The 57,671-nt window shown below is 45.2% G+C and carries 50 protein-coding genes and 1 other RNA gene; 11 read left to right on the top strand and 40 right to left on the bottom strand.

The window, feature by feature from the left end; genetic code table 11:
- Positions 1 to 33 precede the first annotated feature (33 nt).
- Entirely contained in the window at positions 34 to 843 is an 810-nt protein-coding gene (locus tag ACO0KZ_RS19880) for a zinc-dependent peptidase (protein ID WP_422998463.1), read from the bottom strand.
- A gap of 255 nt (positions 844 to 1,098) precedes the next feature.
- Here ACO0KZ_RS19880 and rarD point away from each other — a divergent pair, with 255 nt between their 5' ends.
- The 5 genes from rarD to ACO0KZ_RS19855 all read left to right on the top strand — a co-directional run bounded on the left by rarD (position 1,099) and on the right by ACO0KZ_RS19855 (position 9,741).
- Positions 1,099 to 1,992 carry an EamA family transporter RarD gene (gene rarD, locus ACO0KZ_RS19875; RefSeq protein ID WP_422998461.1) on the top strand — a complete coding sequence of 298 codons (894 nt, stop codon included), beginning with the start codon at positions 1,099 to 1,101 and terminating at the stop codon, positions 1,990 to 1,992.
- Positions 1,993 to 2,275: 283 nt separating this feature from the next.
- Positions 2,276 to 4,546 (top strand): Orn/Lys/Arg decarboxylase N-terminal domain-containing protein, encoded by a 2,271-nt coding sequence (locus ACO0KZ_RS19870; RefSeq protein WP_422998459.1) that lies wholly within the window; start codon positions 2,276 to 2,278, stop codon positions 4,544 to 4,546.
- 181 nt (positions 4,547 to 4,727) lie between these two features.
- Positions 4,728 to 5,714: a flagellar brake protein gene (locus ACO0KZ_RS19865; protein WP_422998457.1), complete on the top strand. Its 987-nt coding sequence runs from the start codon at positions 4,728 to 4,730 to the stop codon at positions 5,712 to 5,714.
- 57 nt (positions 5,715 to 5,771) lie between these two features.
- On the top strand, positions 5,772 to 8,282 hold the full coding sequence (locus tag ACO0KZ_RS19860; protein WP_422998455.1) for a DUF1800 family protein: 2,511 nt from the start codon (positions 5,772 to 5,774) through the stop codon (positions 8,280 to 8,282).
- Positions 8,283 to 8,292: 10 nt separating this feature from the next.
- Complete coding sequence (locus ACO0KZ_RS19855; RefSeq protein WP_422998453.1) at positions 8,293 to 9,741, top strand: DUF1501 domain-containing protein; 1,449 nt, start codon at positions 8,293 to 8,295, stop codon at positions 9,739 to 9,741.
- A gap of 69 nt (positions 9,742 to 9,810) precedes the next feature.
- Here ACO0KZ_RS19855 and dcd read toward each other — a convergent pair whose 3' ends face one another.
- From dcd to ACO0KZ_RS19835, 4 genes are all read right to left on the bottom strand, one after another.
- The gene (gene dcd, locus ACO0KZ_RS19850) at positions 9,811 to 10,377 is read right to left on the bottom strand and encodes a dCTP deaminase (RefSeq protein ID WP_314863390.1); all 567 of its coding nucleotides are present in this window, start codon (positions 10,375 to 10,377) and stop codon (positions 9,811 to 9,813) included.
- A gap of 183 nt (positions 10,378 to 10,560) precedes the next feature.
- Positions 10,561 to 11,586, bottom strand: coding sequence for an XdhC family protein (locus ACO0KZ_RS19845; protein WP_422998451.1), 1,026 nt, complete (start codon positions 11,584 to 11,586; stop codon positions 10,561 to 10,563).
- Between the two features lie 2 nt (positions 11,587 to 11,588).
- Positions 11,589 to 11,789, bottom strand: a complete 201-nt coding sequence (locus tag ACO0KZ_RS19840; RefSeq protein WP_422998450.1) for a DUF1653 domain-containing protein — start codon at positions 11,787 to 11,789, stop codon at positions 11,589 to 11,591.
- A 60-nt stretch (positions 11,790 to 11,849) separates the two neighbouring features.
- Positions 11,850 to 12,503, bottom strand: coding sequence for a PolC-type DNA polymerase III (locus ACO0KZ_RS19835; protein WP_422998448.1), 654 nt, complete (start codon positions 12,501 to 12,503; stop codon positions 11,850 to 11,852).
- A 186-nt stretch (positions 12,504 to 12,689) separates the two neighbouring features.
- Here ACO0KZ_RS19835 and ACO0KZ_RS19830 point away from each other — a divergent pair, with 186 nt between their 5' ends.
- The 3 genes from ACO0KZ_RS19830 to ACO0KZ_RS19820 all read left to right on the top strand — a co-directional run bounded on the left by ACO0KZ_RS19830 (position 12,690) and on the right by ACO0KZ_RS19820 (position 16,782).
- Positions 12,690 to 13,976, top strand: a complete 1,287-nt coding sequence (locus tag ACO0KZ_RS19830; RefSeq protein ID WP_422998446.1) for an MFS transporter — start codon at positions 12,690 to 12,692, stop codon at positions 13,974 to 13,976.
- A 176-nt stretch (positions 13,977 to 14,152) separates the two neighbouring features.
- On the top strand, positions 14,153 to 16,429 hold the full coding sequence (locus ACO0KZ_RS19825) for an OPT family oligopeptide transporter (protein ID WP_422998444.1): 2,277 nt from the start codon (positions 14,153 to 14,155) through the stop codon (positions 16,427 to 16,429).
- An 86-nt stretch (positions 16,430 to 16,515) separates the two neighbouring features.
- Positions 16,516 to 16,782: a hypothetical protein gene (locus ACO0KZ_RS19820; protein WP_422998442.1), complete on the top strand. Its 267-nt coding sequence runs from the start codon at positions 16,516 to 16,518 to the stop codon at positions 16,780 to 16,782.
- 83 nt (positions 16,783 to 16,865) lie between these two features.
- On the opposite strand, the gene ACO0KZ_RS19815 is transcribed toward ACO0KZ_RS19820, so the two are convergent.
- The 23 genes from ACO0KZ_RS19815 to ACO0KZ_RS19705 form a co-directional block, all read right to left on the bottom strand.
- Positions 16,866 to 17,102, bottom strand: coding sequence for a hypothetical protein (locus tag ACO0KZ_RS19815; RefSeq protein WP_422998440.1), 237 nt, complete (start codon positions 17,100 to 17,102; stop codon positions 16,866 to 16,868).
- Positions 17,103 to 17,271: 169 nt separating this feature from the next.
- Entirely contained in the window at positions 17,272 to 18,228 is a 957-nt protein-coding gene (locus ACO0KZ_RS19810; protein WP_422998438.1) for a chemotaxis protein, read from the bottom strand.
- Positions 18,229 to 18,515: 287 nt separating this feature from the next.
- Complete coding sequence (gene ppnN / locus ACO0KZ_RS19805; RefSeq protein ID WP_422998436.1) at positions 18,516 to 19,886, bottom strand: nucleotide 5'-monophosphate nucleosidase PpnN; 1,371 nt, start codon at positions 19,884 to 19,886, stop codon at positions 18,516 to 18,518.
- Between the two features lie 211 nt (positions 19,887 to 20,097).
- A complete protein-coding gene (gene rlmD / locus ACO0KZ_RS19800) occupies positions 20,098 to 21,432 on the bottom strand; it encodes a 23S rRNA (uracil(1939)-C(5))-methyltransferase RlmD (RefSeq protein ID WP_422998434.1) in 1,335 nt (444 codons plus the stop codon).
- A gap of 205 nt (positions 21,433 to 21,637) precedes the next feature.
- Positions 21,638 to 22,708, bottom strand: coding sequence for an RNA polymerase sigma factor RpoS (rpoS, locus tag ACO0KZ_RS19795; RefSeq protein ID WP_422998432.1), 1,071 nt, complete (start codon positions 22,706 to 22,708; stop codon positions 21,638 to 21,640).
- A 70-nt stretch (positions 22,709 to 22,778) separates the two neighbouring features.
- Positions 22,779 to 23,717 (bottom strand): peptidoglycan DD-metalloendopeptidase family protein, encoded by a 939-nt coding sequence (locus tag ACO0KZ_RS19790; RefSeq protein WP_422998430.1) that lies wholly within the window; start codon positions 23,715 to 23,717, stop codon positions 22,779 to 22,781.
- Between the two features lie 89 nt (positions 23,718 to 23,806).
- Entirely contained in the window at positions 23,807 to 24,670 is an 864-nt protein-coding gene (locus ACO0KZ_RS19785; RefSeq protein WP_422998428.1) for a protein-L-isoaspartate(D-aspartate) O-methyltransferase, read from the bottom strand.
- Positions 24,667 to 25,404, bottom strand: coding sequence for a 5'/3'-nucleotidase SurE (surE, locus tag ACO0KZ_RS19780; protein ID WP_422998426.1), 738 nt, complete (start codon positions 25,402 to 25,404; stop codon positions 24,667 to 24,669). Before surE ends, ACO0KZ_RS19785 begins: the two co-directional genes overlap by 4 nt.
- A 150-nt stretch (positions 25,405 to 25,554) precedes the next feature.
- Positions 25,555 to 26,811, bottom strand: coding sequence for an HD-GYP domain-containing protein (locus ACO0KZ_RS19775; protein WP_422998424.1), 1,257 nt, complete (start codon positions 26,809 to 26,811; stop codon positions 25,555 to 25,557).
- Positions 26,812 to 27,119: 308 nt separating this feature from the next.
- Positions 27,120 to 27,893 (bottom strand): uracil-DNA glycosylase, encoded by a 774-nt coding sequence (locus tag ACO0KZ_RS19770; protein WP_422998422.1) that lies wholly within the window; start codon positions 27,891 to 27,893, stop codon positions 27,120 to 27,122.
- Positions 27,894 to 27,921: 28 nt separating this feature from the next.
- Positions 27,922 to 28,428, bottom strand: coding sequence for a type II secretion system protein N (locus tag ACO0KZ_RS19765; protein WP_422998420.1), 507 nt, complete (start codon positions 28,426 to 28,428; stop codon positions 27,922 to 27,924).
- Positions 28,429 to 28,492: 64 nt separating this feature from the next.
- Positions 28,493 to 29,713 (bottom strand): type II secretion system inner membrane protein GspF, encoded by a 1,221-nt coding sequence (gspF, locus tag ACO0KZ_RS19760; RefSeq protein WP_422998418.1) that lies wholly within the window; start codon positions 29,711 to 29,713, stop codon positions 28,493 to 28,495.
- Positions 29,714 to 29,764: 51 nt separating this feature from the next.
- Positions 29,765 to 31,195 (bottom strand): type II secretion system ATPase GspE, encoded by a 1,431-nt coding sequence (gspE, locus tag ACO0KZ_RS19755; RefSeq protein WP_422998416.1) that lies wholly within the window; start codon positions 31,193 to 31,195, stop codon positions 29,765 to 29,767.
- Between the two features lie 5 nt (positions 31,196 to 31,200).
- On the bottom strand, positions 31,201 to 33,375 hold the full coding sequence (gene gspD / locus ACO0KZ_RS19750; protein ID WP_422998414.1) for a type II secretion system secretin GspD: 2,175 nt from the start codon (positions 33,373 to 33,375) through the stop codon (positions 31,201 to 31,203).
- A 22-nt stretch (positions 33,376 to 33,397) separates the two neighbouring features.
- On the bottom strand, positions 33,398 to 34,177 hold the full coding sequence (locus ACO0KZ_RS19745; protein WP_422998412.1) for a type II secretion system protein N: 780 nt from the start codon (positions 34,175 to 34,177) through the stop codon (positions 33,398 to 33,400).
- 1 nt (position 34,178) lies between these two features.
- Entirely contained in the window at positions 34,179 to 34,682 is a 504-nt protein-coding gene (gspM, locus tag ACO0KZ_RS19740) for a type II secretion system protein GspM (protein ID WP_422998410.1), read from the bottom strand.
- On the bottom strand, positions 34,679 to 35,962 hold the full coding sequence (gene gspL / locus ACO0KZ_RS19735) for a type II secretion system protein GspL (protein ID WP_422998408.1): 1,284 nt from the start codon (positions 35,960 to 35,962) through the stop codon (positions 34,679 to 34,681). The genes gspM and gspL overlap by 4 nt, the downstream gene beginning before the upstream one ends.
- A gap of 100 nt (positions 35,963 to 36,062) precedes the next feature.
- Entirely contained in the window at positions 36,063 to 37,142 is a 1,080-nt protein-coding gene (gene gspK, locus ACO0KZ_RS19730) for a type II secretion system minor pseudopilin GspK (RefSeq protein ID WP_422998406.1), read from the bottom strand.
- Complete coding sequence (locus ACO0KZ_RS19725) at positions 37,139 to 37,798, bottom strand: PulJ/GspJ family protein (RefSeq protein ID WP_422998404.1); 660 nt, start codon at positions 37,796 to 37,798, stop codon at positions 37,139 to 37,141. The genes gspK and ACO0KZ_RS19725 overlap by 4 nt, the downstream gene beginning before the upstream one ends.
- Positions 37,788 to 38,186: a type II secretion system minor pseudopilin GspI gene (gene gspI / locus ACO0KZ_RS19720; RefSeq protein ID WP_422998402.1), complete on the bottom strand. Its 399-nt coding sequence runs from the start codon at positions 38,184 to 38,186 to the stop codon at positions 37,788 to 37,790. Before gspI ends, ACO0KZ_RS19725 begins: the two co-directional genes overlap by 11 nt.
- A 6-nt stretch (positions 38,187 to 38,192) precedes the next feature.
- Positions 38,193 to 38,666, bottom strand: a complete 474-nt coding sequence (gene gspH, locus ACO0KZ_RS19715) for a type II secretion system minor pseudopilin GspH (protein WP_422998400.1) — start codon at positions 38,664 to 38,666, stop codon at positions 38,193 to 38,195.
- Positions 38,667 to 38,692: 26 nt separating this feature from the next.
- Complete coding sequence (gene gspG / locus ACO0KZ_RS19710; protein WP_422998398.1) at positions 38,693 to 39,160, bottom strand: type II secretion system major pseudopilin GspG; 468 nt, start codon at positions 39,158 to 39,160, stop codon at positions 38,693 to 38,695.
- A 223-nt stretch (positions 39,161 to 39,383) separates the two neighbouring features.
- A complete protein-coding gene (locus ACO0KZ_RS19705) occupies positions 39,384 to 39,569 on the bottom strand; it encodes a DUF1289 domain-containing protein (RefSeq protein ID WP_422998396.1) in 186 nt (61 codons plus the stop codon).
- A gap of 325 nt (positions 39,570 to 39,894) precedes the next feature.
- Between ACO0KZ_RS19705 and ACO0KZ_RS19700 the strand changes: the two genes are divergently transcribed.
- Entirely contained in the window at positions 39,895 to 40,497 is a 603-nt protein-coding gene (locus ACO0KZ_RS19700) for a MarC family protein (RefSeq protein ID WP_422998394.1), read from the top strand.
- Between the two features lie 40 nt (positions 40,498 to 40,537).
- On the opposite strand, the gene ACO0KZ_RS19695 is transcribed toward ACO0KZ_RS19700, so the two are convergent.
- From ACO0KZ_RS19695 to ubiD, 7 genes are all read right to left on the bottom strand, one after another.
- A complete protein-coding gene (locus tag ACO0KZ_RS19695; RefSeq protein ID WP_422998392.1) occupies positions 40,538 to 41,803 on the bottom strand; it encodes a CaiB/BaiF CoA transferase family protein in 1,266 nt (421 codons plus the stop codon).
- On the bottom strand, positions 41,803 to 42,399 hold the full coding sequence (gene recR / locus ACO0KZ_RS19690) for a recombination mediator RecR (RefSeq protein ID WP_422998390.1): 597 nt from the start codon (positions 42,397 to 42,399) through the stop codon (positions 41,803 to 41,805). Before recR ends, ACO0KZ_RS19695 begins: the two co-directional genes overlap by 1 nt.
- 102 nt (positions 42,400 to 42,501) lie before the next feature.
- The gene (locus ACO0KZ_RS19685) at positions 42,502 to 42,828 is read right to left on the bottom strand and encodes a YbaB/EbfC family nucleoid-associated protein (RefSeq protein WP_314860492.1); all 327 of its coding nucleotides are present in this window, start codon (positions 42,826 to 42,828) and stop codon (positions 42,502 to 42,504) included.
- A 20-nt stretch (positions 42,829 to 42,848) separates the two neighbouring features.
- Positions 42,849 to 45,176, bottom strand: a complete 2,328-nt coding sequence (locus tag ACO0KZ_RS19680; protein ID WP_422998388.1) for a DNA polymerase III subunit gamma/tau — start codon at positions 45,174 to 45,176, stop codon at positions 42,849 to 42,851.
- 216 nt (positions 45,177 to 45,392) lie between these two features.
- Positions 45,393 to 46,214: a potassium channel family protein gene (locus ACO0KZ_RS19675; RefSeq protein ID WP_422998386.1), complete on the bottom strand. Its 822-nt coding sequence runs from the start codon at positions 46,212 to 46,214 to the stop codon at positions 45,393 to 45,395.
- Positions 46,215 to 46,466: 252 nt separating this feature from the next.
- Positions 46,467 to 46,565: signal recognition particle sRNA small type (gene ffs / locus ACO0KZ_RS19670), an RNA gene on the bottom strand.
- A gap of 73 nt (positions 46,566 to 46,638) precedes the next feature.
- Positions 46,639 to 48,123 carry a 4-hydroxy-3-polyprenylbenzoate decarboxylase gene (gene ubiD / locus ACO0KZ_RS19665; RefSeq protein ID WP_422998384.1) on the bottom strand — a complete coding sequence of 495 codons (1,485 nt, stop codon included), beginning with the start codon at positions 48,121 to 48,123 and terminating at the stop codon, positions 46,639 to 46,641.
- Positions 48,124 to 48,640: 517 nt separating this feature from the next.
- Here ubiD and ACO0KZ_RS19660 point away from each other — a divergent pair.
- On the top strand, positions 48,641 to 49,642 hold the full coding sequence (locus tag ACO0KZ_RS19660; protein WP_422998382.1) for a transglycosylase SLT domain-containing protein: 1,002 nt from the start codon (positions 48,641 to 48,643) through the stop codon (positions 49,640 to 49,642).
- A 116-nt stretch (positions 49,643 to 49,758) separates the two neighbouring features.
- Here the strand turns inward: ACO0KZ_RS19660 and ACO0KZ_RS19655 are convergent, their stop codons facing one another.
- Positions 49,759 to 50,691, bottom strand: a complete 933-nt coding sequence (locus tag ACO0KZ_RS19655) for a LysR substrate-binding domain-containing protein (RefSeq protein WP_422998380.1) — start codon at positions 50,689 to 50,691, stop codon at positions 49,759 to 49,761.
- A gap of 286 nt (positions 50,692 to 50,977) precedes the next feature.
- Here ACO0KZ_RS19655 and ACO0KZ_RS19650 point away from each other — a divergent pair, with 286 nt between their 5' ends.
- Positions 50,978 to 51,364, top strand: a complete 387-nt coding sequence (locus ACO0KZ_RS19650) for a DUF3224 domain-containing protein (protein ID WP_422998378.1) — start codon at positions 50,978 to 50,980, stop codon at positions 51,362 to 51,364.
- Positions 51,365 to 51,525: 161 nt separating this feature from the next.
- Here the strand turns inward: ACO0KZ_RS19650 and nusB are convergent, their stop codons facing one another.
- From nusB to ACO0KZ_RS19630, 4 genes are all read right to left on the bottom strand, one after another.
- Positions 51,526 to 51,987 carry a transcription antitermination factor NusB gene (gene nusB, locus ACO0KZ_RS19645; RefSeq protein ID WP_422998377.1) on the bottom strand — a complete coding sequence of 154 codons (462 nt, stop codon included), beginning with the start codon at positions 51,985 to 51,987 and terminating at the stop codon, positions 51,526 to 51,528.
- Positions 51,988 to 52,056: 69 nt separating this feature from the next.
- On the bottom strand, positions 52,057 to 52,557 hold the full coding sequence (gene ribH / locus ACO0KZ_RS19640) for a 6,7-dimethyl-8-ribityllumazine synthase (RefSeq protein ID WP_422998375.1): 501 nt from the start codon (positions 52,555 to 52,557) through the stop codon (positions 52,057 to 52,059).
- A 64-nt stretch (positions 52,558 to 52,621) separates the two neighbouring features.
- Positions 52,622 to 53,737, bottom strand: coding sequence for a bifunctional 3,4-dihydroxy-2-butanone-4-phosphate synthase/GTP cyclohydrolase II (gene ribBA, locus ACO0KZ_RS19635; RefSeq protein ID WP_422998373.1), 1,116 nt, complete (start codon positions 53,735 to 53,737; stop codon positions 52,622 to 52,624).
- A gap of 332 nt (positions 53,738 to 54,069) precedes the next feature.
- Positions 54,070 to 57,333 (bottom strand): amidohydrolase family protein, encoded by a 3,264-nt coding sequence (locus ACO0KZ_RS19630; RefSeq protein WP_422998371.1) that lies wholly within the window; start codon positions 57,331 to 57,333, stop codon positions 54,070 to 54,072.
- Positions 57,334 to 57,671 lie beyond the last annotated feature (338 nt).

The raw sequence follows: 57,671 nt of genomic DNA, 5'->3' as shown, positions 1-57,671 counted from the left end.
AAATGAAGACAAATGCGTCAAACATCTCAAAAATTATCGCGCCCATTCACGCGGATCCACTTGATAGAAGCGCCTTAATTGTTCATATAATGCAGGATGGTAATACGCCAATGCCTGACTTTTTTTGAAAAAAGCTTCTGTCGTTACGGCGAAAAATTCGGCTGGATTAGTAGCACCGTAAGGATCGATGGTGGTCGCTTCTTGATGCTCGATTGCACGTAACAAATTGGTGTACTCAGCCTCCATAACTTGCGACCAAGCTTTATAAGCAGCCGCACTCCTGAGCGCGGGAGCACCGTTGGTACTGCCTGTTTCGCTATCCAGCTGGTGGGCAAATTCATGCAAGACCACATCTTGGCCTAGGGCCTCTGCCTCGGGATTTCGTGCGACCTGATCCCAAGCCAGAATCACTCTGCCATCACTCCAAGACTCACCACTTAATCCCTGATTGGTATGCGTCACAATGCCACCCGTCGATGTTTTCTGTCGCGGCGCGACAAAGGGATGGGGATAAACCAAAACATGTGTGAGTTTAGGGAAAATTTCGGTCTCACGATTAAGTAACAGTAAACACGCTTTGCCCGCGATCGTTACTTTGACTTCATCGCTCATCACCAGATCATCACATGCAACAAAGGTCTTCTCAAAAAGAAATTGCTTGATTCTCCGCTTTAACTGCAGCTGCAAATCGGTCGGCATCTGGCTATAGCCAGGCAGATTTTTTCTCAATATCTTGGAATACTTAGAGGGAAATGCTTGTGCCAGCACATAGTGTAGCCTGAGTTTCGGCACAACGATAAAACCCAATACCAACATAACGACCAATGCGGCGAGAAAGCCCATCGTATTCCTTTATTTAACAAAAAAAGCAATGCTTGGCTATTTTTTTGAATGCATTACGCATTTTTCTGCGTGCCAATTTCGAGTCTACAAAAATAAGATGGGCATCGGTTGTCTGAACTCAATAGCAAAATTCTTAATTCGAGGCCAATATTCGCTACATTCAGCGGACGCAAAGATTAGCTGCGATAATATTGTTTTGAAGCCAAAACCTGACTTATTTAGCTTTTTTCTATGACATTTCTTGATTGATCATCTATGCGCAAAGGGATACTGTACGCTGCGGCGTGCTACTCGGCTTGGGGTTTGTTCCCACTCTATTTCAAAGCCTTGCATACAATTCCTTCTATAGAAATTTTGCTGCATCGCATGCTATGGGCTTTAATATTTCTATTGTTAGTACTAGCTTGGCGCAAACAATGGAGCTGGCTACCAGGCGTCGTGCGCCAACCTAAATTATTAGCAGGTTTCGTTGCCAGCGCTCTACTGCTCTCAGCCAATTGGTTTTTGTATATCTGGTCTATTAATAACGACAGAATCATTGATGCCAGCCTAGGTTATTTTATGACGCCACTGGTAAATGTATTTCTCGGTTTTATTTTACTTAAGGAACGTCTGCGAAAAATACAATGGCTCGCCGTCACTTGCGCCGCGCTCGGCGTCATTTGGCTCAGCTTACACACTGGTCATCCACCTTGGATTGCACTAATACTGGCAACAACTTTTGGTATGTATGGCTTACTCAGGAAAACAGCCGCTTTGGGCGCGTTAGAAGGCTTATCGTTAGAGACGATGCTACTGTTTCCCTTTGCGTTAGCTTATTTAATCTATCTAGGTTTACATGGCCAAAGCGCATTTGCCACCGCGCCTACTCAAACTCAGTTACTTTTACTCATGGCGGGCCCCATCACAGCCATACCTTTGTTAATGTTCGCTGCTGCGGCAAGGCGGATTCCTATGGCGACCTTGGGTCTAATGCAATACATCTCCCCTAGCCTGCAGTTAATTATTGGCGTTTGGCTCTATCATGAACAATTTAGCCATGAACGTATGCTGGGCTTTATAGGCATTTGGACTGGTCTTGCGCTTTATTCTATTGACGGCTTACGTGTTAATTTTTTACAGAAACCAACTGAGAACACTTCAACTTAGCTTCAGTTAACAGTAACTGATCTGACTAAATGGCCGTATAAAAATGATTCATCAATTACTTTTTATGTTGCATTTATGACTCGCAAATAAGCACATCTTGCGACTTTATATGACAGTGGGATGAAATATCATGGATTTGCGTGCCTTCTGTACAAAATAGCTCAATATTTTTGACATCTATCTCGGCATTTCTGCGAAAATTCGCATCTTTATTTTTTCGGCGCGCAAGCGGTTTAACACACTGGCCCAGGCGTCTCCCGTAACAGACTTTTTGGAGACCTAAATGAAATTCCGCTTCCCCATCGTCATCATCGACGAAGATTTCCGTTCTGAAAACACTTCTGGTCTTGGTATCCGTGCACTCGCCGATGCCATGGAAAAAGAAGGTATGGAAGTCCTTGGTGTGACCAGCTATGGTGATTTATCTCAATTCGCCCAACAGCAGTCGCGCGCCTCAGCTTTTATCCTTTCCATTGACGATGAAGAATTCGGTGAAGGTACCGAGGAAGAAAGCGATTTCGCGCTGAAACCTTTACGTGCCTTCGTTGAAGAAATTCGTTACAAGAACGCTGATATCCCAATCTACCTATATGGTGAAACGCGTACCTCACGCCATATTCCGAATGATATCTTGCGTGAGTTGCATGGCTTCATTCATATGTTTGAAGACACGCCTGAGTTTGTAGCGCGTCATATTATTCGCGAGGCTAAATCCTATTTAGATGGCTTGGCGCCACCGTTTTTCCGTGCGCTTGTGCATTATGCCAACGATGGTTCTTACTCTTGGCATTGCCCGGGTCACTCAGGTGGCGTGGCATTTTTAAAATCACCCATTGGTCAAATGTTCCATCAATTTTTTGGTGAAAACATGCTGCGTGCCGACGTCTGTAACGCAGTGGAGGAACTTGGACAATTACTCGATCATACCGGTCCTGTAGCTGCCTCTGAGCGCAATGCAGCGCGTATTTTTAATGCGGATCATTGCTATTTCGTGACGAACGGTACGTCGACTTCGAACAAGATGGTATGGCATTCCACTGTCGCACCTGGCGATATCGTCGTGGTGGATCGTAACTGCCACAAATCAATTCTGCATTCCATCATCATGTGTGGCGCCATTCCAGTGTTTTTGATGCCAACTCGAAATCACCTCGGCATTATTGGTCCTATTCCACTGGAAGAGTTTTCCATGGAAAGCATACGCAAAAAAATCGAAGCCAATCCATTTGCCCGCAAAGCAAAGAACAAAAAACCACGCATTCTGACTATCACTCAGTCAACATATGATGGCGTGTTGTACAACGTAGAAACGCTAAAAGACCTGCTCGACGGCGAAATCGATACCCTGCACTTCGATGAGGCCTGGCTGCCACATGCGACTTTCCACAGCTTCTACCAAGACATGCATGCGATTGGTAAAGAACGTCCACGCGCTAAAAAATCGATGATATTCTCGACTCAGTCTACACACAAATTATTGGCAGGTATTTCTCAAGCTTCGCAAATTTTAGTACGTGAATCTGAAACAGTAAAATTGGATAAAGACAGTTTCAACGAAGCTTATCTGATGCATACCTCCACTTCGCCACAGTATTCTATTATTGCCTCCTGCGATATCGCCGCAGCCATGATGGAAGCACCCGGAGGTACGGCCTTAGTTGAAGAGTCCATTTTAGAAGCACTGGATTTCCGTCGCGCTATGCGCAAAGTCGATCAAGAATGGGGTCAGGATTGGTGGTTCCAGGTTTGGGGACCAGAAAATTTGTCAGAAAATGGTGTTGGTACACAAGAAGACTGGATGATTCACGCTGAAGATGACTGGCATGGTTTTGGCAATCTCGCACCAGGCTTCAATATGCTCGATCCGATTAAAGCGACGATCGTTACCCCTGGTTTATCACTCGAAGGCAAATTTGGCGACACTGGAATTCCTGCGTCAATCGTCACCAAGTATCTAGCTGAGCACGGCGTTATCATTGAAAAATGTGGTCTGTATTCGTTCTTTATCATGTTTACAATAGGGATCACCAAAGGTCGTTGGAATACCTTATTGACCGCTTTGCAGCAATTTAAAGATGACTACGATAAGAACCAGCCTATGTGGCGTATCTTGCCGGAGTTTGCTACTGCAAACCCACGTTATGAAGGTGCTGGTTTACGTGATTTATGCCAAAGCATTCACGAAGTTTACAAAGCGCATGACGTGGCTCGTTTGACAACAGAAATGTATTTGTCTGACATGCAACCAGCAATGAAACCTTCCGATGCTTTTGCCAAAATGGCACATCGTGAAATTGAACGTGTGTCGATTGATGATTTGGAAGGCCGTGTCACGGCGATTTTGTTAACCCCGTATCCACCGGGCATTCCTTTGTTGATCCCGGGCGAACGATTTAACAAAACGATCGTCGATTATTTGAAGTTTGTACGTGCATTTAATGAACAATTTCCTGGTTTCGAGACTGATTGCCATGGTCTGGTCAAAGCTGAAGTGGAAGGCAAACGCGGTTACTTCGTTGATTGCGTGCCATTAGGTTCCGAGAATGTGGAATAAGGGTAAATCTATGTTGGTGAATTACAGCAACTGCCGACAAGGAACAAGCCATTTATCATAAAAAAAGCCGCGATGAAGCATTTCGCGGCTTTTTTTCATCTATTCTCGCTTTAGACTCAGTCGCATTCGAGATACAATCAAACATATCAAACATATCAAACTCTCATAGTAAAAAATTAATATGAGTCAACTCGGTTCGCTAAGCCCTATTAACAAAGAACAAGTAACACTTGGAAAAGCACTACCTTGGGCTGTTTTTGATGCTTGGGGTAATACTTTGCATGAGGCTGGAACGGTGATCGACCGCCAGGAAGACTTAGACCTGATTATTGAAGACGGTTATTTTGAGGATACTTCTGACGACAACACGGCGAACGATCAAACGCCCTTACCAAAAGCCAGTCAGGCAAACAGCTTTTCTCAACCAGCGCCAAAGTTAGATTCTAAAATAGACCCTGTCTTGGTGAGTAACGCAATCGACAGTAGTAATCCAAATAACACCAGTGACCTCGACAAAGAATCCGTCATTTTGGACTTGGACAGTGTACGTTGGCATGTTGGAGAAACTTTTTTTCTGCAGGTCCACGATAACGCCACCATACGCTATACGGTGCGCCTGATTGGTTTCGTAAAAAACCAATCGATCTTAGTCACTGCCCCTCGTATTGATGGTCGTGGTGCGATTATTCGCGATGGTCAGACTTTCATCGTGCGCGCATTTCCCGGAAAGAAAGCCTACGCTTTTACGGCCTCAGCCTTAAAATCGGTCTATACACCACATCCGTATTTACATCTCTCATACCCTAAAATCGTACGCTGTACTGCAATCCGTCAAAGCTCCCGTGCTAGCGTCAAAATTATTGCATCTCTCAGCGTTGGAGAACCAGAGCAAATAGGCGCTGCGACTTTGACCGATATTAGTATGGGTGGAACATCTGGTCTGCTCAAACGTAGTATAGGAAAAAAAGGAGATAGTGGCGTCATTAAGTTCAAAGTCAATACAGCGGGCGAAGATGCTTACTTGATCATTCCACTTATTATCAGATCCATAGTACAAACAGAAAATTCTGAAGAATTCCGCTATGGATTTGAATTCGTCAATATACCGACGCAATCAAAAATTATTTTATCTTCATTTGTGCATCAAACTTTGGCGGAAATAGAATAAGCTATCTTTAACTGCGCAAAGTTGCATAACCAAGCTACCTTTTTGTGAGGAAAAGCCATGTCTGCACCTCAATACTGTTTTACGCCAACATTAGGCCTTAAATCTTATATGAAACATTCTCGGCTCTATATCTATTTGTGGTGTCTATTGTCAATTGGTAGCCTGACCGCTTGTGGTCGATCAACTGATGAAACAACTACCGTACCAGGTATAAGTGTAAGTTATCAATCACCACCCGTGGTAACGACCAACAATGCAAGTTTTAATGGGCCGCGTTCAAATTATCTGGTCACGACCAATACCGATGGCAGTACGACCGTACAAGATAATGTTGGCAGCGATGGCACGGTAGTTTTAAATAGCAATGTTAAAACCCTGCTATTTTCTGACATCTCTATCAACTTAGATGTCGTGGCGAAAGCGAAAGAAATCAGCACTAAAGATCTTAACTCACTGGTTGAACTTTACATTGCCTATTTTAATCGCGTACCTGATGCAAATGGGCTGAGTTACTGGATCGCACAAATCAAAAATGGTGTGAGTTTAGATAAAATAGGTGAGTCATTTTATGCCGCCGCGATTCTCTATTCTGCCCAAACCGGCTATAGCGCCAACATGACAAATGTTGACTTTGTAAGCATCATCTACAAGAATGTTTTAGGTCGACCAAGTCCTGATAAAGAAGGATTGGATTATTGGACTGCCAGTCTCGCTAGTGGAAAAGAGACCCGTGGAACCTTAGTACTTTCCATTTTGAACGCAGCACACACCTATAGTGGTGATCCTACTTATGGTTGGGTAGCACAACTACTGGATAACAAAAATACTGTTGGAAAAAGTTTTTCAATCACCCAAGGCATTAGCTACATCAACCCTGCTGACTCCATCAGCAAAGGGATGGCGATAGCTGCGACTGTCACCTCAACTGACATTAGCGTTGCGCAAGGACTCATCGGTTCATTGATCGGGACGAGCGGCGGCAACTCAGGATTACCTAGCGCACCGCAAGCCTCACGCTTTTTGCAGCAAGCGACATTCGGTGCAAGCACCACCTCGATCAATTCATTGACTGCGGTCGGTTATGAAAATTGGATAAACACCCAGTTTTCTATTTCACAAACACTCCATCGCAACTACATGGATCAAGTTGCTGCTGGTCTGAGCACTGGCCAAAGCGGTCTCAATCAAAATCATTTCTTTGAATCCTTTTGGCAGCAGGCAATCAATTCGGATGACCAGCTGCGCCAGCGCGTCACATTTGCGCTCTCTCAAATTTTGGTAATTTCATTCCAAGATAGTGGCGTTGCAAACTATCCAAGAGGAGTCGCAGCTTATTACGACACTCTAGGACAACATGCTTTTGGCAATTTCCGCACACTCTTGGAGGCAGTCAGCCTGCATCCCATGATGGGCACTTACTTAACTTCAATCCGTAATCAAAAAGAATCTGGCACTCGTGTACCAGACGAAAACTATGCACGCGAGGTTATGCAATTGTTTACGATAGGCTTGTATAAACTCAACCCTGACGGAAGTTATGCATTAGAAAATGGGAAACCAGTCGAAACTTACGGTAATGATGACATCGCAGGGCTGGCAAAAGTATTTACTGGCTGGAGCTGGGCAGGTCCTGACAAATCTAGTACACGTTTTTTTGGTGGCAATGCCGACGCAAATCGCGACTGGATGCCAATGCAAAGCTATCCAGCTTATCACTCCACTAGTGTCAAACAGTTTTTAGGTGTCAGTATCGCCGCGCAGAGCACTGCAAACCCAGAAGCCAGCTTAAAAACTGCTTTGGATACTCTGTTCAATCATCAAAATGTTGGTCCGTTTATTGGCAAGCAATTGATCCAGCGATTAGTTACCAGCAACCCGAGTCCGCAATACGTATCTCGCGTCAGCGCCGCTTTCGCGAATAACGGGCAAGGTGTACGGGGTGATATGAAGGCAGTCATCAAGGCAGTTTTACTAGATACTGAAGCACGTAATAATCCAATTTTGACTAATGTTGGTGTTGGTAAATTACGTGAACCCGTTTTACGTCTTTCTAACTGGTTACGAGCAAGTAATGCAAAATCAGCTTCGGGGTTTTTCCGTATCACAAGTTTGGACGATCCGTTAACAGGCTTGGCACAAACACCAATGCGATCACCAACGGTCTTCAATTTCTTTCGTCCCGGATATGTACCTCCCAATTCAGAAATAGCCAATGCACAGCTCGTTTCACCTGAGATGCAAATTACCGCGGAGACTTCCGTGGTTGGCTATTTAAACTTACTACGAGATGCAATTCCCAACGGAATCGGAACATCGCGTGATACCAAAGGTGACTATTCTTCGTTGACGTCATTAGCGACTACGCCAGAGTCATTGGTCGACCAAGTCAATTTGCTGCTGATGGCAAACCAGATGAGCAGTAACTTACGTTCGCAGATTTTGGCTGGCGTTAATTCAATCGCTATTCCAAGCAGCACGCAAAGCGCCATTGATACCGCGAAACTAAATCGCGTCTATATGAGCATCTATTTAACAATGGCGTCACCAGAATATCTGGTACAGAAATAAGGAGCATCTCATGTCCAAACTTAATGCTTCTCGTCGAGAATTTTTACGACTTTCTTCACTACTTAGCTCCGCTGGCGCACTAGGGGTGGCATCACCATTTGCACTTAATCTTGCCACAATGAGCTCTGCAGCAGCACAAACTAGCGTGGGCGACTATAAGGCGATTGTTTGCTTATTCTTGTACGGAGCGAACGACCATGCCAACACGGTATTAGCAACGGACTCCACTTCTTGGACACAGTATCAAACTGTGAGAACGACGAATGAGGCAGGTTCAATTGCTTTGCCAGCGATTGGGGCTAACGGTGGCGTTATACCTATTGTTAGCAACACCACTCAGGCGGGACGCAGTTTTGCCTTGCATCCTAGTATGACTGAACTTAAAACATTATTCGATGCTGGTCGCGCCGCCATTATTTCCAACGTCGGCCCGCTGGTTATGCCGACTACCCTAGAGCAATACAAAGCGGGCAGTGTTAAATTACCGCCGAAATTATTTTCACACAACGATCAGCAGTCGCTCTGGCAGGCGTATGCGCCTGAAGGTGCTAGCTATGGCTGGGGTGGACGCATGGGTGACCTGCTCGCGGCAAACAATAGCAACCCAGTATTCACCGCAATATCTGCATCAGGGAATGCCGTTTTCCTGTCTGGGCGGAATGTCATCCAATATCAGGTTGGATCGTCTGGAGCAGTACCAATCGCTGGCCTGAGTGGCAGTCTATTTGGCTCTGCGACAGCAGGATCGACTTTACGCAACATCATCAGCGGCGACACATCAAACTATTTCCAAAAAGAGCATGCCGCGGTGACGAGTCGTGCCATTAATGCGCAGAGCTTACTCAGTCCTGCTATGGCGGCAGCTGGTGGCAACGGAGTTCCGAACCCGAGCCAATACACTAATCCAAATACAGGTGCGCTAGCAAATAATGCCCTCGCGATTCAATTACAAACGGTTGCTAGGATCATTGCAGGCAGGAGCACATTAGGCGCAAAGCGTCAGGTTTTTTTTGTTAGCATGGGCGGCTTTGATACGCATGATGCACAACGCACAGCACAGGCAGATTTACTCGCACGAGTATCGCATGCGATTGCCTATTTTGATACCACCATGGGCAATCTAGTCGGCAGTAACATGCGTAATCAAGTAACGCTTTTCACTGCATCCGACTTTGGCCGCACCTTCACAAGCAACGGCGATGGCACCGACCATGGTTGGGGCTCACATCACTTCATCGTCGGCGGTGCGGTTAAAGGCAAAGACATTTATGGCACTTTCCCTGTGACTGGCCTCAAGCATAGCCAAGACGTAGGATCTGGAAGCTTGTTACCCCAATTTTCAGTCGATCAATATGGGGCAACTCTGGCAAATTGGTTCGGCCTTAGTAACACGCAGATTAATGATGTTTTCCCCAACATTGTTAACTTCAGCAATCGCAATTTAGGTTTTATGGGTTAAATATGTAAAAAAGCGATGCATTTTTTATGTGCATCGCTCTTCTAGTGTCGAATCTTATGATTATCTACATCAAGCTTTCGGCAAAGTGACACCTACTTGTCCTTGGTATTTACCACCGCGATCCTTGTAAGAAGTTTCACAAATTTCATCGCTCTCAAAGAACAATACTTGGGCGCAGCCCTCACCCGCGTAGATCTTGGCTGGCAAAGGTGTCGTATTGGAAAACTCCAAAGTAACGTAGCCTTCCCACTCAGGCTCAAATGGCGTGACATTCACGATAATGCCACAGCGCGCGTAAGTGGATTTACCAAGGCAAATCGTCAATACGCTACGTGGGATACGGAAATATTCTATGGTACGTGCCAAGGCAAAAGAATTCGGCGGAATAATACAAACATCACCTTTGAAATCAACAAAGGATTTCTCATCAAAATTCTTAGGGTCAACGATGGTGCTGTTGATGTTGGTAAAAATTTTGAATTCATCAGCGCAACGTATATCGTAACCGTACGATGATGTGCCATAGCTGACGATCTTCTGTCCATTTTCCTGACGTACTTGACCGGGCGCAAACGGCTCTATCATCCCATGTTGCTCAGCCATTCGACGTATCCACTTATCCGATTTAATGCTCATTCTTGCTCCTGCCTAGTTTGATTCCGGGTTTGATTCTAATTTAGCCGAAATTCTACGCGAAAACCTCTTGAAAATCTGATAAAAGCGATTTCGAAACCCGGTTTTCTATCGCTTTTTTTCGATATCTTGCAGGAAAATCCTAATATCGATGTTACAAATCAAAAATAGGCTCAATTCACTGATTTAGGCTGAACTAGCTGAGGTGCCAGCTTGCATCTGATTCGTCATTTGCTGTTTGCCGATATCGATGCGATTCTCCGGCGCCAATACCACCTTATTTTTAATCGCGGTCATTTCTGCCAAAATAGAAATCGCTATTTCAGCTGGTGTTTTACTGCCTATAAATATACCAATTGGGCCGTGCAATTTTTGCACCTGGGTTTCACTAAGATCGAATTCTAACAAGCGCTCTCTACGTTTGGCATTATTGGCACGCGAACCAATTGCGCCGACATAAAATGCGGGGGACTTCAATGCTTCTATCAATGCCATGTCATCTAGCTTGGGATCGTGGGTTAATGCCACAACTGCGCTACGCCCATCAAGTTGCATTGCCAATACGGTGTCATCAGGCATCTCATGCACCAAACGTACACCATCAACTTGCCAGCCTTGCTGGTATTCTTCACGAGGATCGCACACCGTAACCTGGTAGTCCATACCCAACGCTATTGTTGCTAAGAACCTAGATAACTGTCCCGCACCGATGATCAATAAACGCCAGCGCGGTCCATGAATATTGATTAACTCCTGATCATTAAGCGTCAATACATCATCTGCTTGTGCGGTATTTAAAATTACTGCCCCTGTTTCAATATCCACATGGCGCGCCACCAATTCATGACGTCCCAGTCTTACTAACAATTCACTGATCTTACTATCAAGTGTCAAAGGTTCAATCAGCAACTGTATCGTTCCACCGCATGGCAAACCAAAACGATGTGCCTCATCTGCGGTAATCCCATAGCTAATAAGCTCAGGACATCTACGTTGAAATCCTCGTTCTTGTACACTAGCAATCAAGTCATCTTCTATACAGCCGCCGGAGACTGAACCAACAACTTGTCCGCCCTCACCTAGCACCAGCATCGAGCCTTCAGGACGTGGACTAGAACCCCAGGTTTTTACCACTGTCACCAACTCGCAGGCTTGTCCAGCATAGAGCCAGCGCTCGCACATCTTAAGTACTTCCAAATCTTGGCTATCCATATTTAATCAATCTCAACAAAGCGCTGCACGGTTTGACCATCCACTTCAATCGACTCAAAAAATACTGCACGTGGACGAGTCCAAAGACTACCATCTGCGGCACTATAAACGATCACAGGACTCAAATCTGACTCTTGTGTTGCCTCACACACCAATTGATAAATGCCGCCTTTGTAATGTCGAAAACGCTGATTCTGCTTCATCTCGAAACCTTTATGTTAACTCGCTATTCTAAGCGCTCTATTACTTACTTTAAATTCTCACTATATGCTGCTCAAATAGGCTGGTACTTTCGCCGCGGCTAAGCGATTAATACTAACAAACAGGGAAGGATGTACTTGGCCTAGTACATATTGCTGTTTCAGATGAGATTCAATATGCAGCAATAAGTTCGCCGCCACTTCAGCATCCGCTTCGGCTCTATGCGCCTGCCCTTTAAATCGTAATCCAAGTTGGGACGCTATTCTACCCAATGCATAACTAGGCAAACCCGGCAAGACGCGACGCGCCAACTTAACTGAACAAATCGCGGCTTGATGCTGAGACGCTAAGCCCAACGCACGCGCCTCTGCCAATAAAAATTTCTCATCGAAACTAGCATTATGCGCAGCCAAATAATCATTGCCTATAAAAGCCAGTAACTCTGGCAGCACTTCAGTCACTGGTGGCGCTTTGTTCACCATCGCTTGTGTAATACCGGTTAATTGCGTAATGAATGCAGGGATATGCGCATTGCAATTAACTAGAGACACGAACCGATCAACGATTTCACCTTGCTGTATACGTATGGCGGCGACTTCCGTAATTCTCGCACCCTGTTCTGGACTCATACCCGTGGTTTCAAAGTCCAGCATAATGATAGAAGGTAAATCAGCAAAACAAGTTTGTGGGTTTTCTGCGAGTGAGCGACTTAACATTAAATAACAACCTCTTTTTAATTGCCTATGCTTCTTATTGTAAACTGAGTTACCTATTTTTTGAGTTTCTCGATTCTTTCACAAGAGTGGTTTTTTCTACCAACTTACTTCACCATCGACGACAAAACTTTCCCAGCATCGTAAACTCAAACAACCATCCCTATTTTGCTGCGCACCTGTTTTCCCATGCTCAAATCTTTACGACTCAATTGGCTGCAACGCTATTCATTAAAGAACATCATTCCACCTCATGATCTCTTACGCGACTTTGTGTATCGTCGCCTATGGCTGTCTATACTCATTAGCTCGTTTGGCGCTCAAATTACTTTGCTGGCACTGCCGCTGACGGCAGCGGTGTTACTTTATGCAAGTCCAACCCAAATGGGTTTGCTGACCTTTATGGAAATTTCCCCTTATGTCCTACTGTCGCTGCCGTCTGGTGTTTGGTTGGATAGAGTCAGAAAATTACCCGTGTACATCGCGGGGGAAGTTGCGATTTCCTTAGCGGTAGCCAGCGTTCCCATAGCTTGGTGGCTAGGCTTTTTGGATATGACTTGGCTTTACGTAGTTGGTTTTCTTATAGGTGCGGTCAATACAACCGCTGGCACGGCTGCGCAAATCGTATTAACGCAGATTGTGCCGCGTGATCGATTAGTTGAGGCACATGCCAAGAATGCCTTGGCCAGCTCTGGTTCCGAAGTCGCAGGGCCTGCTACCGCAGGAGCATTAATCAAATTATTGGGAGCGCCTCTAGCCTTGTTTGCCGACGCCTTCTTACTTTTACTCTCAGCTACCATCTTAAGAAAAATCAAGATCCACGAAGTACGCGAACTAGCAGAAGACGCCAATTTTTGGCGCGACTTAAAAGAAGGTTTGCAATTCGTCATTAACAATAAAATTTTGGTCGCACTAGCACTCACTGTCGGCACTTGGCAACTCGCCTATAACGCCGCCTTGGTCGTACAAATTTTATTTGCCACACGAATCTTGGGCTTATCAGAACATGCGGTTGGCTTAAGTTATGTATGCATGGGAATAGGCACAATTCTAGCGAGCATAGTCGGTAGCAGAGTTAGTCGCAAACTAGGCCCCGGTGTTTGTATGGTGACGGGTATCGCCATTTGCGGCATAGGATGGGGCTTACTTGCAATAGCGCCCAACAATCTATTCGGGGTACTTGCCTTTGCACTAATGCTTATGTGTTACGCTGTTGGTGGCGTTTTTATCTTCATTAACTTTCTAGCCTTACGCCAGGCAGTCACGCCGGAAGCTTTATTGGGTCGCACTACCAGTACCATGCGTTGGTTGACTCTAATCCCGGCAGGTCCTGGCGCACTGCTAGGTGGCTGGTTAGGGGAACATTTTGGCCTACGTTATACCCTGGGTTTTTCTTGCATTTGTGCACTGATTCTAGCGGGCCTTGCCTGGCGTAGTCCTACAATACGTGCGATAAAATCCATCCCAAAACTCTGAACCTATCAAAATTTTGCATACCAACCACAAATACTATAAAACCCCTATGTAAATTTATACTTATTCGCATTTTTTTAAAGAAAGACGGGATAATGCGCTGCACCGTTCGAGCTCTGCTTTGTTTTTGAGCTTAAGCGAAAAACAACTATTACGCGAGACGTTTCAGAAAGAACAGCATGCCACCATCACCCGCCTCAGCTAACTTTAAACCCTACATTCCTGATTCGTCGAGTCTACCTGAATTTACATTACGCGCCTTAATCATGGGAACCATACTGGGTATGGTGTTTGGCGCGTCCTCCTTATATCTGGTACTTAAAGTTGGTTTAACCGTCAGCGCATCCATTCCGGTCGCGGTAATCGCCATTACTTTATTTAGGCTGACACATAAGCTCGGTGGCAAAGACTCGAGCATCTTAGAGAACAGTATTGCGCAAACGGCGGGATCAGCCGGTGAATCACTGGCTTTTGGATTAGGCGTGACCATGCCTGCGATCCTGATTTTGGGTTTCGATCTAGAGATTTATCGCGTCATGCTGGTGGCAGTATTGGGTGGTTTACTCGGCGTATTACTGATGATTCCTATGCGCCGTACCATGATTATCGAAAAACATCATGAACTAAAGTATCCCGAAGGTACCGCTTGTGCGGAAGTCTTAAAAGCAGCTGCAAATGATAGTTCACGTGAAGCAGCAGGCGAATCTGGCAATCCCAACGCACAAGCAGACGCTAATCGTCGCGCCAAAATTATTTTTGGCGGCTTCTTCATTGGTCTCGTCTATAAAGTTGGCAATATTGCTTTAAAAGGCTGGAAGGACACCGTTGACTTCGTATTTTCTGCTCCGTTAAAAGGCGGCTCTATCGGCACCGAGATTTCGCCAGAACTGCTTGGCGTTGGCTACATTATAGGCCCGCGCATCGCCGCGATTATGGCGGCTGGCGGCGTAATGTCGTATATGTTGCTTATCCCTCTTATCAAGTTCTTTGGCGATGGTTTGCTAACGCCATTAGCACCGGCGACTAAGCTGATTAGCGCAATGAGTCCAAACGAGATTCGTGGCGCCTATGTGCTATACATCGGCGCTGGCGCTGTCGCGACTGGTGGTCTAATCAGCCTGGCACGCGCCCTGCCCTTGATCTGGCGCAGTCTAGCGGCAGGTTTATCTGGCATAGGCAAGAGCAATTCCAAAATAGCCTCAACAAACACAGATGTCCCACGCACAGAACAAAGTATCGCCATAAAATGGGTTGTGTTAGGCGCACTGGCAATTATCACTGTCATTACCGTTGCGACACCTCTGCATATGAACTTGCTCGGCGCCATTTTGATTCTGGTGTTTGGTTTTTTATTTGCGACCGTTTCTTCGCAATTGACAGGCCAGATTGGGCAATCGTCCAATCCCATTTCCGGCATGACCGTCGCCACGCTTCTATTTACCTGTCTGATTTTTTTATTGATGGGCTGGGTAGGCGGCCAATACTATGTAACGGCTTTATCAATCGGTGCCATTGTCTGTATCGCTTCCAGCGTTGCGGGTTGCACTTCGCAAGATTTAAAAACCGGCTACCTAGTTGGATCCACTCCACGCTTCCAACAATACGCGATCTTGATCGGTGTATTTTGCTCAGCCTTAATTTTAGGGCCGATTCTATTGAAGCTGAACGATGCTAGCACGGTCTATGTCCCCATCGCGCAAATAGCACTGGGGTTGAGCACCGACGCCAGCAAACTCAATGAAACGATGCAATTACAAGGGCCGCAAGCAACTCAAGACAGCGCGCAATACAAAGTGTGGAATAAGAACGATACACTAGGTGCACCTGCGGGGAAATATCTCGTTGACCAAAACGGCAAAGCTGTTTATCTGATCGATCCGGGTATTAATGGGACACATACCAAGCGACCGGATGGTTCCGAAGTCAAAAAATATGATGCGCCAAAAGCGGTACTGATTTCTTATATCATCAAGGGCATACTTGATGGCGAACTCCCTTGGGCATTAGTCTTATTTGGCGTCATTATCGCGTTGGTGTTGGAAATGTCCGGCATTCCTTCGCTCGCTTTTGCTGTCGGAGTCTATTTACCGCTAGCATCCTCCGCTCCGCTATTTATTGGAGGCATGATACGTTGGCTGGTTGATCTGAGAAATAACCGTTTGGAGAAAAATCAGCATTTGAACGAAGAAGAGAAACAAGCAGCAGGCGACCGTAGTGAAGGAGTACTGCTATCATCGGGTTATATTGCAGGTGGCGCATTGGCAGGCATTGTGATCGCCTTCTGTGCTGGTATCATGACCGACTTTGATAAGAAAATCGGTGATTGGGCGCAAGCAAATAATCCTTTCTTTGAAGGTCTGCATGCGGATGGCTTGTCTCTGATTCCATTTATCCTGATTGCGTTTATTCTTTATAAGGTTGGCAGAGAAAAAGCTAGCTTGCAAAAGAAAAATTAAGCCAATATTCATTAATTGGTGGCATACAACGAGCCAGTACGCCACTCAATTTATTTCTGAAACTGCAAAAGAACTAATTCCCAATTATGAGCAAGACACCCATCCTCGATTCTAAGCAACAAACAGTAGCAATTGGCGACATCATTCGTGTCACCACCTTGAGCAAGCAATTCATTAAAAGCTTTCCAGAGGATGAAAGAATTCTCATTGAATCGATGATAGGCAATTTTTTTAAAATCATTGCCATTGATGAAGAAGGTCAAGCTTGTATCATGCGCGAATGGCATGATGAGCGTGGGCAATTACAAACCCATGTGATTGCTTTGGATTCTGAAGAAATGGAGAAGGTCTAAGTTTTTTTGTTGCAGTGAGCTCGCAACATCAGCTTGCGTTACATTTAACGCAAGCTTGTGAAAAGATTTGCCGCAATTAAACTTTATTTACGAAAAATTTCAGGACGTGACTTATTACGTGTTTCGTACACGATCTTAGCATCCTGCATAGCACGTTCTTGAGTACGCATTTCTTCGTGGTCGTCATGCGGACTAAAATAATCTGCCGCCTGAGCACGCATCACGTATTTGATAGCCGCTTCGTCGTTGATCTTATACATCTCAGTCAACAAAGTGGTAACTTCATCTAAATATTCTTCATAAGTCATAAACTTTTCCATATTTTCCTCTTATCAGTTACCTAAAACATCGCGAATTCGTTTGAACGGACGACATCTTACACTGCTTCCCCATCACCAATAAAAAAGCTGGTACCACTACAGTGGAAACCAGCTTTCATAAATTACGTTTTGCTATTCCAATGAACAATTAACTAAGCAGAATCTGAGCTTAATGTGTAATCACTTCTCGTATTGTTGCAGCTAATTCTTCTGCGACAAACTTAGCAACATAAGCATCAGCACCAACACTGCGTACGTGATCTTCATTTGTGGTACCAGACAAGGACGAATGAATAATTACCGGGACCATTTTGAAGCGATCATCTTGTTTGATATTGCGCGTCAAAGTAAATCCATCCATTTCTGGCATTTCCAGATCGGTTAACACCAGGCCGACTTTATCACGTATGGTCTTGCCTTCAGCCGTCGCTGCTGAATGCATAGCTTGTAATTTTTCCCAAGCTTCTTTACCTGTTTTGCACATAATAAACGGTGCACCAATAGCTTCTAAAGCTTGACCGATCAATCCGCGTGCGACCGCAGAATCATCTGCCGCCAAGATGACTGCACCGGGTTTAATTTTTAATTTCGCACCTATGGTATCGGAATCAACATCTTTCGTATCTTTAGGGGCAATCTGGCGCAGGATTTGTTCCACATCCAATACTTGAGCCAATCGTGTCTCTTCTGAGTCGCCATCAAGTCGTGCGATACTCGTCACTAAGCCGCCAGCAGCACTCGATTCTGCAGACAAAACATGGCGCCAGTCCAAGCGTACAATTTCCTCTACAGATTCGACAGCAAATCCTTGCGTAGAACGAGCAAATTCTGTAACTAGCATGATATTCAAGCCTGTTGATGGTTTGCGCCCTACCACGGAGGGCAGATCAATTACAGGGATAATCTGTCCACGTAGATTAACCACGCCTAAATTATGAGGCAAAGCCCCTGCCACTGAAGTTATTTCTGGCATTGCAACAATTTCACGTACCTTAAATACATTAATTCCAAATAACTCAGAGCGTTCATTGACTGCATCTGTACCTAATCTGAACAACAATAGTTCGAACTTATTTGAACTGATCAAGTTGGTACGTTCATCAACTTCATGTTGTACAGTGCTCATATTTATATCCTCATTGTGAGTGAATTGTCAGGAGCAGTAAGAACTCACCACTCCATCACCAACGCGTATTTACTGTTAAAAATTAAGAAAACCACACTCTAAAACCAAAGTCTTTTCTTATTATGCTACTTTTTTCTGAGTAAACACTAATTTCCCATCTGAAATATTTGTTTTTTTCAATGCAGTAGCAAAAATGCGCCGACAAGCAACAAGAACAAAAGAAAAAATCCTCTTGCGCCCGTATTCTGCCAGCACATCAATTACTAATCTAGATGCCTAGCAGATACTTACTTGATTACTTTATAGCATGGTGTGTATACGGTGCCCGGCAGTTTCATACGGCTTTGCTCTACGAACGATGTCAACAAAATGTCCATTGCATGCATAATCTCCGGATCACCACTAATCTCAAAATGCCCATACTTTTCAATTGCACGTATGCCTTGGTCTTTCACATTACCAGCGACCACACCGGAAAAAGCACGACGTAAATTGGCAGCCAATAAGTGCGACGCTTGTTGCTTATGCAGCTCCAAGCCCTTCATATTAGCGTGAGTCGGCTCAAATGGATGTTGAAACTCAGCATCAATTTTTAACAACCAATTGAAGTAGTAGGCATCACCACGCGCTTTTCTAAATGCACGAACGCTTTTTATTCCGTCTTGCATTTCACGAGCAACTGCTACCGGGTCATCAATGATGATCTTGTACTTACTTTGTGCTTCCGCTCCCAAAGTCAAACCGATAAATTGGTCGATTTGCTTAAAATAATCAGATGCGACAGCGGGACCGGTGAAGACCACAGGGAATGGCAACTGCGCATTATCAGGATGCAGCAAAATACCAAGCAAATACAAGATTTCTTCTGCCGTTCCTGCGCCGCCAGGAAATACCACAATACCGTGAGACATACGCACAAATGCTTCCAGGCGTTTTTCAATATCTGGCAAAATCACCAAATCGTTCACAATTGGATTTGGCGCTTCGGCTGCGATAATGCCAGGTTCAGAAATACCAATATAGCGACCGTTATCGATACGCTGCTTAGCGTGGCCTATCGTGGCTCCCTTCATCGGACCTTTCATTGCGCCAGGACCACAACCTGTACAAATATCCATAGCACGCAAGCCGAGGTGATAACCCACTAATTTAGTGTAATCATATTCAGCGCCAGAAATAGAATGCCCTCCCCAACACACGACTAAATTAGGGCTTATTTGCGGCTGCAATAAATTAGCATTGCGCAAAATATGGAAAACTGCATCGGTGATGCCTTCAGTCGACTCAATATTGATGTGCTCATTCTTAATAATCTCACCGTGGATAAACAGAATGTCACGCAAGACTGCGAACAAATGCTCTTGTATACCTTTAATCATTACTCCATCAACAAAGGCGCTAGCTGGGGCATTTTTTACATCCAGCTTAATACCACGCTCACGCTGCACAATACTGATCTCAAACGCTTTATAACGCTCCAATAACTCCTTACCGTCGTCCAATCCACTACCGCAATTGAGTACCGCTAAAGCACAACTACGAAACAACTGATACAAACTACCGTGACTGGTGTCGCGCAATCGGGCGACCTCTGCTTTTGACAAAACTTCTAAGTGCCCTTCTGGCGCAATTTGGGTATCCATTACTGCATACTGCATATACTTACTCCTTATTGTTTTCTTTGTTTATCTACATTTCTTTTCTCTTCTTACGATTGATCAGTATCCCCTCTGGATAGAAATATTTCAAGATGGCAATTTCAAAATTGTCTCGTATTAGAGTGTGCAATCAAACAACATAGTGCAAACACCCCAGAAAACAAAAAAACCGACACATGGTCGGTTTTTCTTTGTAAGGCACAAATACGAATTAGCGCAAATCAAAGACAGCCATAGATTCAACGTGAGACGTATGGGGGAACATATTGACCACACCTGTCTTAGTCATCGTATAGCCCGCTTCATTGACCAGCATGCCTGCATCGCGCGCCAAAGTCGATGGACTGCAGGAAACATAAACGATACGTTTAGGCCGCAATTCTGGCGCAATATTCCCAAGATCGATCAAAGCCTGACAAACCGCCATTGCACCATCACGCGGAGGGTCAATCAAGAAACGATCGAACTTACCTAGAGCCACGAAATCTTCTGCTTTTGCCTCAAATAGATTACGTGTCGCAAACGAAGTTTTTGCGTCCAGACCATTGGCACGTGCATTGTCTAAAGCACGCTCAGTAAGCGCAGCACTACCTTCGATGCCGACAACTTCACGCGCCAAAGTAGCGATGGGCAAAGTAAAATTACCCAAGCCACAAAACAAATCCAAAATACGTTCATCTTTTTGCACATCTAAAAGACCTAAAGCACGCGCGACCAAGACCCGGTTTATATGATGGTTGACTTGAGTAAAGTCTGTCGGTTTAAACGGCATTTTCACGCCAAATTCAGGCAATAAATAGTGTAAGTCTGACGATTCGGGATAATACGGTGTTGCGCTATCCGGGCCAGCAGTCTGCAACCACCATTGCACATTATGCTGATCGGCAAAAGCCTTCAATTTCACGTCGTCGCCAGGTCCAAGCGGTTGCATGATACGCAAAACCATCGCAGTCACATTTTCACCGATAGCCAATTCGATTTGCGGCAAGGCTTCGATAATAGTCAATGACGTGATCAAGTCCCGCAATGGCATCAACATTTTGGATATATGTGGTGGCAAAATTTCGCAGGTTTCCATATTCGCGACATATCGCGATTTTCTTTCGTGGAAACCGACCAAAACGATGCCTTTTTTATGCACATTGCGTACAGATAAACGAGCGCGATAGCGGTAACCCCAAGTTGGGCCATAGATAGGCCGCATTACCATTTCAGATTTAACTTTTCCGATGTGAACCAAATTGTCTTCTAACAGACGCTGCTTCATTGCAACTTGCGCATTCGCGTCCAGGTGCTGCATAGAACAACCGCCACAGACACCGAAGTGTGGACACTTAGGCGTCACGCGTTGTGACGATTCTTTAACCAAGGCACCCATAGTCGCAGCTTCCCAACTCGGCTTTTTACGGTAAGTATTAAAGCCAACGACTTCGCCCGGCAAAGCGCCTTCAACAAACACAACTTTACCAGGCGAGCCATCTTCATTTTCAAGATGACCAACACCGCGCGCGTCCATGTCTAAGGAACGGATATTCAGAGTATTCATGTTAGATGAGGCGAGAGACGAAAGCTCCGCCTTAGGAAATTAGATTCAAGAGAATCTCGCATTATACCGTCAACACACGCTCAAGTTCTACCAAAGCACGTCGACTATTGATCGCCATCGATACCTGCTGACGATTATTGATATGAGTAACGGGCAATTACAATCTAGACATTGGGAAATTCAAAATTAGTTAAAAAAAACGCTATTACAACAAAGCATCACGCTCAACACCACGCGACGCGAAGCTACGTTTCAATTTAATTAAAGCCTCCTGCTGAATTTGACGTACACGTTCACGTGTTATCCCCATTTCATCTGCCAAAGTTTCAAGCGTGACTGGATCATCGTTATCCAAACCGAAACGACGCATGATCACAATCCGCTGCTTATCTGGCAATTTTGACAGCCAGTCTCTGACCAGAACCGTCACTTCGTGATGCTCTGCTTGGGTATCTGGCGCATGATCAGTATCACCCGGCAACATATCCAACAAACTACTCTGAGGATCACCATCTAATGGCGTGTCCAAAGACATCGCATGTTCAGATAATGCCAAAATATCTTGCACCTCATCTATAGGTCGACTAACCAGATGCGCAATATCGTCTATTGTCGCGTCTTTTCCATCTCGTTGCTGCGATTCGAGATGATACTTTGCCCTCAAAATTTGATTCAGCTCTCGGACCACGTGAACAGGCAAACGTATGGTACGCGCCTGATTCATAATCGCCCGCTCTATACTCTGACGTATCCACCAAGTTGCGTAAGTAGAAAAGCGAAAACCCCGTTCTGGCTCGAACTTATCGATCGCGTGCATCAAGCCCAAATTACCTTCTTCTATCATATCCAACAAGGCAACGCCACGATTGATATAGTGCTTGGCGATAGAAACGACGAGACGTAAATTGTGCTCAATCATTTTTTGTCGAGCCTCGAAATCGCCCTGTTTCGCTAAGGTGGCAAAATGTAATTCTTCAGCAGCGCAAAACAAAGGGCGCGTGCCTATTTGATTCAAATAATGTTGTGTCGTATCTGTCGATAATTCTGCGGCAAGGATATTCTTAATTTCATCAATAGGCGCAATGGCGGCTGACGGTAACTCATCCTTTTTTTCTCCATCCTCAGCATCATGGTCACTTTCATCAACAAACTCACGACTCTCGTCTGACTCTTCAACTTCATTAAGAAACACATCATTGGGATCATTCGCTAAGGCGATTGCGCCATCATCAGTATTTGCTTGCTTAGAGTGCGTTTGCTTTGAATTCTTGGTCATAATTTAGCTTTGAATTTTAACTTTAAGCCTGCCTAAAAATTTTACGTATAACAGATGACAAAATAATCAACTAGCGAGCTGGCAATAATTTCATAGGGTCAATCGGCTTACCTGCTTGACGAATTTCGAAATGCAATTTAACCACATCGCTATCTGAATTCCCCATTTCGGCGATTTTTTGCCCCTTGTTTACAGACTGGCCTTCCTTAACCAAATTAACTTTATTATGAGCATAAGCAGACAAATAATTATTCGCATGTTTAATAATCAGCATATTGCCATAACCACGCATTGCCCCGCCTTCATAGATCACTTTCCCAGCGGCGACGGCGACCACGTCCTGACCAAGTTTGCCGCTCAAGTCAACGCCTTTATTTTTTTGGTCGTCAAACGTCGCGGTTAATTTTGCATCGGCTGGCCAGATCCAATCAATAACTTCAGCGCTAGGCGCCACCACAATTGGTTTTTCAACAGACTTAACAGGCGCCGATTCATTTTTTTGCACTACCGGCGCGGTCGTCGGGCTGCTGTCTGCCAACTTTTGCAATTCCGCCAGATTGCTCTCGGAGTATTGACGCTTATCGCCTCTAGGCACGCTTTTGTTCGTTGAAGGATTGACTGGTGTCAGGCTACGGATCTCCACCCCTGATGTGCTGGAAATAGGTGTTGCTTTAGCTACTGAGCTACCTTCGGGCGGCCCTATCCATAAAACTTGATCTACTTTGATATCATTTGGGTTGCGCAAGTTGTTCCAAGCGACCAAATCACTATAGCTTTGACCATGATCAAAAGCGATACGCAGCAAAGTATCGCCACGCTTTACTATGTAGCTTGGTCGAACCTCTGGCTCTTTCACAATAGGTGCAACTACAACTGGCTTAACTGTTGGCACTGGTACATCGGTGCTACGTTCAATCACTGGCGCATTATTCGGTACCGAAGTACATGCTGTGGCCAAAGCCAGTAGCACAAGTATTCCGTATTTTCTTAATAGACAACTTTGCTTCATAAACGTTTCTTATTCAAATTAAATTAAAGCGGAAAGATCAGAACTTAATCAACTACGAGTGGATGATAGCAAAATCCAGAGTCGGCTTTTCAAACTATTCCCTGATGTAAAGGCACGAAGTGACATTGCTCCAACATCGCGCTATTCCATTCATTTTGTCCCACACGTTCGATCAATTGTAGTGCCTGATGGCGCCCACCTACTGGTGCGATCAATCGGCCGCCGACAGCCAACTGCAGCAATAGCGCGTGTGGCACTTCCATGCCTGCAGCAGCCAATATAATACCGTCAAATGGCGCAACTTGTGGCAAACCTAGCATGCCATCTCCATAATGCAGCCGGATATTGGGAATTCTCAAGGGACGCAAGTTAGTCTTTGCAAGTTCGTGCAAAGCTTTGATACGCTCTATTGAAAATACATCTTTCGCTACCAAAGACAAAACTGCTGCTTGGTAACCGCAGCCTGTGCCGATTTCTAAAACTTTCTGCAGATTCTTTCCGTTTCGCATAATCTCAGTCATGCGAGCAACGATATAGGGTTGAGAAATAGTCTGGTGATGACCGATAGGCAAAGATGCATCAATATAGGCCTGACTGGATAGACCAGGTTCAATAAACATATGCCGCGGAATAGCTTCCAGCGCCTCAAGTACAGTTTTATCGTTAACGCCTTGCTGCGCAACCCGCGCCACCATGGCTTGGCGGATCTTTTCTGAGACCATGACCTCAGTTCTGGGTGGGGCACTTAAAATTTGCTTGCCATTATCTCGCGAAATGGGAAAAGTTGAAGATACTTTTGATGGAAAAAACGCGGTAGATCTCAGTGGTGCATGGTTGGCCGCATTTTTTACCGCCGTCTGCGCCATCACCGTCGCTGATTTGTTGGTGGAGTTGATGCGTTGCTCAACTACCGATGCCAAACTTAAAGGAAACCGTTTTTCTTTTGTGGTCATGCCAGATCCGAGGCGAGAGCTTGCATTAGCTTCGTGTTAGTAATATCAATTTGTAACGGCGTCACTGATGCATACCCTTGGGCTGTTACTGCAAAATCTGTCCCTTCACTAGCATCTTTTGCAGCACCCGCTGGCCCTATCCAATAGATGTCGCGACCGCTAGGATCTTGAGCTTTAATTACTGGCTCGGACATATGGCGTTTGCCCAGACGGGCACTAGATACCCCACGAACCTCCGCATAGGCTAAGTTAGGGATATTCACATTTAAAAGAAAAGGACGCGGCAGCGACCCAAAGTCATGCTGTACAATTTCTCTTGCAATACGTGCCGCATCTTCTAGGTGAAGCCACCCTTTCTCAACCTGAGAAAATGCAATCGCAGGAATTCCAAACAGATAGGCTTCAGTAGCGGCAGCAACGGTGCCTGAATACAAAGTATCATCACCCATGTTTTGTCCGTTATTGATACCCGACACCACCAAATCAGGTTTTTCTGGCATCAAAGCGGTTAAAGCCACATGCACACAATCAGAAGGTGTGCCGTTCACAAAATAAAAACCATTTTCCGCTCGGTGCACGGACAATGGTCTATCTAATGTGAGGGCATTGGAGGCGCCGGAGCGATTGCTATCTGGCGCTACGACAGTGATGTCGGCGATATCCGCTAAGGCACGTGCCAGGGCAATTATTCCTGGTGCCAAGTATCCATCATCGTTGCTGATCAAAATTTTCATAGAGTCATTTTACCCGATGACTTCAAGGAAAATCATGCCCTACTCAATTTATTTAAAGGCGTTGGTTTTGCAACGGAATTAGCGATAATAAAGATTGAAAACAAGGTACATACTGTGCCCAAATCGAGACGAATCGATATACATGAAATGTCAAACGCTATCGACCGCATCGCCTAACCAGTAGCGATTAATATCTTTGAGATCCCACGTCGATGCGTCTTCACGTGAGACGATCTTATCTTGTATCCCAGGACCACTGAGATCGAGCAATACTGGCGGAATGTATGCCATCGACTTTGTCGAAAAAAATGCTCTAACTTTCGGCAGCAATAAAGACTTGCCGACCTGCTGTTCAACCACAACACCTAGTCGACCGGAATGCAATTTCACCAGTGTTCCAACAGGGTATATGCCTATACTTCGGATGAATGCTTGAAACACTCTGTCATCGAAATGTCCTTTACTCCACTCAGCCATTTTTTTCAAAGATTCTGCTGGACACCATCCTGCTTTGTATGGGCGGTTCGATGTAATCGCATCATAAACGTCACACACCGCGCCCATTTTTGCATACAAGCTGATCTGCTCACCATTCAAGCCTTTAGGATAGCCACTGCCATCCACTTTTTCATGATGATGAAGGCAAACATCGAGAGCAATTTTTCCGACACCTTTCGCCTCCAATAGCATTTCATAGCCAGCACCCGGATGTTCTTTCACTGAAGTAAATTCTTCCTCTGTCAAACGTCCCGGTTTATTCAAAATTTCTGGTGGTACGGCCATCTTACCGATATCATGTAAAAGTCCTGCTAACCCCGCCTCACGGACTTCTTCGTCACTCAAACCTAATTGGCGCGACAGTGCGATCATCAACGCACATACAGCAACCGAATGCATATAGGTATAATCATCTGCCGTCTTTAAGCGAGCTAATCCTATCAAGGCACCGGGATTCCGCATAACCGAACTGGCAATTTCCTCTACCAACGGCATAGCATGTTCTGCTTCAATGGCATTCCCCATACGTGCTTCGCTGAACATCGAGAATACCGCCGTCTTTGAAGTCCCAACGATTTTTGCGGCGCGTCCAAGCTCCGCGTCCATCGATACTTGTACTACCTGACTATATGGAACGGGAGCTACCACTTGCTTTGGTGTTTCGACTACTACTTCTTTAATAGGCGCTATAGGCTCAGGCGCAGCTTGAATCTCAGGTTCAAGAACATCAACCCCCTTGGCAGTATCAATCCAAGCTTCACGAATTCCCGCTTTTTGGATTTTTTCAATCGTCGCGGCATCCTCAACCAAGAACGATTTTTGCCAAAATGGCGACGACATCCAAGACGCGCAAAGCTCTTTGACATACATCCCTTGACGGATTTGCTCAAATTGAATTTTCTTTAACATACCAGCAACTATCCTTCAATGCGTTGATTACGCTTACAGATACTTTAATGTAACCCAATGCAGCTTGAGACAAGTTGTTTGCCTAAAACGATTAAGTAAGTCCTAGCCCGTATACTAATATATTTCCCAAAATCAATTCTAGGCGTTTTGAAGTTATTTTACATGAGCAATCTGAATCCGCCGAAAAACATAAGTCGCTTGCGATTAATTTTTACGAAGATTTTACTTTTTGCTGATATAGCTCACTAACGAGACGAAGCAATACGGCAGCGCTGTAGACGAACAACAACAGCTTGGTATAAGAATCACTATTTGCGTAACAACTTAAATTCTCGAAATAACGTCTGCATCCTTGCATTTGTAATAAAACTTAAATTATAGGGATGCTCAGCCTTAATAATTTCGAACTGATTAATACAATGCATATGGCTGAGACGGTCCGCAATTTTCCCCCACAAAATAAGTGCTGGTTTTTGCGGCATCTGTGTTAAAGCCGAAAAGATGGTTTCCATAAATACGTCCCAAGCTTTTGCGTCTATCGCAGGTGAAACATGCGCCCTAAATACCAAAGAGGCATTCAACATTAAGAAGCCATGGGACAAAAAATTACGATGTAAATCACTCATGGTTTGTATCATGCCAGAGCCATCGGTTCGAGCGAAGTTGGATACTCGGCTCAAGGACTCTGCATTGAGGTTTTCAATAGACAATAACCCTTCAGCGAGTATTAACATCTTCATGAAATTTCGTAGCGAGGTGGCACGATTAACCGTTTTACTCAAGCCACCTTTAACCTCTATCGACCATAAACTGTCTACTGCGCCGTCCATAAAGCAATAACCGTTGGCACTTAATGCACGTGGATATGGCCCCTCCCCCACCAAGACGTAACGGATTTGATCAAGTGGCACAGAGAAGGCTGCAAAAATCCTTTGCCCATCGGGCAAAAAATCATCTTGCGCTAAATCGGCTAAGTACTTAGGTGACTTGGTTTGCATCAATAGCAATGCGTGACGCAAAGTTGCTTGCCAACTGGGATGCGCAAATCCAAGCGCCTGCTCAAAAAAAGAAGGTAAACTCATCGATGAAGCTTTAGTTTTTGCGCTTACTTCAAGGCCGTTGGGTCGGCACAGGTAATGGCGGAGCAACTGGTACAGCAGGTGGAGCAACAGGACTAACTGCATTGACAGGCACTACTGACGTTACACCTGCATGCGTAGGCACAGGTGGTAAATCGATACGACGGCCGATGCCAGCTTCGGATACCATAATGTGATCGCGATGCACTTCTGATAAAGTGACACCATTCGACAGCGCTTTACCCACACCGATCGTCATCGTTGGCTTACCATCAATCGCAATAATGGCGGCGCTGTCTTTAGCATGAGCAGCGACAATCACACCTTTCAATTGATAGTTACTTGGTGCTGCCTCAGCTATTGCAGACTGTCCAAACAAACTCCCCCATTGTCCTACCGCTGGCTCATAGCTGGCGGTCATTACCGGTGCAGCAATAGGACGAATCTTAGGTTTAAAAATTTGCAAACCCCAATAGCTCAACACAGCGCACAGCAATGCAAACGATGCCACAGTAGCCAACATAGGAAGACGCTTCATATTTCACTCACTTCTCATTCTTTTTTTAATTTATCTAGTTCAATTCCGACTCAATATCTATTGATCATCGAACCAATTGGTTAATCTCAATAATCGGCATCAAGACAGCCAATACGATCAACAATACAACTACCCCCATTGCCAGAATCAATAGAGGCTCCAGCATGCCCGCAATCGTTAAAGCACGACGTTCTAAATCCTGCTCTTGTGCAGACGAAGCGCGCTCCAACATAGCGGGCAATTCGCCAGTCACCTCACCGGCGCGTATCATATGAATCAACATCGGTGGAAAATGCTTATTAACAGACAAAGCCCGCGCCAGACTCACCCCTTCGCGCACGCTATTGGTCGCTTCTTCAACCTGTGCCCGCATCGCGACATTGGATAAGGTTTCACGACTCGTCTGCAAGGCCTTTAAAATTGGCACACCTGACCCCGTTGTGATCGACAAAGTACTGGAAAACCGAGCGGTATTCAAACTGCGTTCGAACTTCCCATACATAGGCGCGTTAAGCAACCAAGTATGCCAACGCATCTTGATTTGTGGATTCCGTAGCGCTTTGCGACAGACAAACACAAGACCGACTATGACTACGGCGACGATCCAACCATAGACACGTACAAAGTCCGAAATCGCCAACATAATCACCGTCAGGATAGGTAACTTTTGCTTGGTATTCGCAAATACCGAAACAATTTGCGGTACCACGTAGGTCAGCAAGAAAATCACAATAGCAAATGCAACGACCGTCACGATTGCGGGATAAGTAAATGCCAGTTTCACTTTTTGCGTTAAGGCATTGCGACGCTCAATATAGTCAGCCAAACGCGACAATACGCGCGATAATTGTCCGATTTGCTCGCCCGAAGCGACCAGCGCGCAATAGATATCGGCGAAATCATGTTGATGCTGCTTTAAGGCATCCGATAAAGAAGAGCCCGCCAAAATTTCAGACCGAACGGATGCGATCAGATCACGTATGTACACACGTTCGGCTTGTTCCAGCAAAGCAGAAAATGCCTGTTCTAATGGCAAACCTGCTTCCAATAAGCTCGCTAATTGGCGCGTAAATAAAGCTAACTCCACGTTAGACAAATGTTCGCCAAAAAAAGCACGAGATTTTTTGGCATCACTACCCGCCTGGGTCGTGATGAGTTCTACGGACACCGGAACCAGGTGTTGATTACGCAAATCAGAACGCGCAGCACGAGCACTATCTGCGGTGAGCACACCTTTTTTGTTCCCGCCTAGTTGATCTATGGCTTCATAACGAAATGCTGGCACCTTGCTATACTCTCTCTTGTCTATTTTCGTAGGTTCTGATCAAAGTTCGCGCTATTCTTTTGTGACTCGTAATAGCTCTTCGCGTGTGGTTACGCCGGCGTCCAACCAGCGTTGCCCATCTTCACGCATAGTTTTCATGCCATCGCCTTGTGCCGCCAGACGGATCTCTGCCTCAGAAGCTTGATGATGAATTTGCGCTGAAATTGCTTCCGTTGTTAGCAGCAACTCGTACACACCAACCCGTCCTTGATAACCAGTATGACCGCAATGCTCGCAACCAACCGACTTCCACACGCCCGCGTCTTGCACTTTGCAATGCGTACACAACTTGCGCACCAGACGTTGCGCTACCACGCCTAATAAGGAAGAAGATAAGAGGAATGGTTCTATACCCATATCTAACAAACGAGTTACCGCAGCGGCAGCATCATTCGTATGCAAAGTCGCCAGTACTAAATGACCAGTCAACGAAGCTTGCACAGCTATTTGTGCCGTTTCCAAATCTCGGATCTCACCGATCATAATGACGTCGGGATCTTGCCGCAAAATCGCCCGCAAGGCTTTCGCAAAGCTCATATCAATCTTGGTATTTACTTGCGTTTGTCCTACGCCTGCCAATTCATATTCGATAGGATCTTCGACGGTAAGGATATTCGTAGTACCAGCATTCACACGTGACAGCGCGGCGTAAAGAGTGGTGGTTTTACCAGAGCCTGTTGGCCCCGTCACCAGAACGATGCCATGCGGCTGCGCAATCAAATGATCAAACTGCGTGAGCACTTCTGCACTCATACCAAGATGCGTCAAATCCAACTTTCCTGCTTCTTTGTCCAGCAAACGCAATACAGCACGTTCGCCATGTCCGGTTGGCAGGGTTGAAACACGCACATCAACTGGTTTACCACCGATACGTAAGGTAATACGACCGTCTTGCGGTAAACGTTTTTCAGCGATATCCAACTGCGCCATAATTTTGATACGCGACACCAAAGAGGCATGAATCGCTTTCTTAGGTCGGATCACGTCGCGTAAAGCACCATCGACACGGAAGCGCACAACTGAAATTTGCTCAAATGGCTCAATATGGATATCTGAAGCACCTTCGCGCAAAGCCTGAGTCAGCAAGGCGTTGATCATACGAATGACTGGTGCATCATCGGCAGACTCCAACAAGTCTTCGATTGCCGGCATATCTTGCATCAGCTTGGCCAAATCCATATCAGACTCAACCTCGCCGACAACATCGGCAGCATCACCTCCGGAACCCGCATAAGCTCGCGCAATTTCTAGCAGTAAGTCGGCATGCGGCATAACCTGCAATTGCACCCGTCCAAAACGACGCCCTGCTTCCAACACCGCACTTTGCTTAGATTGCGTCGATACTTTTAACTCGACAGGTGAACCTTCCAAGTCATCTCGGCGATTCGCCAAAATCGAAAAATCTCGGGCGAAGGCAAATGGCAATAATCGATTTTCTGACATACGATTTACTTGCCTTCTGATTCTGGTTTTGTAGGTGACAATACACCAGGGCCGTTTGGCACTAGCAACTTACCTTTTTCCATTTTTAGCAAAGACGAGTTATTTTCACTTTCGATACCCCGCAAATATTGCGTACGTAAATAGTCATAGCGATCTAAGGAGACGCTATTACTTTGTTCAGCGTTACGGATGACTGTAGGACGTAAAAACACCATCAAATTAGTCTTTTTTCGTTCCTGTTTTTTATACTTAAACAGGTTGCCGATAATGGGAATATCTCCCAAGAAACTGACTTTCTCAACACCCTCTTTCGTATCATCGCCAATCAGGCCACCAAGTGCAATAATTTGCCCATCCTCAGCTAAGACGTTGGTCGACAGAGAACGTACATTAGTGATGATACCTGCTGGATTTGATGTGCTATCAACATTAGAAACTTCCTGAACGATTGCCAGCTTCACGGTCCCCCCCTCAGAAATCTGAGGCTTCACTGTCAGTTTAATACCAACCTCTTTGCGATCAATCGTCTGAAAAGGATTGGCGCCAGCGGTACCTGAAGTTGGCGAAGTAAATTGACCAGTAATAAACGGAACGTTTTGACCAACTACAATTTTCGCCTCTTCATTATCGAGTGTGACTAAATTAGGTATCGACAAAATATTTGAGCTACCATCGGTTGCCAGGGCATGCGCCAAAGCACCTAAACCTAACTGTCCATTAATTTGACGAAACAATCCAACGGTCATACCAGCACCTGGTAATACAGACCCAACTTTACTGACATTACCTGCGGCCAAGTTCAACAGATTATTTTTTCCCGTAGCATCGAATGAGGTTGCAGCGCCTAACCGGTAGTCACTATTTTTATCACCCGTTGCAGCCATCCACTGCACACCAAACTCATTGCCTCGATCCGCTGTAACTTCAACGATCAGGGACTCGATATAAACTTGCGCGCGACGTGCATCAAGCTGGTCAATCACCCCACGCAGATTGCGATACACAGGTTCGCTCGCCGTAATGATTAAGGTGTTTGTCGCTGCATCGGCCTGAATAAATCCACCGCTACCACCAGAAGAACCTTGCGAGCTGCTAGAAGAACTGACAGGCAAGCTTAAACCACTTCCGGTAGACGACGAACCACCTAAAGGCTGAGCAGCGCTATTGTTAGGACTCATCCCTGTATTAGACAAACTACTACTGCTACCCGAATTGCTAGGCAATGAAGTATCGCCACTCAAAATAGAACGCAATGTTTGAGCCAACTTCACAGCCTCGGCATTTTTTAAATACACTACATGCACATTACCGGGTAACTCTGTAGGCTTATCCAAACTAGCTACTATTGATTTGACCAAATTACCGCGAGCGATCGAGGGTGCCTTAATTAACACCGCGTTGGTGCGTGAATCGGCAAGAATGATAGTACGCCCCGCATCTGCTGAAACCTGGTTCTCGGTCAGGCGCGTTACTAAGGCCGCGATGTCACTGGCGATTGCATGTTTGATGGGAATGATTTCCAATTCTGGATTGGCAGGCACATCCAACAAAGCGATCACTTCGGCCATCCGACGCATATTATCTGAGTAATCAGTGATCACAATGGTGTTATTACTTGGGCTGACATTGATCACATTATTTGGTGAGATCAAAGGGCGCAAGACCGTTACGATATTGTTTGCGGGTTCATAATTAATACGAAACACTTGGGTGATGATTTGATCACCCTTCACGCTCTTGGGCTGCGTTGGGCCACCCTGCAGTTTGGCATCCGACTCTGGTACAACTTTAGAAAAACCATCCGAAGTCACAACCGCAAACCCTTGCATACGCAAATTGGACGTCAAGAGTTTGAATGCCTGTTCTTTGGTCAGCGGCTTTTCCGCCACCAACGTTAATTGTCCTTTAACGCGAGGATCAATCACAAAAGTGGTACCCGTGTAATGGCCAACTGCCTTAATCACGGATTCAATGTCAGCATTTACAAAATTCAAACTGGCGGCGTCACGCGCGACATCTTGTGCCATAACGGTATAGGGCAACACAGTGCTCAAACTCAGTGCGGTCAAAGCCACGCCACTGACGACGATGTTTTGCCATCTTTTTTGCATTGCAGAGACTACACTTAATTTATTCATTAACTTATCCGTCAATACGTCAGCTTGTGTCGATGTTTTCATTTTGTTCTTCATACTATTGGACTCACTTATATTCTAAAGCGATGATTTGTTTGTCACCTTCTTGGCGACGTCTCCCCAGCAAATTCAATAGATTTGCCATTTTTTCTTCTTGCCCTGGTTCAGCATAAGCTTTACCAGAAAACTGAAACTTCCCTTGATTTAGCTTACCAATTCCCTCTAGCATCATGGGTCCTTTACTAGTCGTCAAATCTAAATCAGCAACATCACCGCGCCATTGCATCGTCACTTTATAACTACCCAGTGGCTTAATCGAAGATACTCGTGAAGCCATTTCGCTCATTTCTAGTTGGACTCTTCCATTTAGCATTATTTTTGCGTCGATTTGCATCATATCCAGATTGCCCCAACTCAGTAAAATCTTGCCAGTAGGGCCTATCGTATTTAAAGGCGCGCCCAAGCCCTCCAAGCGCTCTGAAGGCAAATTCAAACCCGCTGGACTCACTCGCCACTGGGTAAAATTTCCGGTCAATTGCACCGGCGCCGACAATGCCGACGAATTTTCCACGTCTACCGACAATTGCCCCAACAAAATCATGGGAGAAATTTTCCAAGCAAAACGACCTGGGAATAAAGGTGTGACGGCCGAATTTTTATCAGCCGCGACGCCAACAAAGGCCGAGCCACGCCAAAAACTTCCTTGCACGTCCCCCAACACGATTCTTCCAGCGGTTTGTTTTTCGATTGCCAGTCCAACCCAACTCGCAGGCAAAGAAAACAACACCGTCGCAACGACACTCATAACAGCAACGCTCAGCCACAGTAAAACTTTTTTTCTCGACATCTTAATTATTCACTCTTTGTTGGCGCAAACTGACCACAACGCTCACCTGTCCCGGTTCGTTGAGTGCCGTCAATTTGATATCATCAACTGTCAAGCGCGTTGCTCTTTGCATTTCCAAAATCCACTCCATCAGATTGGCATAAGCCACGACATTAACTTGAAAGCGTACCGCATCATTGACTACCGTCAGAGACTGCGTTTTGATATTTCTGCGTGACAAACTTGCTTCAATCGACTCACGGCTTACCAAAGGTACCGATTCTGTCATTGACTTAGACAGTTGCACGTATTGCTCTGCCATCATGTTCATACTCGCAGCTTGTTGTTTCAACTTGGGCGTAAATTCACTCAAATTTTTTATATTGCTCAACGCTGGTTGAATACCAACCAGGTATACGATGCTCGCAATAATAAGCAACGCCACCACCAACAAAATACGCCGTTCGCGCAATTCACGTTTATTCCAGTGATCAAGCAATTCATTTAAAAAAGCCATCTGTTTCATCGCGCACCACCTGCATCTACCGTAATTTTCAACACAGCTTCTTTGACATCTAAAGTGAGATTTCGCTCTTTCAAACCAGCACGTAATCGCTCAATGGGGACCTCAGCGATATTTTTGGGTATCACGTATAAACTGCGATCTTTGTACTCGATCGTTGTTACACCAGCGACCGGCAATATACCGACGGTCTGATCCCAAACCTGTGCAAACAGTCCACTCAATACCAAAAAATCATCATTACTCGACTGCCCGGTCAATTTTTTTGCCACGTTGATTTTTTGCTGCATTTGGGCAAGCGGATCACGTATCACTGTCTCGTTTGGAAAACTAGTTTTATAAATCGCTAGTACAGAACTGCGAATCGCATTCGATTCACGTTGCAGAGTCCACCACTCCCAATTCAAACCAAAGACACTTACCGCTACTGCACAGCCCAAAAAGATAAGCGACCAACGCCAACGCAACCAATCAAAGGCTTTCTTACTCTCTAGCTGCAAACTTGAAAATAAATCCAAGGATTTCGATGAAATAGAGGCTAACTTAATCTTCCAATCGGCGGGATAAAACTGTAAGACTCTATCTTGCAGTTGAAAGCTGGTCTTCTGCAATTCAGCTATCAGTGCAGGCTCACCATAAACACTCAGGTCACCTTGCGGTGCCAGTAATTGCACGGCACTCCACACAGCCTGACTTAAAGCATCAGGTTTCGAGGTAGTTTGATGAGCATCAAGATAGAACCCTGCAACTTGTTGGTCTTCGCTACAAACACTGATATCGACACTTTCATTGGAAGCGTGTAAAGCTTCAATTAAAACTGAGGTCTGACCCGCATGCAGTGGCAAACCGGTAATCGTGGAATAAGCAGAAATTTTGCGAACTGGAAATTGCTCACCCAACCTGGCAAGCTGTTCCATCCAAGCACGTGACACGATGGCGACGACGCACATACCCTCCACTGGCGGTGCCGCGATGAATAACAATTCAGCCGGATCAGTCAACAGCTGTTCTTCTAACAGATTGGGAAGCGCTAATTTCAACTTAGCAAAAGGCATAGGTGGCACAGCAACCTTTAATACAGTCACGTCACTAGCGGACACCATGAGCACAAGCTGTGCCACGTCTTGCACCAATCCAAGCAAAGAAGCTAGCCCTTGCTTCCCTTGTTGCAAAATATTTTTGTCTGCAGATGCCAAACAATAAGGGAATATAAATTCCTCCCATTTTTCATCAGCACTGATTGCCGCCCTCGCAGGCAATTGTAAATAAAGCGTACTCGCCATGTTGTCCCACATCCCTTGATAAATTGAGTTTCTCTAGTTCTTTTTTATTGATATAAAACGCAGACTCAATTTTTGTACTTCATATGAAAGCTGTTTAATATTAATTCTCTTTTATCCACAAGACTTGCACTCGCGAACCTTCACGCTCAAACAAGGCATTTACTTCCAATAATGACCGATTCAATTTCACTCTGCCATTAATAACAAAATATTTTGTTTTGAAGTCGAGAAATTCGCGTGCATTCTCTGGAACTTTATCCGGAAAATTTAACTTAAACCGTTCAAAATCTAAAAAATAGGTACGGTCACGCGCGGCGATCATTAAAGCAGCATCACTCATACTCACATTCTCCAGGCGCGCAGATAATACCTCCGCACTGGTCGTATTCACATTAATTTTCGTCTCGACTGGCAATACGGTGACAAAATTCTTTAACTGACTAATCATTTGCGGCGTAAAACCGGGCACCGCCAAGAGATCATCGATTTGACTAAATCTTAAGAATTGTACTTCGGAATTCAAACTTGTCGATAGACCAATAGTTGAATCCCCACCAGAATTTATTGCACCTGGCTGGCTGGCTGACTCTACTCCCAGAGATGCTTTATCGCCGCCGGCGCTTCCTGTACTGCTTAATTTGCCAGTGTCAGCCCCTGGCACTGGCGGCCCAACAGGTAAGCGCTCTTGCGTGAGTGCGATCTGAGCCGCAACGTGTTGTGCTAAGCCTGCATCCATGCGTAAATTTGACAAAAGTTTGGCGAAGACAGCTTGCTCTCGCAAATTAACTATGCCATTTTTTGCCAAATTAGTCAGGTTAAACTTCGCTTGAGCGTCGCTAATTTGGCCGGACAAAGATGCTTCACTGTCCTCAGTATCTGACTTACCATTTTCAACATATTGGTCAAGCCGAGTGTCACCCAAATTCACCGCCCAAGGCTCCCCTAAATGATCAACCTTGCTGGTTCGCTCATCTTCCCGCAAAATCAAAGCAGCCCAGTCTAGAGCGCCGCGCAATACCCATTTTTTTTGTAATTGATATCGTTGATTTTCAATCGAACGCACTTGTACTTGTTGCTGCCAAAACAAACTGGCAACGATAGTAATGGCCAATGTTGTTAGCAATAAAGCCGTCACCACAGCAACCCCAGATTGTTGACGCAGGGAGCGGGTGTTTTTCATGCTGCACCCAACAAGAATATCTTCAACAAAGGATTTGCCTGCCCTGCCAATTGCATTGTGACTTCTAAACCTGTTTTTCTTGGCACTTCTTTACCTGCTTTTCCAGCGCCAGGAACAACAGTCTGCGGCGCCGCGATGTCACTACCTGCGACACGCCAGCTATTTTCATCATTGTTCCAAGTCCGCATCTGAAACGCAGTAATGTCGGTCTGCAACTTAACCACTGGCATGTTGTCATTGCCATTGATGGCATTTTGCCAGTAAGAATCAAGCATTTTCAGGTCGCGGGTTGCAATAGATTCGCGGCGCGTAAAGATCCCGTCTTGCATGCGATAAGCAACTACTTGTAATCGAGTCGGTTGATTGTCGTCGTACACCGTGCGTATCAAAATCAATTGCTGTTCAAAAGCGCGCAAGTTTTCTCTGCGAGGCAGAAGAGATTCGCTGACCAAATGCGCACAATCATTTTCCAACTGCACAAAACTGATCTGGGCACCACGACTTTGCTCTAGTTCCCTAGTTAACGTGACTCGCGCACGAATAATACTATCGAGCCCACTCCAACCCATGACTGCGATAATCGCCAAAATAGCGATTGCGACCAATAGTTCGATTAAGGTAAACCCTCGGCGGGTATGTTGAGGTCTATGGTGCATTCGGCACCACCTGGGTTAACTTGGCCAATCGTCTTTGCAAATTACTGGCATCAAATACCAAAACTTCGACTCGCCGGAATGAGGGATTCGGTGTCGACAGCACATGCTCCTCGCAGAGCAAGTTGAGTTCCCCTTGCGAGCAAGGAAAACTACGCTCACCGATTTGTGGCCATTCTTTACCCAATCGAATTTGCGCCAGACGATTTTCAGCAGACCAGTTTGCCATCATGGTTGCACGTAAGCCACTGCTATTTTGCGCCAAGCTTCCAACAGCACGCAAGCTTGCCCCGAGCACAGTGCCAACAATCACCAATGCGACCAATACTTCGAGCAAGGTAAAACCAGACTCGTGTCGACAAACAGAAATACTAACGCGTTTAGCGATCATCGTTTTTTACTCGACTACAAAATGACCAACGCCATCAGCATTAATCGTGACCTGATCTTCAGCAACGCGCAAAATCATTAAGAACGGTCGGCTAACTGGTTCGCGTCCAAAAACAATGCGTAGATTGCGCGCTGATTGTTCGTCATTCGACACGATCTCTAGTTTAGTTTCAGGAAAAGTAAAATCACGACTGCGCAAAGTATCGAGATCTGCCATTTTCTCCCACTTATTGTCGTTCAACACAAGAAATTGGTAACCTTTATCTCTGGCCTCGAACGCAGTTGGACGATTTCTTACTATTGCCTCTTCACGAGCCAACTGCAGTAAGAGGGAAATTCTCTGAGCGTCTGTTTGCAAACGCTGTTTTGTGCTTTGCAGTGCGGTTAAGGAAACCGCGCCCAACATGATGCCCATGATCACCAAAACCACTAATAATTCAAGCAACGTAAATCCACCTTGACGCACGCGCAAAACGGACACCGTCTTTCTTGAATAATCAGAGAATATTAAAGATCCCACGAGCCGATATCAGCATCGTACCCTGCGCCGCCAGGTTGACCATCTTGTCCATAAGAGAAAATTTCCACATCCGACTTCAAACCAGGTGACATGAATTGATAGGGATTACCCCATGGATCTTTCGGCAGTTTAGAAATATAACCTTCCGGTTTATAACCATTTGCAGCAGGACCAGATGTCGGTTTCGTAATCAATGCTTGCAAACCTTGCTCCGTCGTTGGATAACGCTGATTATCCAGCTTATACATTTTCAATGCACCTATCATAGTAGCGATGTCTTGTTTGGCCTGTAGTACTCGCGCATCGTCAGTACGCCCCATTAATCTTGGAACGACCAAGCCGGCTAGGATACCCATAATCACCAAAACGATCATGATCTCAATGAGGGTAAAGCCTTTATTTGAGCCTTTATTTGAGCCTTTAACCAATTTCTTCACTACATTCTTTGTTCGCATACCACTTCCTAATTTAAGTCGACTCTTGATTCAAACGCGTCTTTTGTCACGTTGCTTTTTCTATTCATCCTGCTGACAGCACAAAACAGCTTAAAACATGCAGAATTAACAAAAAGGCGTCGGAGAAATCCTAACATGAAACCAATGAAAAATTTTGATTTCTAAGAACCAAGATGAGTTATTTTAAAATTTACAACATCAACTGTTTGATAACACAAGACATTTAATTTCGCCGAGGATAGCCTTCAGTCAAAATTCTTTCCCATATGACATCCTTTTGATCTTGTGTCATGAACACCCAATCAGCAACTTCCGCCACCGTACGTCCGCAACCGCGACATACGTCATCAAAGGTTGTCGAGCACACGGCAACACAAGGCGTGTCAGGCCGATTATTTTTTTCATTCATTGTTGGCTCCGACTATTATCTTCAAAATATCTTGCCGTCAGCGTGGCGTTCAACGCTGACACTACATGCTCACAATTATACGCAGTAAACTACCGTTTCTCCCCTGAATCATCCCACCACTTTCAGTACGATTTCGTGCACCACCGAAATCAATGAGTAACAAGTCAGAATCTAATCCTCGCTTCAAAATAGGATCATCGCAAGAATTACAAATCAAATAGCCTCCAAAATACAAAACAGTATTGACCAGACCAGTATTCCACCTCAGAATCGCATCTCGATAGATTCATAATAAAAAAATCAATTCATTTTATAGGGAAACTACATGGCACAAGAATTTTTCCAAGCACTGATACTACTCATTCTCGTTACCGACCCGTTTGGCAATATCCCGATTTTTGTTAGTGTACTTTCCAAAGTCGCCCCAGAGCGTCGTTGGCGGGTCGTGATACGTGAATGTGCGATTGCGTTCATATTGCTTTTGCTTTTTATGTTTTTCGGCAAACTTTTTTTAGCCGCACTTCATTTGTCCGAAGTAGCTTTGCGTATAGGCGGTGGTGTGATTCTATTTTTGATTGCTTTACGTATGGTGTTTCCACAAGAAGGTGGCGTGTTCGGTGAGGTTGATGGCGACAATGAACCCTTTATTGTCCCATTAGCGATTCCCGCTCTGGCTGGCCCTTCTTCGTTAGCAACGGTATTGTTATTTTCTTCCGATAGTCGATTAGATGTCGCGATCCACGTTGGTGCACTAGTCGCGGTGGCGATCGTTTGGTTAGTGGTCTTACTCAGCGCTGAACGCATGCAGCGAGTCTTAGGTGAACGCACCATGACAGCAGTCGAACGATTAATGGGTTTGATTTTGACCGCTATGGCCGTCGAAATGCTATTGGCGGGCATACGTGAATATGTCAAAACTTTAGGCTAACTCATTTGAGCATTCAGCCATTCAAACAAGAGCACCAAGTTTAAATAATTTGGTGCTCTTTAAATGCCGCAATTTGGACGGCATCATAACCTAACTGCAGCAACACTTCTTCAGTATGAGCACCTAATTCTGGCCCCAGCCATTTTGTGCTACCAGGTGTCTCAGATAACTTAGGACTAATCGCTGGCAATTTCACTGGGGTGCCGTCTTCAAACTGATGCTGCTCAAACATATCTCGAGCTTGAAACTGTGCATCACTCATCATATCGCGCACAGAATAAATTTTACCAACTGGTACATCTGCCTGACGCAACACCGCTAATGCACTATCGATGGTATGAGTAGAACACCAGGCTTGAATTGCCGCATCAATTTCAACTGTGCGCGGCACACGACCATCATTTCTCTGCAAACCGATATCGTGTGCTAAATCTTGACGATTGATCGCTAACATCAAGCGATGAAAAATCGCATCACCATTACCAGCAATCACAATATTCTCGTTGTCCGAAGTTGTATAAGTATTCGATGGCACAATTCCTGGCAAAGCACCACCTGTGCGTTCACGCACCACGCCAGCAAAGTCGAATTCTGGTACAAGCGATTCCATTAAATTGAATACCGATTCGTACAAAGCGACATCAACCATCTGCCCTCGCCCTGCCACGCACTCCGCACCCGACTTCCCATTCCAACGTCCACCTGTCACATCGCGATGGCGTAAAGCCATCATAGCGCCGATCACGCCATGCAAGGCCGCCACAGAATCACCTATTGAGATACCAACCCGAACTGGTGGGCGATCAGCATGTCCGGACACGTAGCGCAAGCCTCCCATCGATTCACCGATAGCACCAAAACCTGGCAAATCGCGCATGGGGCCTGTCTGCCCGTAACCCGATAGCCGCACCATGATAGTTGCAGGATTTTCCGCTTGCAAAGAGTCAAATCCCAGCTGCCATTTTTCCAAAACACCAGGGCGATAATTCTCTATGATGATGTCGGCGTCAAGTGCCAGCTCACGGGCGATTCTCTGCGCCTGTGGCGTTTTCATATTTAAGGTAATACTTTTCTTATTGCGCGCCTGTACGCTCCACCACAGGGAAGTACCATCTTTTAAGACACGCCAATGACGCAAAGGATCGCCGCCGTCCGGAGCTTCTACCTTGATGACGTCCGCTCCGAACTCGGCTAGCATCCGTGAACAAAATGGACCAGCAATAAGTGTTCCTAATTCAAGAACTTTGACACCCGCAAGCGGGCCAGCTTTTGATTTAGAAGAAGATGAGGAAGCGTTCGCACTCATCAGGTCACCCGACGATCTAACATCGCACGCGCTATCGTACCCGGATCAACATATTCCAACTCCCCGCCCACAGGTACACCACGCGCCAGTCGGCTAACATGCAAACCACGCGCCTTCAAGGTCTCACTGATGTAATGGGCGGTTGCCTCACCTTCATTGTTGAAATTGGTCGCCAAGACGACTTCTTTCACCACTCCATCAGTGGCTCGTCGTATCAGTTTATCCAGATGAATGTCTTGCGGACCAACGCCATCCAATGGCGATAGACGACCCATCAAAACGAAATACAGACCTTTAAACGTCATAGTCTGTTCTATCATCAATTGATCGCTAGGCGACTCCACCACGCACAACATTGAGACATCACGCTGCACGTTAGCACAGGTATCGCACAATTCGTTTTCAGTAAACGTGTTGCAAGAGCGGCAGTTATGCACCATGTTCAGTGCATTCAACATTGCCTTGCCAATTTGCTCAGCGCCTTCCCGGTCATGTTGCAACAAATGATAAGTCATGCGCAGAGCAGACTTTGGGCCCACACCAGGTAAGCGGCGCAAAGCCTCTGATAATTGTTCAAGACTACTCAATGATTTCACGCGCGATCTCAATAGAAGAGGCGCATCAAATGCATACCGATGCGCCTGAATTAGAACAATGTGAATGTAGACAAATAGAATGCTTGATGCTGAATATATCCGTTAAAACGGCATCTTAAATCCAGGTGGCAAAGGCATACCTGCTGTCAGTCCAGACATTTTTTCCTGGCTAGTTGCTTCAGCTTTGCGTACGGCATCATTGAATGCTGCAGCGACCAGATCTTCCAGCATGTCTTTGTCATCCGCTAGTAACGAAGGATCAATCGTGACGCGCTTAACATCATTTTTGCAGGTCATAACTACCTTAACCAAACCAGCGCCAGACTGACCTTCTACTTCAACCAAAGCCAATTGATCCTGCGCTTTTTTCATATTATCTTGCATAGCCTGCGCTTGTTTCATCAAGCCTGCGAGTTGATTCTTCATCATAATTACATCTCCTAATCAAATTAAATCGGGCGCACACTGCCCGTCAAAATACTAGCGCCAAATTCGCGCATTAAAGTTTGTACAAAACTATCGGATTGAATTGCCTGCTCTGCTTTTACTTGTCGTTCAGCACGTTCAGCAACCGCTTGAGCATTAGCAGTTTGTTCAACCATACCTATTTCAAAATCGATACGGATTTCCTTACCAAATTCAGCAAATCGCTCGTTCAGTGCCACAGTCAATTTTTCTCCACTACCAGCGGACAATAAGGTTTGCAGTGGGACGCACAATTTCAGTTGAATTGCATTACCGTTCAACTGACAAGACCGCAATTCACTTTGCTGCGCTAATTGTTGAGTCACACCACGCACCGATAACGAAGCGGCCAGATTCGGCCAATGTCCGTCCCAATTAATTTCAGCTATAGGCATCAATTGCAAAGGTTTACTAGCAACAGGTATTGATTCTGGTGCGGGCTCGGCCAAAACCTCAGATGTGGTCGTTATATCCGCTGTCGTATTAACTTCTATTTGCTCCGCCACAAGCGGCGCAGCCGATTCATGTGCAAGGGCTTGAGCCGCATTCATCTCCGGAGTTAGGTTAGGCGCGATGTCCTCCGCCCAATAGTCGCCTTCTTGGATTTCCTTATGATGACCGACAGGACCTGCTTTCGGGTTTTGATCAAATTCAATGTCATCCCACGGCGGAGGCATCTCACTACTTCCACCATAAGTCGGCGCGGATTCGCTCCTCGTCACTTTGGGTGCTGGCACCGGATGGGCGGTATGTTGAGCCGAAGCCACTACAACTGGCGCAACCGAAGCAACTGGCTTGGCGATCACCTCAGATACAGGTGCAACTGGACTTGACGCTGACGGTCTATTTGCACCTTGTCCATTTTGTTTTTGGCTGCTGGCAGCGCGCGCGGCGGCTAGCGCAGCCATTGCGGGGCTCATGGGTTTCGTCGAAGCCGGTACTGCTATCGCCGCATCATTTACTTGCATAGGCACTTTTGACGATGGCGTTACTATTGCCGGCGACACAGCAGGAGATATCACTGGCACAATCCTATTTTGCACTGACACAGGTTCAATCGTAGCCGAATATGCATTAATATCTGGCATCTCACGCGATGTCAAAGACGTCGGCGTTTGCGCAGGAACAGCTGGGCGCACGACAGACGAAGGAGAAGCACGATTTACACCACCATTCAAACTGCCATTATTGCCCCCCAATCCACCTAAACCTGCCGACGTTCCTAGCGACGCTGGTCGAAAGGCCAGCATACGCAACAAGGTCATGCTAAACCCAGCATATTCATCAGGCGCGAGGCCGATTTCATTGCGACCATGAACAGCGATTTGATAAAACAGTTGCACTTCTTCTTTATTGAAATTTTGTGCCAAACGCAACAATTCGCTACGTTCAGGTAAATCATCTGCCAATGCTGCGGGCACCATCTGAGCGACAGCAATTTGATGCAGCATCGTACCCAAATCTTGCAAAGCGGCTTTATAAGACAAGCTACGCGCCGCCATTTCGTCAGCAATCGCCAACAATGCAGCGCCGTCTTCCTGCGCCAAAGCATCGAGTAAACGAATTAAATAAGATTGGTCTAAGGCGCCGAGCATGCTTTGCACGGCATCCAAACTAACTTTACCTGCTGCATAAGCAATCGCCTGATCAGTTAAAGACAACGCGTCACGCATAGAACCATGCGCACCTTGCGCAAGCAAGCGAAGCGCAGCCAGCTCAAATTCGATATGCTCTTGACCTAAGATATTGTCTAAATGAGCGACGATATGACCTGGCGGCATTTGCTTCAAATTAAATTGCAAACAGCGCGACAAAACCGTGACAGGAATTTTTTGCGGGTCGGTTGTAGCGAGTATAAATTTGACGTGTTCAGGTGGTTCTTCCAAGGTCTTCAACATGGAGTTAAAGGCATGGTTAGTCAACATGTGAACCTCGTCTATCATATAGACTTTGAAACGTGCATTCGAAGGTGCATAAATTGCTTGCTCCAACAGCGCTGCCATTTCATCAACACCGCGATTTGAAGCGGCATCCATCTCGATATAATCGACAAAACGCCCAGCATCAATCGATGAACAGGCATCACACACACCACATGGCTGCGCGGTTATACCTTTTTCACAATTAAACGACTTGGCTAAAATGCGTGACAGCGTCGTCTTACCTACACCGCGCGTTCCGGTAAATAAATAGGCATGATGTAAACGCTGTTGCTCAAGCGCGTGGGTTAAGGCACGAACAACATGTTCTTGACCAACAAGAGTATCAAAACTCTTAGGGCGATATTTTCTAGCGAGGACTTGATAGGACATGGTGCAATTTTACCTTATTCTTCCGCGCAAAAATCGCGATTGGGACATGAGGAATGTTTCAATCCAAAATACTTTTGATCGTTTTACATGGAGAACTACTTCGATAACTTTGGGCGCACATCACGTCCCAGATGTTAATCCAGTAAGATACGAAAACTAAAACGCCGACTATTCAGGCTGCTGCATTTTAATGAAAATTACGAAAGTACGCAGCAGCTATTTGTGTATCACGACAATGTCGCTATCAGGTAGAGTTAATCCTTCGGGCTTAGGAACGTCTCGTCGACGCAATTCCTCCCTCAATGCAGCGACTTCTTGATGCAGTGCACGGATATCATTGTGCAGCTCTTGCTCGAAGATCTCTTCCTCTTCACCGACAAACAAGGCTGCAATATTCGCGGTGACGAATGAAAACATGGCGTACCCTAATAGCACAATGAAGAACGCAAATATCTTAGATGCAGGCGTGGATGGCACTATATCGCCATACCCCACCGTTGCAACGGTGGTAAAAGCTAGCCATACACCATCAGGGTAATTAGTTACATTAGGCTCGAGCCAATAAAAACCTGCGCCCGCACTGCTGAGCATAATTAAAGCAAGCGCCGTCATTTGTGCCAAATGACTGGGACGCATATTACTCAAAAGCAAGGTTGATATTCTCAACAAAATCACCGCGCACAAGCTCAAGCGAATCAACCATTCAAAAGTGCTCCAATGGGCAGGTGAAGGAAACACACTAAAAATGCACCCGATAATGATTACAACATCAAGAATGAACTTCCCATGTTTTCGCACTTGATGGCGATGACGAATCCACTGCCAGGCTGTATCGGCGATCAATATCAAGGCCACTACGCCATATAAAACACGTCCCACACGCTGCGCATCTAAATTCTCATAAACCAATAGCAAATAGAATGCAGGTATTGAAAGCAGTAAACCTAACAGCAATACCGGTCGTGCGAACCAAGAAAAATGAGTCCATTCTGATCGATGTTCACGCACGCTTTGCAATTTCGAGTTTGATTTATCCAATGTCTACCCCACAAATAATCATGCTTACTAAAATTTCGTGAATAACGCACAGAAAAATTATCGCAAACAATCAATATCTGCTTTGCGATTCATCATAAACGCTTCAGAAACGCAAACGCTTGCAACAGACAAACACCTAACGAATTCACACGAACTTCAAGAAGAAAATCAAAATAGAATAATGCAGGGGGAAATTGACTACGATAAAACGGAAATTAGCGTGACTTAACCCTGATCGGGTAAAAAAGAGGAAGAGGCGAGCCTGATCTGCGGCACTTACGGGAAATGACTGTGGCTGCTTCGTTCCCGACCTGACCAGATTGGTCACGCCGCAATGCGCAGGGGCCCGCCAGCCGTAATTATAGCGCATTGCGTATCTTCCGTGAATGAAAATCAAATGATCAAGTTCATTTACAGCACTCAATTACAAACCAAGCTCTTGCCAAATGTTATCAATACGCTTTTTCACTTCCGGAGACATCTGAATTGTTGTCCCCCACTCACGCGTCGTTTCTCCCGGCCATTTATTGGTCGCATCCAAACCCATTTTGCTACCCAAACCACTGACTGGCGATGCAAAATCAAGGTAATCAATCGGTGTATTATCGACCATCGTGGTATCGCGCAGCGGATCAACGCGAGTAGTAATCGCCCATATAACTTCTTTCCAATCGCGAATATTCACATCCTCATCGACTACGATGATGAACTTAGTATACATAAACTGACGCAAAAAACTCCACACGCCAAACATCACCCGTTTCGCATGGCCCGCATAAGACTTCTTGATCTGTACCACCGCCATACGATAACTACAACCTTCAGGCGGCAAATAGAAGTCTATAATTTCAGGAAATTGTTTTTGCAACAGCGGAATGAAAACTTCGTTAAGTGCAACACCTAACACCGCAGGCTCATCCGGCGGTTTGCCGGTATAAGTGGAGTGATAAATAGGATCACGTCGCATCGTAATTCTATCTATAGTAAATACAGGAAAACTATCTTGCTCATTATAGTAACCAGTGTGATCACCGTAAGGACCTTCTAATGCGTGCTCATAGCCACTCGGATGGGATTCATCAGGATAAATATGTCCTTCCAAGACAATCTCGGCAGAAGCTGGCACACGTAACTCACTACCTATCGCCTTGACAAGCTCAGTACGACTACCTCGAAGCAATCCAGCAAATTGATACTCGGACAAGCTATCTGGCACAGGCGTCACCGCACCAAGAATAGTCGCCGGATCTGCCCCCAAGGCTACCGCAATCGGATAGGGTTGACCTTTAGTCGCCAAGGCATGTTCGCGAAAATCCAAAGCCCCTCCCCGATGCGCCAACCAACGCATGATCACTTTATTTCTCGATAAAACCTGTTGGCGATAAATTCCCAAATTCTGGCGTTTTTTATGCGGCCCTTTTGTAATGACCAGTCCCCAAGTAATCAAAGGCGCCACATCGCCTGGCCAACAATGCTGGATCGGCAAACGCGCGAGGTCAGCGTCATTCCCTTCCCAAACAATCTCCTGACAAGGCGCACTTCGTAATTCCTTAGGCGCCATATCCCAGACCGCCTTTACCAATGAGCCTAAACCTAAAATATCTTTAAAACCTTTGGGAGGCTCAGGCTCCTTCAACGACGACAGGACATGTCCAATCTTGCGCAACTCGCTAATATCATTCGCTCCCATACCCATCGCAACGCGCTTTGGTGTTCCAAAGAGATTACCCAATACCGGAATAGTGTGCCCAGTAGGTTTAGTAAAAAGGAGCGCTGGTCCTTCCATTCTCAAAGTACGATCGCAAATTTCCGTCATCTCAAGGAAAGGGGAAACCGGCGTAACTATCTGTTTTAATTCATTTTGTTGCTGCAATTGGGAAATAAAATCCCTTAAATCTGAATATTTCATATTTTTTTACGAATTAAAAGATCTTAAAAATCTGCTCAAAAACCCAAGGCAAGTAGTTGATTTTATTAGCGTTTGCTGCGACGCAGCACGATTCATTATATCAAAAAGTAATAGGTTTAAAATTCTATAGTATTGACTTGATATAAATGCCCCCCTACAATTCGCCCAACTTTGAAAACCACTGGATTGATTTACAGTAATTTTTTGAAGCTGTTTGAGTTTACCTAAGTGTATCTGATTCGAACTTCTTCAATTTATGGGCATCGGATTCCCATCTCTGGGTAAGGACAACAACTCTCCTTACTACAAACTCAGGCGAAAGCCTTAATCCGAATTTCGTTGTTCATCCTTTTTTGCCATGCCATTGCAAGACACAAAAGGATGAAAAACTCCGGCGCTTTGTGATTATGTCGCATAAGACATGATCAAGGGCGATGTTTCTGATTCGATGAAGTAGCTTCATGAACTGCTTTGCGGTGTATCGCAGGCGGTGCTTCTCGAAATTTCAGGAGGTTGTATGCTTCAAAATTTAATACCAACAACGCGAAATTTAAGTAAGAGTCTTCCCTCGGAAAAAGAGATGACTCGCTTACTCGCCCAAACTATGTCTCACAGCAATACACACAAAAACAGTAATACAAGCAATGGTAAGTCCACAGTAAGTAATTCAACTTCAATATTGCACCTCACTTCTGGACTTGGACTGATTGCCACGCTGTTGTTAATCTGCATGTTTTTTAACCCTACTCTTGCCGATAAGTTTCGCGCAATGTCACCATTTTCTGGGGAAGAACAAACTGGCCAGGAAAACAAAGCTGAAGCACCTGATTTGGCCATGCTCATGGCAACACCGCAACTGATTTCACAAGCTAATGCCAGTGAAATTGAAACCAAAGCAGATTTGGAAGCTAGTACCAATTACAAATTGATAGGTAGTCAACGCCAACAGCGTTTGGTCACAAGTTGGCTAGCAAAACGCTATCGGGTTGCCAATGATGCAATCGATATGCTGGTATCAGCGGCATATCTGACTGCGCAAGAAACCAAACTAGATCCTTTATTGATTCTGTCAGTAATCGCCATTGAATCTCGCTTCAATCCTTTTTCCGAAAGCCCTGTGGGCGCGCAAGGCTTGATGCAGGTCATGTCTAAGGTCCATCAAGATAAATTTTCCGAATTAGGCGGCGTCAAAGCAGCTTTAAATCCAGTTGCAAATATCAAAGTTGGCGCTATGATCTTGAAAGACTACGTGACCAGCGCTGGCTCCGTTGAAGCAGGCTTGAAGCGTTATGTAGGCGCTTCGGACAATGAGACCGATGGTGGCTATGGTCACTTGGTCATGTCGGAATACAAGCGTTTAAAGGATGTTGCAGCAGGTAAAAGCGTATCGATTTTTTCGACCACCGCTCGTCCTGCAATGATTTCTCGTCCCCAAGAGCCGATTGAGGAGAAACGCGATAGTCTGACGCACAATAAAGAAATTAAGCCCGCAGTCATTGATCAATTGGCTGGGATTTAAAAAACTTAGGTACAGTATTAAGCTTTACCTTTGGTTCATATAAATTTTCGGATTTCAACAAAAAAACGCAGCACTTACAAAAGGCTGCGTTTTTTTGTGTCCGCTCGTTAACGCGTTCACAATAAATTATTCGGATTCGACCTTGCATCGAAACCAAAGTCATATTCAGCCGCCACTTTCATCACAGCATCTCGAAAATCATGCATTAGCTGCGAGCGAATGCCGCCCCCAGGATAAGCCAAGACATATTCGTAGCTTATTTCACCCGCAAACGGCCGCACAACGACACCATGCCTCTCCCAGATCTTAGCCGCAAACGGTTCCACTATCGCTAAACCCAATCCATTTGCAACCATCGCATAACGAGTATGTGACGTATGCGTTTTAATGACATTTCTCGGAATGCTGCCGGCATCTGCCAAGCTTTGTTGCTCCTTCTCGTAATTTTGCGAACTAATAGGCACCCAACCTATCAAGTTTTCCCCGTGTAAATCGGTAGGATAAATCATCTCCTTCTTTTCTAAGCGATGTCCAGCAGGCATCGCACAGGAGACGTTCACGCGCAAAATCTTTTCTATCTCAACTCCAGCAAATGCTGGAAAATCCATCGCGATGGCCATATCGACTTTCATGTCCTGCAAGCGCACCAAAATTTCAGGGCCATTGCATGTATCCACAGTGACAGGAACATCAGGATGATATTTAAAAAATTCCTTCAGCACTAAAGGCATTAAAGTCGTTGATAGCACAAACAGGCAAGCCACAGAAATACCTTCTGGCGCTTCATTGCGAATATTGGAAGCGACTTGACTCAACCGTTCCAAGCCCAAGAAATTTTCTTCCACCGCACGAAAAAAACGGACACCAGCAGTAGTCGGCTCTAGTCTTCCCTTGGACCGATTAAACAAACGAAATCCGAGTGAGTCTTCTAAATCAGAAATCAGCCGACTTATTGCCGGCTGTGTAATATTCATCTTGCGCGCAGCACCAATACTGGTTCCTGCAACCATCAAACAACGGAATGCTTCAATTTGTCTAAATTTCATCATAATTAATTTATCTTTAAGTTAAAATAAACTTTAAACAACATTAATCATATAATAAATTCACATAGTTAATGCAATTTTGTGACTAGACATGATACGTGAAGTTTGAAATACTGGATCACAGATGCGCGTATGAGAAATGTCAAAGAACAATTCCGATAGTGCATTAAATAAAAAATATAAATATAAAAATACGCAAAAGATGATTTTATGACAGGATATTTACTTATCCAAGACATGTCATTCCTATCAAGAAATTATTCTTTTGAACTGCTTTGGGGAGAGCAATATGTTGGCATATGGAACGGTAAAACTATTCGGATTAGACGAAAAACTCGATATAAACACGGGTTTGCGACGATCCAAACTCACACATCTTTATTTAGGCGACATCGAGGCAGAATCACGCTTCGAATGTTTAGCCTTTGCTGGTGCATCAGGCAATTCAAATTTCGTCGGACTTGAATATCTCTCGGGGCGAATTGGGGATCGTGTCGGCGGCTTTATTTTGCAACACATAGGCTCGGTAAAATCGGGACTCTCAATCAGCACCTTAAATGTAATATCAGGTTCAGGTACAGGTGATTTCGCAGGAATTAAAGGTCATGGTCGCACCACTTGGAATATGAGCGGAAATGCCACTTCACAAGTATTGCTTGAGTATAGTTTCGACTAATTATTACGATTTTAGCTTCATATCTGCTCATTCTTAATCTAAGCAATTGAAAACAAAAAGCCCTCAGTATCGAGGGCTTTTGCAAAAATTAAACTATCAACTCACTGATAAGTAGCACTAACAAATACCATCAGCAGACGCAATAAATACACACAATTCGTTTATTTTGCGTTGATTTCGGTTACGCGAAGACGCACCGCCAATTTATCCAGAACACCGTTGACATATTTGTGTCCGTCTTGGCCACCAAATGACTTAGTCAGCTCAACTGCTTCATTAATCACAACGCGATATGGGATTTCAATATGATTTTTTAACTCATAGGTGCCAATTAACAAGGCAGCATGTTCAATTGGTGACAACTCGGCAATACCACGGTCAATAAATGGCGCGAACTCTTCACGCAATTGTAAAGACTGATTAATAGCGCCATGCAGTAAAGCATCAAAATGCTCACGATCGGCTTTATCAAAGCCATGTGCTTCTCGAATATGGGCATCAATCACTCCAGAATCCTCATTATTCAAAAGCCATTGATAAATACCTTGCAGTGCAAACTCACGCGCACGATGACGCGGTGAGCGATTTTTGCTTGGATTCGCGTGTTGGGTATTGGGTGTCATGCTATTTCCTATCTTTATACTTACTATCTTTGCTGTCGACGTCTTCTCTTAAAGAAAACCAGCACAAATTTATTCTTGTTCGTAATTAATGTCTTCAGTCGCTTCAGCCAATTCTTCTAAGGCTAAAGTCAAGTTCGCCATTTCTACCGCAACACGAGCTGCATCAGCGCCCTTTTCATGCATACGAACTTCTGCTTGCTCGTCGTTCTCTGTCGTCAAAATAGCATTGGCGATTGGAATTCCTGTATCAAGCGCGACACGTGTGATACCTGCACCAGACTCATTCGATACTAATTCAAAATGATAGGTCTCGCCACGAATCACTGCGCCTAAAGCGATCAATGCATCAAATTGATGAGTAGCGGCCAATTTTTGTAGTGCTAACGGGACTTCCAAGGCGCCAGGCACAGTCACATGCAAAATATCTTCGTTCATTACACCTAAACGACTTAATTCTTGCAAACATGCATCCAATAATCCTGCACCGACATTCTCGTTAAAGCGGGCTTGAACGATACCAACGCGTACACCAGCACCGTCTAAATTTGACTCATAATGTCCGACTGTCATTTTACTTTCCTTTCAACCCGCAGGCTGAGTATGTTTATCTCGTTAAATGTCAAAGTCCAAATGCTTAGCTCGCTTTAGGACTATCCATATAACCTGTTACTTCTAAATTAAAACCTGTCATCGATGGCATCTTGCGAGGATTTGCCAATAAACGCATACGCCCGACACCCACATCTCTCAAAATCTGTGCGCCAATGCCGTAAGTACGCAGATCCATGCGTGCTGCACGACCTTGTGGGCGCTTTTCTGGCGTAGTCAATGCATTAAACTGAGCAAATAATTGCTCCGCCGTTTCTTCGCAATTTAGTAATACCATCACACCGTTATCCGAAGCTTTAATAGTATCCAATGCGCTAGCAATATTCCAGGAATGAGTAGAAATCTCACTCTCTAGCAAGTCCAAAATTGACACCGGTTGATGTACTCTTACGAGTGCTTCTTGTTCGCTCGTTACAGTACCGTGAACTAATGCCAAATGAGCAGAATTACTTGGCAAATCTCGATAAACAATCGCTTTAAACATACCGTGTACTGTTTGCATTTCGCGCTCGGCAACACGTTGAACCATGCTTTCATTTTGGCTGCGGTAACGTATTAAGTCAGCTATCGTACCAACCTTTAAATTGTGCGTCGCTGCGAATTCTAACAAGTCTGGCAAACGTGCCATCGTGCCATCGTCTTTCATAATTTCACAAATTACCGACGATGGATTTAAGCCCGCCAATTCTGCTAAATCACAACCTGCCTCAGTATGACCCGCGCGCATCAGAACACCACCCTTTTGCGCTTTCAAGGGAAAAATATGACCCGGTTGCACGATGTCATCGGCAGTCATTTTTGGATCTACAGCTACCTGCACAGTCCTAGCACGGTCCGCTGCAGAAATGCCGGTCGTCACACCTTCTGCCGCTTCTATAGATACTGTGAAGTTTGTACCATAAGCCGTACCATTGCGTGACGACATCATGGCCAAATTGAGTTGATCACAGCGCTCTTCGGTCAGTGTTAAACAAATCAATCCGCGGCCATATTTCGCCATGAAGTTAATCGCTTCTGGTGTAACAAATTCGGCAGCCAATACAAGATCGCCTTCGTTTTCTCTATCCTCTTCGTCCACCAAAATCACCATGCGTCCCGCACGTAATTCTTCGACGATTTCTTGTGTATTCGATAGTTTCATTGATTTTTTCCAGCGTAAATAGCAGCTATTTGACTCACTATTCACTATATTTGATCACAGCCCTCTATTCTAAAGGATTTAGCCACACTTGCAGACGCATCATGCATCCTTTACTGTCTTATTGACATCGAAATCACAATATTTCTGATTTAAATTCGTAAAACCTCAGTTTTTGGGTTTCGTCATTTAATCGTATTTTTGCCCTTTATGCGAAACCTAGATCTCAGCAGTTTTGCGCAACGATGCTGACCTCGATGTTAACCACATCGTTAAGGCAAAAAAATGCCGCGATAAACGCGGCATTTAAATACTAAATGGCAATAAAATTTCTATTAGTGACCATGTCCTTCGCCATAAGTTTCCACATTAACTGGCATGTTACCGCCATTTTTACCTTCAAAGAATAAAGGCTTTCTAGCTTTACTACGAGCGCCAACTTCATTCATGGTATTCACATCATATAGTCGACCATTAATCATCACTTGGGCAATTTGATCCGATTGACGTATATCTTTCAACACGTCTCCGCTAATAATCACCAAATCAGCTAACTTACCCACTTCCAGTGAACCAATATCTTTATCCATTCCCAGATATCGCGCACCATTAATCGTCGCCGCACGAATCGCTTCCAACGAGCTCATACCACCGCGAGCTAAAGTCCACATTTCCCAATGTGCACCCAAACCTTCACGCTGTCCATGCGCACCCACATTGACAGGAACACCTGCACGTTGCAGTTCAGTCGCAGTACGAGCAACATTAAATACATTAAAGTCCTCCTCGGGCGCGGTCTCACGACGCACGCTGCGAGGCTCTAATACAGAACGCGGCACATAGCGCGACAAGATGGGATGCTTCCACACATCGGTACGGGCATACCAGTAGTGCTCGCCATCCAGACCACCATAACCAACAATCAAAGTCGGCGTATAACCGACCTGAGTCTGCGACCACAGCTGCTTCACGTCTTCATAGGCATTTGCCACAGGGATGGAATGTTCAACACCAGTATGACCATCAATCACCATCGTCATATTGTGTTGAAACAACGAGCCGCCTTCAGGCACCACCATCATGCCGGTCTGACGTGCAGCTTCCAGAATTTGTTGGCGTTGTTCGCGACGTGGCTGATTGTAACTTTTTACTGAGATTGCGCCAGCTGCTTTGAGGCGCTTCATATGAGTTAAAGCATCATCCAAACTATTCACAACAGCACTAAAATTCGCTTTCGCACCATATAGAATCGTTCCTGTTGAATAGATTCTAGGTGCGACAACATTGCCCACCTTTTGCATCTCACTATGCGTAAAGATTTCAGACGTATTATTTGATGGATCATGAATTGTCGTTACACCAAACGCCAAAGACGCGAAATCCACCCAACTTTGCTGCGGAATCACTTGTCCTTCGCCCATACCTCCATGCCAATGCACGTCAACCAATCCTGGAATAATGGTTTTACCCGTGGCTTCAATTTGTGTAGCGCCCGCTGGGATTGCTACACTATCTGCACTACCAATAGCCAAGATGCGATTGTCTTTTACCACCACACGTGCATTCTCAATGACTTCATCACCTTTCATCGTGACAACGCGTGCACCAGAAATTACTGTCACTCCAGTCGGTTTATCTGCATTTACACGGAAACCAATTTTCATACCACTTTCAAGCGGCTTAGCGACTTCTTTTGCTGCGCCCGGAACAAAATTGAAAGCATCCTTCAGGGAACTCGTAAACAACTCATCACCCAAGGAAAAATGCAGCTTCTGACTGTCGCCAGACCAATGCAAATAATCTCCAGCGTTCACATCTAATTGTTTAACCGGTAAGGCATCCGCTTTTGCGCCAACACTTATCGCTTTACCAGCCAGAGGCATAGGCATTGCGTACGCATGGAAACGCTCATTGAATGCAAGCCATTTACCATCGGGTGAAATTGAAAAGGACGAAACGAAATCACCTTTCGCGACAGCTACGTCCTCGGTTTTATCTAATGCAACGCGAAATAAGGAAGTCGTCCATTCAACCTCACCGGCGTATTTGGTGCGCGTCAAATAAACCGCATCATTATCATTCGAAAATTGAGGCGCATTTCCGTCGTCTGCAATTTTACGTGGCAATGAGTTGCCATCCGCTGCAACAGCGAAAACTCCAGTTTCCAATCCATGCCAAGGTGAAGTCAAATACCCCCCACGCGCCTTCACGAAAACCACTTGCTTGCCATCGGGTGACATCGTAACTTCCGTATATTTTCCAGCTTCTTTGGTCAATACAGTTTCTTGACCGCTACGTAAATTCAAAATACGGACGCTACCTAACTTCTGATCATCCCAAGTCGTGAATAAGACGGATAGTCCATCACGAGAAAACCGAGGAAAATACTCAAAATGATCGGTTTGTTTGGTCAAACGGCGTGGCGTACCATTCGGTAAATCACGAATGTATAAGTAACCCATTGCCGAATAAATGACCTTATCTCCCTGAGGTGCCACATTGACCCAACGTAGCTGCTTTACGTCGAATTGATCGCTACCAACAGCTGTGTCAAAACGGACTGCAGGCCTGATCTCACGAGTATCTTGAACATGAAATGGAATCTCTTTAGCCGATTGAGCGAACGGATCTACTCGCCATATTTTTCCTTGCGCCCAGACGATGATTTGTTTTGCGTCAGGCATCCACGAGAAAGCGGGATAAACACCATGTATTGCCCAAGCCTCCTGCATATCTCGCTCTAAATGGCCCCATGCAGGAGTTTCCTCTCCAGTTTTCAAATCCTTCAAGAAGAGGGTTGATTGATTGCGTACGCGACGCACAAAGGCCAAATATTTTCCGTCAGGCGAAGGCGTAGGGCGAACCGCACCTCCGGCGCCGCTCACGAATGGAATGGTCTTTCCATCACGTAAATCTTTTCTAAAAATTTGATAGATCTGGCCATTTGAATCCTTGTTATATTCAAATGCTGTCCCACCCGTCGTATCTTGGGAATAATAAATATAACGACCATCCGGTGAAAACGCTGGTTCACCTAAGTCTTTTTGCCAATTTGGTTTCTCGTTAATTTGCACACCAGAACCACCGCTGGCATGGAACATCCAAATTTCTCCTGAGCCCAATGAGCGCGTACCAGAATAATGTTTGCGGGCAGCGATGAATTGTCCATTTGGATGCCACACGGGGTTATTCAGCAAACGGAAATCTTCTTTCGTTACCGCATGAGCATTACTACCATCGACATTCATGACCCAAATATTGTCGCCACCACCTGCATCTGACATGTAAGCGATTTGCTTGCCATCAGGCGAAAATCGCGCCTGCATCTCCCAAGCCATCGTATGCGTCAGGGCTTTTGCTTCACCACCAGCTATCGGCATGAGATACAAATCGCCGAGTACATCAAAAACAATTTGCCTACCGTCAGGACTAACGTCGACACTCATCCAAGTGCCCGTTTTTATATCCAATTTTGCCGTTTTACTCTCGCCTGGCGGACTATTCACATCCCATTTTTTCTTAGGTGCATCCGCTGCACTTACCAACGCGGATATTGCCAACAAGGATGCAACAATCGTATTACGACTAATATTTTGCACGAAACTCTCCCAAAAATATTCTCAAGATAAAAATCGACTATGTATTTCAAATGCGATTTTCATCCATTTTTATTGAATTAGACTTACTGATTACTAAGACAAAAACACTGAGGGCTTGGTTCAAATATATCCGCCAAAATATAAAAAAACTGCACGAGCCTAAAAGCTCTAAGAAAAATTATGAGGTGAGTTCGAAATAGGTCTAAGTGGTATAGGAGGATTTTTTTGTAGGAAGCGCAAAAAGCAAAAGCCCCTGATTCGAAGTGAATCAGGGGCGATGCGGAATAAGAGCCTGACGATGACCTACTTTCACACTGGTTGCAGCACTATCATCGGCG

Origin of the sequence: Undibacterium sp. Di24W, assembly GCF_049340325.1 — a bacterium.
Taxonomy (GTDB): domain Bacteria; phylum Pseudomonadota; class Gammaproteobacteria; order Burkholderiales; family Burkholderiaceae_D; genus Undibacterium.
This window is presented reverse-complemented; position numbering and strand designations above follow the sequence as displayed.

Excerpts from the sequence above, each read along its gene's own strand:
- ACO0KZ_RS19880 (WP_422998463.1), bottom strand. The coding sequence starts at position 843 with ATGGGCTTTCTCGCCGCATTGGTCGTTATGTTGGTATTGGGTTTTATC.
- rarD (WP_422998461.1), top strand. The coding sequence starts at position 1,099 with ATGCGCAAAGGGATACTGTACGCTGCGGCGTGCTACTCGGCTTGGGGT.
- ACO0KZ_RS19870 (WP_422998459.1), top strand. The coding sequence starts at position 2,276 with ATGAAATTCCGCTTCCCCATCGTCATCATCGACGAAGATTTCCGTTCT.
- ACO0KZ_RS19865 (WP_422998457.1), top strand. The coding sequence starts at position 4,728 with ATGAGTCAACTCGGTTCGCTAAGCCCTATTAACAAAGAACAAGTAACA.
- ACO0KZ_RS19860 (WP_422998455.1), top strand. The coding sequence starts at position 5,772 with ATGTCTGCACCTCAATACTGTTTTACGCCAACATTAGGCCTTAAATCT.
- ACO0KZ_RS19855 (WP_422998453.1), top strand. The coding sequence starts at position 8,293 with ATGTCCAAACTTAATGCTTCTCGTCGAGAATTTTTACGACTTTCTTCA.
- dcd (WP_314863390.1), bottom strand. The coding sequence starts at position 10,377 with ATGAGCATTAAATCGGATAAGTGGATACGTCGAATGGCTGAGCAACAT.
- ACO0KZ_RS19845 (WP_422998451.1), bottom strand. The coding sequence starts at position 11,586 with ATGGATAGCCAAGATTTGGAAGTACTTAAGATGTGCGAGCGCTGGCTC.
- ACO0KZ_RS19840 (WP_422998450.1), bottom strand. The coding sequence starts at position 11,789 with ATGAAGCAGAATCAGCGTTTTCGACATTACAAAGGCGGCATTTATCAA.
- ACO0KZ_RS19835 (WP_422998448.1), bottom strand. The coding sequence starts at position 12,503 with ATGTTAAGTCGCTCACTCGCAGAAAACCCACAAACTTGTTTTGCTGAT.
- ACO0KZ_RS19830 (WP_422998446.1), top strand. The coding sequence starts at position 12,690 with ATGCTCAAATCTTTACGACTCAATTGGCTGCAACGCTATTCATTAAAG.
- ACO0KZ_RS19825 (WP_422998444.1), top strand. The coding sequence starts at position 14,153 with ATGCCACCATCACCCGCCTCAGCTAACTTTAAACCCTACATTCCTGAT.
- ACO0KZ_RS19820 (WP_422998442.1), top strand. The coding sequence starts at position 16,516 with ATGAGCAAGACACCCATCCTCGATTCTAAGCAACAAACAGTAGCAATT.
- ACO0KZ_RS19815 (WP_422998440.1), bottom strand. The coding sequence starts at position 17,102 with ATGGAAAAGTTTATGACTTATGAAGAATATTTAGATGAAGTTACCACT.
- ACO0KZ_RS19810 (WP_422998438.1), bottom strand. The coding sequence starts at position 18,228 with ATGAGCACTGTACAACATGAAGTTGATGAACGTACCAACTTGATCAGT.
- ppnN (WP_422998436.1), bottom strand. The coding sequence starts at position 19,886 with ATGCAGTATGCAGTAATGGATACCCAAATTGCGCCAGAAGGGCACTTA.
- rlmD (WP_422998434.1), bottom strand. The coding sequence starts at position 21,432 with ATGAATACTCTGAATATCCGTTCCTTAGACATGGACGCGCGCGGTGTT.
- rpoS (WP_422998432.1), bottom strand. The coding sequence starts at position 22,708 with ATGACCAAGAATTCAAAGCAAACGCACTCTAAGCAAGCAAATACTGAT.
- ACO0KZ_RS19790 (WP_422998430.1), bottom strand. The coding sequence starts at position 23,717 with ATGAAGCAAAGTTGTCTATTAAGAAAATACGGAATACTTGTGCTACTG.
- ACO0KZ_RS19785 (WP_422998428.1), bottom strand. The coding sequence starts at position 24,670 with ATGACCACAAAAGAAAAACGGTTTCCTTTAAGTTTGGCATCGGTAGTT.
- surE (WP_422998426.1), bottom strand. The coding sequence starts at position 25,404 with ATGAAAATTTTGATCAGCAACGATGATGGATACTTGGCACCAGGAATA.
- ACO0KZ_RS19775 (WP_422998424.1), bottom strand. The coding sequence starts at position 26,811 with ATGTTAAAGAAAATTCAATTTGAGCAAATCCGTCAAGGGATGTATGTC.
- ACO0KZ_RS19770 (WP_422998422.1), bottom strand. The coding sequence starts at position 27,893 with ATGAGTTTACCTTCTTTTTTTGAGCAGGCGCTTGGATTTGCGCATCCC.
- ACO0KZ_RS19765 (WP_422998420.1), bottom strand. The coding sequence starts at position 28,428 with ATGAAGCGTCTTCCTATGTTGGCTACTGTGGCATCGTTTGCATTGCTG.
- gspE (WP_422998416.1), bottom strand. The coding sequence starts at position 31,195 with ATGTCAGAAAATCGATTATTGCCATTTGCCTTCGCCCGAGATTTTTCG.
- gspD (WP_422998414.1), bottom strand. The coding sequence starts at position 33,375 with ATGAAAACATCGACACAAGCTGACGTATTGACGGATAAGTTAATGAAT.
- ACO0KZ_RS19745 (WP_422998412.1), bottom strand. The coding sequence starts at position 34,177 with ATGTCGAGAAAAAAAGTTTTACTGTGGCTGAGCGTTGCTGTTATGAGT.
- gspM (WP_422998410.1), bottom strand. The coding sequence starts at position 34,682 with ATGAAACAGATGGCTTTTTTAAATGAATTGCTTGATCACTGGAATAAA.
- gspL (WP_422998408.1), bottom strand. The coding sequence starts at position 35,962 with ATGGCGAGTACGCTTTATTTACAATTGCCTGCGAGGGCGGCAATCAGT.
- gspK (WP_422998406.1), bottom strand. The coding sequence starts at position 37,142 with ATGAAAAACACCCGCTCCCTGCGTCAACAATCTGGGGTTGCTGTGGTG.
- ACO0KZ_RS19725 (WP_422998404.1), bottom strand. The coding sequence starts at position 37,798 with ATGCACCATAGACCTCAACATACCCGCCGAGGGTTTACCTTAATCGAA.
- gspI (WP_422998402.1), bottom strand. The coding sequence starts at position 38,186 with ATGATCGCTAAACGCGTTAGTATTTCTGTTTGTCGACACGAGTCTGGT.
- gspG (WP_422998398.1), bottom strand. The coding sequence starts at position 39,160 with ATGCGAACAAAGAATGTAGTGAAGAAATTGGTTAAAGGCTCAAATAAA.
- ACO0KZ_RS19705 (WP_422998396.1), bottom strand. The coding sequence starts at position 39,569 with ATGAATGAAAAAAATAATCGGCCTGACACGCCTTGTGTTGCCGTGTGC.
- ACO0KZ_RS19700 (WP_422998394.1), top strand. The coding sequence starts at position 39,895 with ATGGCACAAGAATTTTTCCAAGCACTGATACTACTCATTCTCGTTACC.
- ACO0KZ_RS19695 (WP_422998392.1), bottom strand. The coding sequence starts at position 41,803 with ATGAGTGCGAACGCTTCCTCATCTTCTTCTAAATCAAAAGCTGGCCCG.
- ACO0KZ_RS19685 (WP_314860492.1), bottom strand. The coding sequence starts at position 42,828 with ATGATGAAGAATCAACTCGCAGGCTTGATGAAACAAGCGCAGGCTATG.
- ACO0KZ_RS19680 (WP_422998388.1), bottom strand. The coding sequence starts at position 45,176 with ATGTCCTATCAAGTCCTCGCTAGAAAATATCGCCCTAAGAGTTTTGAT.
- ubiD (WP_422998384.1), bottom strand. The coding sequence starts at position 48,123 with ATGAAATATTCAGATTTAAGGGATTTTATTTCCCAATTGCAGCAACAA.
- ACO0KZ_RS19660 (WP_422998382.1), top strand. The coding sequence starts at position 48,641 with ATGCTTCAAAATTTAATACCAACAACGCGAAATTTAAGTAAGAGTCTT.
- ACO0KZ_RS19655 (WP_422998380.1), bottom strand. The coding sequence starts at position 50,691 with ATGATGAAATTTAGACAAATTGAAGCATTCCGTTGTTTGATGGTTGCA.
- ACO0KZ_RS19650 (WP_422998378.1), top strand. The coding sequence starts at position 50,978 with ATGTTGGCATATGGAACGGTAAAACTATTCGGATTAGACGAAAAACTC.
- nusB (WP_422998377.1), bottom strand. The coding sequence starts at position 51,987 with ATGACACCCAATACCCAACACGCGAATCCAAGCAAAAATCGCTCACCG.
- ribH (WP_422998375.1), bottom strand. The coding sequence starts at position 52,557 with ATGACAGTCGGACATTATGAGTCAAATTTAGACGGTGCTGGTGTACGC.
- ribBA (WP_422998373.1), bottom strand. The coding sequence starts at position 53,737 with ATGAAACTATCGAATACACAAGAAATCGTCGAAGAATTACGTGCGGGA.